This is a genomic window from Bacteroides sp. D22, assembly GCF_000163675.1.
Classification (GTDB): domain Bacteria; phylum Bacteroidota; class Bacteroidia; order Bacteroidales; family Bacteroidaceae; genus Bacteroides; species Bacteroides xylanisolvens.
Genome location: NZ_GG774804.1, coordinates 114,823 through 172,493 on the forward strand (window position 1 = coordinate 114,823; position 57,671 = coordinate 172,493).

Sequence of the window (57,671 nt, forward strand, 5' to 3'; positions counted from 1 at the left end):
TATCCGATGATACTGCTGCATCTCTGACCAAGTGTCTGGTCGATAATAGGTGAAAGCATGGAGTCAAATTGCTCCATGATTGAAAAAATTCCTCCAAAAGGTGTGAGTTTTTCAGATTTTATTTGTACCTTTGCCATGTCTTGTTACGATTTACGCTTGTTTTGAATTGCAACACTAAGATAAGTGAAAAATCTGACATGGCAAAATCCTGAGCAACTTTTTGTTGCTCAGGAACTTATAAATAAAGTTAAATTATAGTGTTGCGGAATTAAGGATTATGTGAAACTGAATGAAGATATGATTTCATATTCGGGGGAAATAGCCAAATTGGCTGATAAACCGGAACATTATCAGGAAGGTCCGTGGGTATATAAACGTAACGGTCATTATTATATGGCTTTTGCTTCTACTTGTTGTCCGGAAGGGATTGGCTATGCTATGAGCGACAAAGCTACCGGACCATGGAGTACAAAAGGATATATTATGCGTCCAACGGAAAGAACCAGAGGAAATCATCCCGGAATTATTGATTATAAAGGCAGTTCTTATGTGTTCGGCCTAAATTATGATTTGCTTCATCTGGAGACTTTCGACCATAAAGAACGTCGTTCGGTATCTGTTGCAAAAATGCATTATAATCCGGATGGAACCATTAAGGAAGTTCCTTATTGGCAGGAGACGAAACTGGAACAGATTGAAAACTTTAATCCTTACCGTAGAGTGGAAGCCGAAACGATGGCTTGGGGATATGGTCTGAAAGCTGAAAATCATAAGAATGGTGGTTTGTATATAACCGATATTGATGATAATGAATATCTGTGTGTGCGTGGTGTCGACTTTGGCAAGAAGGGAGCAAAGAAATTCAGTGTAAGCGCAGCTTGTGTTGAAAAAGGCGGAATGATAGAAATTCGTCTGGACAGCACGGAAGGTCCGGTAATAGGCTGTGTCAGTATATCACCAACAGGAGGACTGGATATATATAAACAGATGTCATGCCGGATAAAGAATGCAAAGGGTGTACATGATCTTTATTTCTGCTTTAAAGGAGAGAAAGGAAACAAACTTTTCAATCTGGATTATTGGGAATTTGAATAGCTTTTATTCAAAAAAATGAGATTGTAATGTGCTTATAATCAGTGTAATTATTTGGGTATGCTACAAGGGGAAAGATAGATGTAACATTGAAAATGAAGATGTTATTTAGGAAAAGAAGCCCGTAACATAATTATGTTTGTAGTTTTATAAGCTGGCATATCTTTGCAGAAAAAGATCAGTAATTCATATTTGATTATAAAGAAAATAAGAGGTATTATGAAGAATACACAGGTAATACAATTAATGTCAATCGTCCGGCTCTCCATATTTATGTTGGGGATAACAATGATGTCATGTAACTCAAAGAAAGAACAACAATTACCGGCTATTGGAAAATCTGTGGCTCTCTTTGATTATTTTTCTTATAAAGGAAATGATGATTTTTATATTTCCAATCCTCTGTCAGGTGAAGACTATTTCTATAATCCTATTTTGCCGGGATGGTATTCTGATCCTAGTGTTTGTACAAATGGAGAAGGTGATTATTTCCTAGTAACATCTACATTCACTTATTTCCCCGGTGTTCCTATTTTTCACAGCAAAGACTTGGTGAATTGGAAACAGATAGGGCATGTGTTGAACCGTGCTTCGCAATTAGTGAATATGGAAGGACAGAAAGTGAGTGGCGGTATTTTTGCTCCGGCTATTTCTTATAATCCGTATAACAAGACATATTATATGGTAACAACCAATGTCGGAGCCGGAAATTTCTTTGTTAAGACGCAAGACCCGTTTGGTGAATGGTCGGAACCCGTCATGTTGCCGGAGGTCGGAGGTATTGATCCTTCTTTCTTTTTTGATGAAGATGGTAAGGCATATATTGTTAATAATGATGAGGCTCCGGATAATAAACCTGAATATAGCGGCCACCGTACTATACGCATACAAGAGTTTGATGTGAAAACAGATAAGACGATCGGTCCTCGTAAGATTCTTGTAAACAAAGGAGCTCAACCGGCAGACAAACCAATTTGGATAGAAGGTCCTCATTTATATAAAATAAATGGAAAGTATTTCTTGATGTCCGCCGAAGGTGGAACGGGTAACTGGCATTCGGAAGTGATTTTCCGTGGTGATTCTCCGATGGGTAAATTTCTTCCATGGAAAAACAATCCGATTCTGACGCAAAGACATTTGAATTCTGACCGTCCTAATTCGGTAACCTGTGCTGGTCATGCAGACTTGATTCAAACAAAAGAGGGAGATTGGTGGGCTGTTTTTCTGGCTTGTCGCCCTATTAATAATCAGTTTGAGAATTTGGGACGTGAAACATTTATGATGCCGGTGAAATGGAGTGAAGATGGATTCCCGTACATGACACAAGGAGATGATTTAGTACCTATGATTGTAAAACGTGAAGGTGCGAAACGCGATACGATAGTTACTTATGGTAACTTCGAGTTAATAGAGAACTTTGATTCTCCTGTACTTGATATGACTTGGATGACTTTGAGAGCTTCTGCTTCCGATTTATATTCATTGACGGAAACACCCGGATACCTGACCTTGAAGTGTGCAGATATTAGCGCTACGGAAAAGAAAACTCCGGCATTTGTCTGCCGTCGGTTACAACATCATAAATTTGAATGTGCTACCCGTATGTTGTTCAATCCTTCTGACGATAAGGAAACAGCCGGAATGCTGTTGTTTAAAGATGAGGCGCATCAATATTTCTTCTGCTTGAATAAAGTGGGTGAGAATAAAAATATTTCTCTGAAACAAATCGGTGAAAAGGAACAGACATTGGCTTCAGATGAAATAGACGCAGATACAAATGAGGTATATTTGAAATTAGTATCTCAAGGAATTGGTTACGACTTCTATTATTCTATTGATGGTGAAAAAAAACTGGAAACTGCTTTGTAAAGATGTAGATCCCAGTTATCTCTCTACTACAACGGCTGGTGGATTTACCGGTACTACAATTGGATTATACGCTACTTGCAAATAATTATTTTTTTTATATAAATCTAATACTAGCAACTATGGGTGATATTTATAATGATAGCTAATGCAATTAAAAAAGAATGATGATTAGAAAACAATGTAGTTAATTAACATCTTAAACTAATGGTAATGAAAAATGTAACGAAGAAAATTCAAAAAATTCCTTACCTGTTTCTCCTTATGTTGTTTAGTTTTGTAACAGCATCAGCACAGAAAGGGATAACGGTGAGGGGAACGGTTCTTGACAGTAATGGTGAGACAATCATTGGAGCCTCAGTAACTTTAAAAGGTAATAGTTCAATAGGTACAATCACAGATATAGATGGCAATTTTGTATTGACTGTGCCCGGTGAGAAGTCTGTCCTTATTGTTTCGTATGTAGGAATGAAACCGCAGGAAGTAAAAGTGGTTTCTAAAGGTCTTATTAAAGTAACATTGGAAGATGACACCAAGCAACTGGAAGAAGTGGTTGTGGTGGGTTACGGACAACAAAAGAAAGCGTCTGTGGTAGGTGCTATTGCACAAACCACTGGTGAGACATTACAGCGTGCAGGTGGTGTGTCGAATGTGGGTGCGGCATTGACGGGTAATTTGCCGGGTGTGGTGACTTCTGCCTCTACTGGTATGCCGGGTGACGAAGACCCGAAAATTGTAATTCGTAGCGTTAGCTCGTGGAATAATAGCGAACCGCTTATCCTTGTGGACGGTATCGAACGTCCGATGAGCAGTGTGGACATGAGTTCTGTACAGTCTATATCTGTATTGAAGGATGCGTCGGCAACTGCTGTTTATGGTGTGAAGGGTGCCAATGGTGTCATTCTTGTAACCACTAAGCGCGGTAACGAAGGTCGGGCCAAGATTGACGTAAGTATGAACATGACGGCTAAAGTGGTTTCTGCTCTGCCGGGAAGAATGGAGTCGGCGGATGCGTTGTATGTGCGTAATCAGGCTGCCGAATATGAGTTAGGCTTGAATCCTGCTTCTTGGAATAAAATATTGCCGATGGAGACGATTGACAAATATCGCCATCCTGCTAATTTGGAAGAGGCCGAACGTTATCCGAACGTTGACTGGCAGAAAGAGCTTTTCAAAGATTATGCCATGTCATACAATCCGAGCATCAACCTGTCGGGTGGTACACGCCACGTCAAATATTTCGCTGCGGTAGACTTTCTGCATGAAGGTGACTTGTTCCGCGAATGGGACAATAACCGTGGTTATCAGGCAGGTTACGGATTCAACCGTATTAATGCACGTAGTAATTTGGACTTCAAGATTACCAAAACTACCGTATTGAAAGCCAATATTTTCGGTTCTTACGGTGTGAAGAAATCACCGTGGGGAGTTGCCGACGATTCATTTGGTGCCTCGCAGTTGTGGCAGGCTGCCTACAGTTCTCCGTCAGACGCTTTCTTGCCCCGTTATTCCGACGGTACGTGGGGATACTACAAGCCCAATTCGCAAGGTGCGCCGAACTCTGTGTTGAATCTCGCCAATGCAGGCTATGAAATGCTTACTACTACCCGCGTCAATACTGACTTTGTATTGGAACAGGATTTGAGTTTCCTCGTAAAAGGATTACGTGCAAGTGCCATGATTTCGTGGGACAACGTGTTTGTGGAAGCCGGTCGTGGTGTCAATGACTTGAATCACGGGACGCAGACCAAATGGATAGATCCGGAAACAGGCGAGGTGCATTATAGCAACGCGCAAACCGACTCTAAAACCGGACTCGATTTTCAGGAAGGTATCTTGTGGTCTACAGCAGGTGGTGCTGTGCGGGACTGGTCTACTCAACGCAATCTTTTTTATCAAGGACAATTGTCATGGAGTGGCAAGTTCGGTGACCACGATGTCAGCGCCATGGGAGTGTTCAACCGTACCGAACGAAGCACTGGTAGCGAATTCCCTCACTATCGTGAAGACTGGGCGTTCCGCGCCACTTATAGTTATGGCAACCGTTATTTCTTGGAATACAACGGTGCATACAACGGTTCCGAGAAGTTTAGTCCCGACTATCGTTTCGAGTTGTTTAACTCAGGTGCGTTGGGCTGGATGATAAGCGAAGAAAAATTCTTCAAGCCTCTCCGTAAGTGGGTAGATATGTTGAAAGTACGTTATTCTATCGGTGAGGTAGGTGACGATAATCTTGGTATTCGTTTTCTATATGCTACACAGTGGGCTTACGGAGGTAAGTCTTTCCACGGTTTGAACAATCGAACCGAGTCTCCTTATACTTGGTACAAGGAAGCTACGGTAGGTAATCCCGATGTACATTGGGAAACAGCTTTGAAGCAGAATATCGGTGTTGATTACGCTTTCTTCGATGGTTTGCTTGCCGGTAGTTTGGAATTTTTCTATGACAAGCGTTCGGACATTCTTGTAGCCGGCGACAAACGTGCCACTCCCGGTTATTTAGGAATTTCCGCCCCAGCTGCCAACTTAGGACGCGTGCGTACGAAAGGATACGAATTGGAACTTCGTGTAAATAAAACATTGAACAACGGTCTTCGTCTGTGGGGTAACTTCAATATGACTCATGCTGAAAACAAGATTCTCAAATACGATGACCCTGTGTTGCGTCCCGCATACCAGAAGTCGGAAGGATTTGCCATCGGACAAGACCACGCTCATCTTACGGCAGGATTTGCCAACACGTGGGACGAAGTATTCGCCATGCCTACACACAATACGATGAACGATCAGAAATTGCCCGGACAGTATATCACTATGGACTATAATGGTGATGGCGTGATAGATGCCAACGACAGCGCTCCTTACGGCTATACGGGTACTCCCGAAAATACGTACAACGCTACTATCGGATTCGATTACAAGGGATTCAGCTGCTTTGTACAGTTCTATGGAGTGACCAACGTCAACCGTTATGTGGGTTTTACTTCCTTGCACAATAACGTGAATACTGTATTCGACGAAGGAGTATTCTGGTCGAAAGATCGTTTTGATGCAGATGCTCCCATGCCTCGTATCAATTCTACTCCGAGTTATTATGAAGGTACTCGCTTCCATTACGACGGTTCGTTTATTCGTCTGAAGAATGCTGAAGTGGCTTACACTTTTACACAACCTTGGGTAAAGAAAATTGGATTGAACAGATTTAAAATATTCCTGAACGGAAACAACCTTTGGGTATGGTCGCGTATGCCGGATGACCGCGAATCGAACTTTGCAGGTACGGGATTGGCTTCGCAAGGTGCTTATCCTACTGTACGTCGTTTCAATCTAGGTATTAAATTTGACCTTTAAAACATCATCGAATTATGAAAAAATACATTATAAAATATGCTGTAATGGCTTGTTTGAGTCTCGGATTGACGGGTACGACTGCTTCGTGTACCGACTATCTGGACAAGGCACCCGAATCGGATGTCACTCCGGAAAATGCCTTTAAGGACTTCCACAATTTTCAGGGATTTGTAGAAGAGCTTTATGCTTGTATTCCCGACATGGCCAAACAATACTGGTCAAACTCTTGGAACTGGGGTGAAGACGAAGTGATTGGTGTAGACTGCAATTATCACATGGGCTATAAAGTGGACCAAGGCGACTTTTGGGGGTGGCAGGCTGAACACGACGGCTGGGGGGCCGGATTTATGGATTGCAAAACTCTGAATCTGGACTTTACTACTCCGAACGACGGATTCAGATGGAACCGCGACTTGTGGCCCGCTTCTTGGTACGGAATCCGTAAATGTAATACGGGATTAGCAAATCTGGACCTGCTTACCGATGCAACGCAGGAACAGAAGAACGCCATTGCCGGACAGCTTTATTTCTTCCGCGGGTGGTTTCATTTCATGCTGATACAATATTTCGGCGGATTGCCTTATATAGATAAGGTGTTGCCTCCCAACGAAACATTCAACGAGCCGCGACTCAGCTATCACGAATGTGCCGACAAGGCTGCCGATGATTTCCGGATGGCTGCCGATCTGCTGCCTATTGATTGGGACAAGACATCTATCAGCCCGAGCACGAAAGGATACAACCAACTGCGCATCAACAAAATCATGGCACTGGGCTATTTAGGTAAAAACTACCTGTGGGCAGGAAGTCCGTTGATGAACAAGGTGTCCACAGGAAGCGAATCCTACAATCAGGAATATTGCCGGAAGGCTGCCGAAGCGTTCGGGGAGTTGCTTACGCTGGTAGAGAACCGACAGACGCAATATAGCTTGGTGGACTTTGAGGACTATTCCGACCTCTTCTACACATACGGAAAGAATGCCCAAATGCCGGGTTCTACAGAAGCATTGTTCAGAGGATTGGTGGCAGATGGCTGGCAAAACTCAACTTTTGGTTTAGCTCTTCAGTTTGTGCCTGCCAGCTATAAGAAAGATAACAATCCGCAACTCTCGCCCACAGCCAACTATGTACACTATTACGGTATGGCAAATGGATTGCCGCTCGACGACCAGGAATCCAAGTGGGACAAGACTCATCCTTGGAAAGGACGCGACCCACGTTTCTATCATGATATTCGCTTCGACGGTTCGCCTATGGTATCTGATGCAAAAAAAGATTCGGAGGAGGTCGGTGACTTAGCCGTTGCATCCCTCTACACAGGCGGAAACGCCCGTGACGACCAGTTCGGAAGCCGTACCGGATTCCTGCTTGGCAAGTTTATTCCGGTGACAGCCAATAAATGGGATGATGGCTGGGGATGGAGTCCGCAGATGCATATCTATTGCAGCTATATGCGTCTGGCAGACATTTATCTGATGTATGCTGAAGCTGCGGCAAATGCTACCGGCTCGTCTACAGGAAAGTCAACCAACTGTACACTTACGGCACTGGCCGCAGTCAACACCATCCGCAAACGTGCGAGAGTAGAAGGTGTCAATGCCAAATATACCGGTTCAATCGATCTGTTCAACAGTGAGATTCGCCGCGAACGTGCGGTAGAACTTGCATACGAAGGACACCGTTTCACTGACTTGCGTCGCTGGTTGCTTATCGACAAGAAACCTTATACCGAAAAGACTGCTGTCGATTTCCAACGGGTAGGCGACCTTGCCGAGAACCCTCAGGAAACAGCTGTAAGCGGCTATACATATCGGGTAATCGTGACGCGTAATTTCACGGAGAAGCATTACTGGTTGCCTCTGAAATTGTCTGACGTGACCTTGTATCCGGAGTTCTATCAGAATCCGGGATGGTAAACAAGTGACTTATTAAACGAAATAGAATATCATGAAACAAATTCATAAAAATATAATTCTTAGCGCCGGACTATTGTTTGCTTCTGCCGGGCTGATGGCTCAGACGGATGTGGAGAAGACTGATACATTGGCTCAGAAAGTGAATGTGGCTTTCCGCACAGTGGACCGGGCGGATTTGATGGGTGGTGTCTCGTCCGTCAATGTAGAGGAACTGACTAATAAAAGTTATTCGCTGTACAGTCTCGACAATATGCAATCTTTAGTGGGAGGTTACAACGGACAATTATGGAACATGGGCGAAGCGTTGGTATTGGTAGACGGAGTTCCTCGTGAGGCAAACAACATTCGTCCTACCGAAATAGCCCAAATCACATTCCTCAAAGCAGCGCAAGCCGTGGTGCTTTACGGCAGCCGTGGTGCGAAGGGAGTCATTCTTATCACCACGAAGCGCGGATGCGATAAAGACTTGCGGGTGAGTGCGCGTGCCAATGCCGGTATCAATGTGGCTAAAAGTTATCCTAAATATCTGGCTTCTGCCGAATACATGACGTTGTATAACGAGGCGTTGCGTAACGACGGGTTGGATCCCGCTTTCTCGGATGAGCAGATTTACAACTATGCAAGCGGAAGTAACCCTTACCGTTATCCGAACATCAACTTCTTTTCCGACGACTATATTCGGAAGACAAGTCAGGACTATAACGGAGTGGCCGAGTTTTCGGGCGGCGGACGCTACGCCAACTTCTATACGAACATCGGTTACGAGAGTTCCAACGACTTGCTCAACTTCGGTGAAAGTAAGAACAACCGCAACTCGCGCCTGAATATCCGCGGTAATGTGGATTTGCGTATGAACGACTGGATCAGCGGTTGGGTAAATGCAAATGCTATCTTCTACGATTCCCGTCACGATAAGGCAGACTACTGGGCTAACTCGGCTACGTTACGTCCGACTGCTCCCGGTTCGGCGCCTCTTGTACCTTTCATTCCCATTGAGTTTGTCGATAAAAACGATGCTGCTTCGTGGACGTTGATCAATAATAGCAATTACCTTATTGACGGCAAATATCTATTGGGAGGTACGCAGTTGAACATGACTAATCCTTTTGCTGCCATGTATGCGTCCGGTTATCAGAAAGCTACTTCACGTCGTTTCCAGTTTGATGCGGGAATCAACCTCGATTTGTATAAAGTACTGAAAGGATTGTCATTCCGTACACAGTTCTCCGTAGACTACGGAACTTCTTACATCACTTCTATCGACGACGACTATGCAGTGTATGAAGCCTCTTGGAACAATGCTTTCGGAGGCGACCGTATTACTTCATTGACCAAGTACAATATGGACAAGCATACCGGTACGCAAAACGTATCGGGCAGTACGGCGTATCAGACCATTTATTTCTCTGCACAGTTCGGCTATCAGAACACTTTTGCCGACAATCATCATGTGAATGCATTGTTGTTGGCTCAAGGCAGCCAGCAGACCTATTCGGGTACCTACCATCGCACTAGCAATTCCAACTTGGGTTTGCAACTCGATTATAACTATGCCGGTAAGTATTACGCCGATTTCAGCATGGCAGCGGTTCATTCCGCTAAATTGCCCGAAGGCAACCGGATAGGGCTTTCGCCTTCGTTTACGTTGGGATGGCGTCTTTCCGAAGAGGGTTTCCTCAAAGATGCCGATTGGCTCGATAACCTGAAACTGATGGCAGGCTATAGTGTGCTCAATCAGGATTTGGATATCAGTGATTACTACATGTATGCTACCAAGTTTACACAGGCAGGTACGTGGTGGGGATGGAGCGAGGTAAACAACTCGATGCAGACCACCGACTTCCTGCAAGGTGGAAACCCCGACCTCGGCTACATCAAGCGTAAGGAATTTACGGTAGGATTGGACGCTTCTCTTTGGAAGGGATTGGTGAGACTTAATGCCAATTACTTCGTAACCAATACCGAAGGATTGCTGGCGCAGCCCCAAAATTATCCGTCTTATTTCCAGACTTATTATCCGAAGTCCGATATGCGTCCTTATATCAACATGAACAACCAACGTCGTACGGGTGTGGACTTGAGTGTAAACGTGGGCAAAAAGCACGGCGACTTTGAATGGAATGTGGGGCTTGTGGGTATGTACTACACCTCCAAGAACACCAAATGGGACGAGAATGTGAAATATGACTGGCTGAAAGCCGAAGGTGAGGCGATTGATGCTTTGCGCGGATATCAATGCATCGGATTCTTCAAAGACGCTGCCGATGTGGAAAGCTCGGCAAAGGTGAATGCTAATACCAAACCCGGTGATTTGAAGTATGTAGACCAAAACAACGACGGTGTCATCAATGAGCAAGACCAGGTGGTATTGGGCAAGTGGGGTGCTTCCTGGGTGATGGGTCTCAACCTGACTGCCAAGTACAAAGGCTTCACATTGTTTGTGGCAGGCACCGGATCGTTTGGTGGCAAAGGACTGAAGAATAATAGTTATATGCACGTGTATGGCGATCGCAAATATTCTGAAGTGGTTCGCGGACGCTGGACGGAAGAGACGGCAGATATCGCCACATACCCGCGTCTTACCACACAAGGTGGCGACCTGAACTTTGTGGCTTCCGACTTCTGGTTGTACGACACTTCACGTTTCGATTTGAACCGTGTTCAATTGTCTTACGACTTCCCGGCTGCTATGCTGAAAGGCAAACTTGTGAAAGGTTTACAAATCTATGCCAACGGAACAAGTCTGTTGACCTTGGCGAAGGAGCGTAAATATATGGAGATGAATGTAGGGACTTCTCCCCAATGCCGTTCGTACGCACTGGGTGTAAAGGTAGACTTTTGATGGGTCTCTCGTTGTAGAATATAAAAATATAGAATAAATAAGTCATGAAGAAAATTATAACAATATGTGCCTTTGCCGCTTGTCTGACCGGATGCGATGACTTGTTCGAACCGGCTATCGAGAACAACCTCGGACTGGAATATATGTACGAGAATTCGCAATATGCCGAAGGAATACTGGCAAATGCCTATACACGCATACCCTGCGCAGGCTATTCTTTCAACGACGTGGCTACCGATGACGCTGTGAGCAATGATGCGGAAAACAGCTGGCGTAAAATAGCCTCCGGCATGTGGACGGCAAACAACAATCCTGCCGACCGTTGGACTTCCTGCCGTTCCGCCATACAGTACATCAATCTTTTCCTTGCCAATGCCGACAAGGTGAAATGGGCGAAAGACGAAGTGGTGGCGCAGATGTTCTGCGACCGTGAGAAAGCGGAAGCCTATGGCTTGCGTGCCATGTATATGTATTACCTCCTCGAAGCCCATGCGGGCTATACCGAAGACGGTGTGTTGATGGGGGTGCCCATCCTGACCGAACCGGAAGCAGCCGGATCCAATTTCAATGTGCCCCGCAGCACATTTGTAGATTGCATGAAGGCGTTGAAAGAAGACGCCCGGTTGGCACTCGAAGGATTGCCTTGGGAATATGGTGACGCAGCGGAAATGCAACGCTTGTCTGCTAAATATGCAGGAGCAGACCAAGGCAAAGTCACCCGTGTGTTTGGCGCAAACTTTATCGGACGTATGTCCGGAAAGGTGGTGGAAGCGTTTGTGGCAAAAGCGGATTTGCTCGCTGCCAGTCCGGCATATAGTGACCAGTCAGGCGTTGATTGGAAAACGGCTGCTGCTAGTGCTGCAAAGGTGCTGAATCATATCGGAGGGGTAGACGGTATGGATCCTACCGGATGGACATGGTATTGCAATGTAGATGATATTGAAAAACTTAGCCCAACCGAATCACCTGCTGAAATTCTGTGGCGTGGTGAACGTGCCAAATCCCTCTCGCTCGAAGAAGATAACTTCCCGCCCACACTCTACGGTAACGGACGTATCAACCCAACTCAAAATCTGGTGGATGCATTCCCGATGCTGAACGGTTATCCGGTGTCTCATCTGTCCGGCGAATATGATGAAAATCTTCCGTACGCCAACCGTGACCCGCGCTTGGAAGCATACATTCTTTATAATGGTTGTAAGGCAGGCAATACGAATAAGGAAATCTTTACGGCAGCCGACGGAACTACCAATGATGCACTGAACAAGGTGGTAGGACGTTCTACCCGTACCGGATACTATCTGCGCAAACTGTTGCGTCAGGACATCAGCCTCGACCCGAATGCGAAAGCTGACCAGTATCATTACACACCGCGCATCCGCTATACCGAGATATTCTTGGCGTATGCCGAGGCGGCAAATCAGGCGTACGGTCCGCAAGATAAAGGAGGCAACGGCTATTCTGCTTATGATGTGGTGAAAAAGTTGCGCCACCGTGCCGGCATCGGTCGCGACAATGGTGATGCTTACTTGGAATCCATCAAGAACGATCAGGCAAAGATGGCGGAACTCATCCGCAACGAACGTCGCATCGAACTTTGTTTCGAAGGTTTCCGTTTCTGGGATTTGCGCCGCTGGAAGAGCAATCTGACCGAAACCGCTAAAGGGATGAATATCAGTGGAACCCGTTATACTCCGATGGAGGTAGACAAACGCTCGTTCAGTGAGTATATGTATTACGGTCCTATTCCTTATTCGGAAGTTCTTAAGTATGACGAACTGAAACAGAATCAGGGTTGGTAAACCGATAGTGTAAATTTAATAAAATGCTAAAGCATACAATGATTATGAATAAGACAATAATGAAATGCATGGTCCTTGGCTTGTTGTTTGCCGGCTGTGAAAACGGAGACAAAGAATTCGACGATTACGAATATCAGACCATCAGTTTTGCTACTCAGACTCCTATACGCACCATCACATTGGGCGAAGATGTATATCCTACCGAACAAGACAATGAATATCGGATGCAGATCATCGCTACATTGGGCGGTGTGTGGTCAAACCGCAAAGAGCGCACAGCACAGATTGTTATCGATGAAAGTTTGTGTACCAATGCTTATTTCGACAATGGCAAGCCGATACTTCCTATGCCTAAGGAATATTATACTTATTCTTCGGAACAGGTGGTATTTCCCAAAGGAGACATTTATGGACGTATGGACATACAGTTGACCGATGCTTTCTTCAATGATCCTCTCACGCCCGAACTCACCTATGTCATTCCGGTACGGTTAGCACAGGCTTCAGACTCTATCTTGGCGGGCAAACCTAAAGTTGAGTCTCCCAATCGCTTGAATGTGGCAGACTGGGACGTGCTTCCCAAAGACTATGCGCTTTATGGGGTGACCTACAAAAACAAGTATGAGGGCGTTTGGTTGAGTCGTGGCACAGACCAGCTCGACATCAATGGCAACACTTCTACGCTCAACCGTAACCCGCAGAATATAGAGAAAGCAGACCAACGTACATTGGGAACTATTGCCCTCAACAAAGTGCGTTATCCTCTTTCGCTTTCGGTGGATGTGGTGAATGAGAAAGGCGAATCTTCCAAGCAAACGTTGACAATGGACTTGGTGATAACGGTTGACGACAACGGCAATTGCTCCATCACTACCGACACACCGGGGGCTCAGGCAAGCGGTTCGGGCAAGTGGACCTATCATGGTGCCAAGAAAGCGTGGGGCGACAAAGACCGCGACCTGTTCGAACTGACCTATGAAGTGACTTATGCGCCTTATGTGTTGAATGCTGTGACCGGTGAAACGGGCACTGCCAAATGTAGCAGCACGGACGCGCTGGTGTCACGCGACAGACAGAGCAAATTTGAAACTTTTAACGTGAAGTTGAAGTGAACCGCAATCTAAACAATTTAAGAAAACTACATGAAGATGAATAGAAAAAATAATATGGTATGGGGCACGCTGGTAGCAGCTTTGCTGGCTTCTTGCGTGGATACCGAGATTGCCGATGTCACGGTGACAAAACCGGAGTCGATAGCGCAATACGAGTATCTGAATGATTATGCCCCGCTGAAATCGTACATAGACCGTGCAGCTAATCCCGATTTTAAATTGGGATTAGCGTTGGCAGCCAACGAATTTATCGAAGGAGGATTGGTATTTCGTTTAGCGGAAGCCAACTTCGACGAAGTGACCGCAGGCAATGCGATGAAATATGCTTCGTGTGTGAACGATAAAGGGGAGATGAATTTCGAAACTGTGGATAAATTTGTCACTGCCGCCCAAGCTGCCGGAATTACTATATATGGACATACATTGGCTTGGCATGCACAGCAGAATAATAAGTATTTGAATTCTTTGATTAAAGACAAAGAATTGCCGCCCTCTGTAGGAGAAGGAAATTGTTTGCATATCAATACTTCTGAAGCGAAGGCGAATCCATGGGATTGGCAAAATTACTATGATTTGGAATCTCCTCTTTTACAAGGGAAATCTTATGTATTCTCTATGAGAACCAAGGCTTCATCAGCTGTGACATTTCCGCTTTGGATAGAAACACCGAATGCTGGTAATACACATTATGGCATACCACAGATTTCAGCAGGAACTACATGGAGCACAATAAGCATTGAATTTACACCTAATAGTGATTGTTCTCGTTTGTTATTCAATTTCGGACAGTTTGGAGGAGATCTTTGGTTTGATGACATGGTGCTGGTTGAAAAAGGTTCTGAGCAAAATATGATAAAGAACGGAACTTTTGAAGAAGGAAATCTGCCTTCTAATTGGTCTAAACCAAGTTGGCATGCGCATTCTTATTCAATTATACCTACACCGGGAGATGCGGCAGTAGAGATTTTAACTGACATCATTACTAATGGTGATGCGCAAGGCAGTGAAACTACCAATTTTGTTTCTACTCATGTGGGAGGAGCTAATGCTGCTTGCGATATTGTTGATGGAGTAGGTAAAGACGGTAGTCGTGCTTTCGTTGTTACTTCTGCTGGTGGAGGAACAAACAGTTGGGATACTCAATTCTTTTTGTATGCTGACCGTCCGTTGGTGGAAAATGATGTTGTACGTATCTCTTTCGATTATCGTGCAGATACACCCAATAATTCTGAGTCTCAGGCTCATGCTGCCCCTGGAGCTTATATTCATTATGATGGTGGGTGTGCTGTTAGTTTCACTACGGAATGGCAACACTTTGAAAAAACTATTACTATTAACACTACCCTTTCTCCTGAGGGAAACATGCAGACTTTTGCATGGAACTTGGATGTAGGCGCGCCCAATGCACCTGCTAATAAATATTATTTTGATAATATCAAATTGCAAATAGTTACTAAAGGTAACACTATTCCTCTTACTCCCGAAGAGAAAAAAGAAGCGCTTACTCGGGCAATGAACAATTGGATTGAAGGAATGATGAAAGCTACTGGTGGTTACGTGACTACTTGGGATGTAGTGAACGAAGCTATTTCAGGTGGTGGCAACGACGGTGAAGGTTTCTATGTCTTGCAATCTGCATCTAATGCCGGTGCTGACGCTGCCAATAATTTCTACTGGCAAGATTACTTGGGTAGTGAAGATTATGTTCGTATTGTTGTAGCTGCCGCCCGTAAATATTATGCAGAAAACGGTGGTGTTAAACCTCTCAAACTTTTCATCAACGATTACAATCTGGAATCCACTTGGGATAACAATCAGAAAGCCAAGAGCTTGGTACACTGGATAGAGAAGTGGGAATCTGACGGTGTGACAAAGATTGACGGTATCGGTACACAGATGCACGTGGCTTATCGCGCCAATGCTGCTGACCAGCAGAAGCAAGAAGAACATGTAGTGAAAATGTTTGAAATCTTAGCCAAGAGTGGCAAACTCGTGAAAGTATCTGAGCTGGATATGGGATATGTGGATGAAAGCGGCACTACGGTGTTGACAAAGGATATGACAGAAGAACAACATAAAGCGATGGCTGAATATTATAAGTTTATCGTGAAGAAATACTTCGAGATTATTCCTGTGGCACAGCAATACGGCATCACGCAGTGGTGTGCTACCGATGCTCCCGGTGCCCCCGGTGATTCTAACTGGCGTGGCGGTGAACCTGTAGGTTTATGGGATTCCAACTACAACCGTAAGCATACTTATGCCGGTTTTGCTGACGGATTGGCTGGTAAATAATAGAGATTGATAAGAAAAGGCAGCGGGGCATATAACATGAATCCGCTGCCTTTATTGTTTCAATAAAAGTCGGATAATAATGAAAAACATATTATTTATTTTAAGTTTGATTATTTGGTGTAGCTGTAGTAATGAAATTCTGTTTGATATAGATAAAGTAGGAGATATAGTTACAAGGGCTGCAAATTCGGATAGTACATATTGTTTTGGGGCTTCAGATTCGGATGTAGTGGAGGACTTTGTTATTAGTCCGAAGGATGACTCACAACCTCTTAGTAGAACTTTATGTTCCTATGTAGAGGTTAATGGAACAAAAACATTATTGCAACCTGAAATAGTGAGCGATCCTTCATGGTTGGATTATCTTATATGTTTTCAGTATTATGATATATATGTTCTATCGGTAGTAGCCCAGGACAATACTTCCTCTCTCAGAAGTGGAAAAATTGTATTGAAACAGCCGGGATCTAATAAAACATTAACAGTTGGTATTACTCAAAATGGAATTGATAATCGCATAATGATTTCAATGAAAGAACTGTATTCCAATCATCCTATTTTTACTGCCACGACAACTTATCCCGTAAAAAAAGATATAAGTTGCAGAATCCCATACGAAGCATACAATGATGGTGGAAAGTATGAGAGTAGTGCATCAATCACTATTCCTAAAGGGGAAACGAAAGGAACTTACGAAATGGATTATAACGGCTCTCCGTTAGTTTTTTATCATGGTGATATAAAAGGCTATAAATTGTATGAAGGAACTATCAGTGGTGACGGTATTTACAACTATAGTTTTTATCGCTATTGGTAGTATTGTTATTTTTGCAACAACTATTATGTAACATCAACATCATTATGAAAAAGATAATTTATTTGCTGGCATGGATAGGTGTGGCTTTGGCATCTTGTTCGGACGAAAGCTCTCTGCCTATACAACCGGAGATTCCTGCCGAACCGGAAACGCCTAAGGACGAACCTGCTCCGGAGAAAGACTATCATCAGTTGCCAGTGTTGCACGTAGAGGGGCGCTACCTTAAAAACGAAAAGGGCGAGACGGTCAATCTTCATGGATTTACACAGACCTACAGTCCCTTTTTTAACGACAACGCATGGACTAACTACGATGTGCAGTCGTGTCTTAGCTATAACAAACGTATGGTAGACGGGATTGTGGCTGCCGGATGGAAGTTCAACTTCGTGCGGATGCATCTCGACCCTTATTGGAGCGATGATACTTCAAAGCCGTTTGTGCGATACGAAGGACACGAACGCTTTTCCGAGACCCGTTTCCGCAAGTATCTCGACGAACTGTTTGTGCCGATGGCGGAGTATTTTGTATCTAAGGGAATGTATGTGGTGATGCTCCCGCCCGGGGTATGCCCCAACGAAGCTCCTTATCAGGGAATAGAGGTGGGCGATAGCTATCAACAGTTTCTGCTTAACGTGTGGGACATCGTTTCGCAACACCCCAAAGTGAAGAACAATACGGACATCATGTTCGAACTAGCCAATGAGCCGGTCAACATCAAAGGGACCGACGGAGCCTATGGCAGCACCTCCGATGCCTGCTTTGCCAATGCAAAGATTTACTTCCAGTCCATTGTAGACAAGATAAGGAGCCATTGCCGTAATATCATTTGGGTGCCAGGCTTGGCCTACCAGTCGCAGTATGCCGGGTATGCCACCCACCGCATCGAGGGCGATAACATCGGCTTTGCCGTGCACTGCTATCCCGGATGGTATGGCAGCGATGCCGAAAAAGACAGTGGCGAAGGAATCGGCTCTTCTACCGGTGGCGGCTACGAGTCCTTCCAGCGCGGATGGGATAAGCAAGTAGGTCCGGTGGCGGCGATTGCCCCCATCATGGTGACGGAAATAGATTGGGCACCTTTGAAATACGATGCTACTTGGGGAAAAAGCATCACAGGCGAAGCCGGTGGCAAGGGGTTCGGCGCCAACTTCAAGTATATAGCCGACAATGCGGGAAATGTGTCGTGGCTCTTTTTCACTACAAGAAGCCACGAGCTGGCAGCGTTTAAGGACGTGCCGGGTACAGAGGGCAACTATACGTTCCTCAACGATCCCGAAGCCTGTCCGTGGGCAATGTATCATTGGTTCAAGGAGTATGCCGAAGGAGTGACCGTCAATGGCGAGCCCGAGAGACTGGAACTGATGGGCGAGCAGGCGACACGCTCGTTGCAGATGGGAGGAGTGCACTACCTGAAAGTGAAGGCGGTGTATAAAGATGGCACCTCGCGAATGGTGACTGCCGAGGCGACTATCAATAGTTCGGACGAACAAGTGCTGAAGGTGGAGCCGACTGGCAAACTGGTGGCAGTGGCACCAGGCAATGCTACGGTAACGGTGACTTATCGCACAGCAGCGGGAAACAGCATGCAACAGACATTGCAGGTGACGGTGGTTTCGCCTTTTGTGCTGACGGAAGACGTGTTTGACCCTTCGATATGGGAAGAAGGCACCTTTGACGAAACGACCCGCACCTTGGTGACAGGCAAATATGGCTTTGGCGGATGGAAATACCCCGGCGGACTTGACTTGTCGGGCTACCGGAGGCTGACCGTGGAATTGGGCAACGACAACGAGTGCGGTGTCTCTTTCCGCCTTTTTGACAAGAACGACTACTGGACGAAGCCCGCCACCTACGATTTCGGACAGACACGCAGAGTGGTGGTAGATTTGCAGCAGATGAAAGATACTGACGGCAATAGGGTAGACCCGTCGCACCTCTACATTGTCGGGTTCTGGTCGACTGGTGGCAAGCCGATTGTGATAAGCAGCATGAAGTTGGAATAAATATAATATAGAAAGATAGTAAATGAAGAAGGTTTTATTGTTGAGTTGTTTGTTGTGTGCAAGCCTTTGCGCGGTTGCACAGGATGCAAACTTTTACATTTATCTGTGTCTGGGGCAGTCTAACATGGAAGGCAATGCCCGCTATGAAGCACAAGATACGCTGGTGGATGCACGCTTCCAAGTGTTGGCGGCGGTAGACAATAAAGAGTTGGGACGCGTGAAAGGCGAATGGTATCCCGCCCGCGCTCCGCTGTGCCGTCCGAACACCGGGCTGACACCGGCTGATTATTTCGGACGGACCTTGGTAGAAAACTTGCCCCCGCATGTGCGCATCGGAGTGGTGCACGTGGCGATAGGCGGGTGCCGGATCGAGCTTTTCCAGAAAGACAAATGCGAGGAGTATATCAAAACAGCTCCCGACTGGATGGTGAATACGCTGAAAGAGTATGACAACGACCCGTATACCCGTTTGGTGGAGATGGCACGCATTGCACAGAAAAGCGGTGTGATAAAAGGGATACTTCTACATCAGGGCGAGTCGAACACCGGTGACAAGGAGTGGCCCCAAAAGGTGAAGAGCGTATACGACAACCTGCTTGCTGACCTTCATCTGCAGGCTGACGAGGTGCCCCTGATTGCCGGTGAAGTGGTGAATGCCGACCACGGTGGTGTTTGTGCAGGCATGAACGAGGTAATTGCTATGTTGCCGCAGGTGATAAAGAACTGCGCTATTGTCTCCTCCAAGGGGTTGAGCTGTGCTCCCGACCATCTTCACTTCGATGCTGCCGGTTACCGGGTGCTGGGACGCCGCTATGCGGCACAGGCACTCCACCTGATGGGCATTGAACTTCCTTCGCCCGATGATGTGTGTAAGCACACAGTGGCAGCCCCCACCAATATGCACGGCAGCGACTTCCCTCGTATCGACAAGGACAACCGTGCTTATTTCCGTTGCTACGCTCCCGATGTGAAACGCTTGCAGGCAGACGTCTGCGGCAAGAAGTATGAGATGGCCATGGACGAGCACGGCTGGTGGAGCGTGAAGACCGACCCGCTGCCGGTGGGATTCCACTATTATTTCCTGTTGGTAGACGGATTCAGGGTGGTAGATCCCTCTTCGTGCACCTTCTTCGGTTGTTGCCGCATGGCGAGCGGCATCGAGATACCCGAAGGGGCAGAGGGCGATTACTATCGCCCGCAGCAAGTGTCGCATGGGCAAGTGCGCTCCTGCACCTATTATTCGGAAGCGAAGAAAGAGTTTCGTCGTTGCATGGTGTACACACCGGCAGAGTATGAGTCTCACCCCCAAAAACGCTATCCGGTGCTCTACTTGCAGCACGGCATGGGAGAAGATGAAACCGGCTGGAGCACCCAGGGATATATGCACTACATCATGGACAACCTGATAGCCACCGGCAAGTGCGTGCCCATGCTTGTGGTGATGGATAGCGGAGATGTGGAGACTCCCTTCGTGCCGCGTCCGGGGAAAGATGTGAACGAAGAGCGTGCGCTTTACGGTGCTTCTTTCTATGATGTCATTTTGAAAGACCTCATTCCGATGATAGACCGTACATTCCGCACCAAGACCGACCGCGAACACCGTGCAATGGCAGGCTTGTCGTGGGGAGGACACCAGACGTTCCAAACAGCGTTGCCGCGTCTCGACATGTTCTCCTACATTGGCGGGTTCAGCGGGGCGATTTTCGGGCTGGACGTGAAAACGTGCTTCGACGGTGTGTTTGCCGATGCAGGTAAGTTCAACAAGAAAGTGCATTATCTCTTCCTCGGCTGCGGCACGGACGAACAGATGGGCACGAAGCAGTTGGTGGAGTCTCTCCGCAAACTGGGCATCAACGTGGCTTATTATGAATCGCAAGGCACCGGCCACGAATGGCTCACATGGAGACGCTGTCTGAAAGAGTTTGTTCCACACTTGTTTAAACATTGAAAATGATATGAATCTGAAAGCAAAACTTGTGGCGGCATTATTGCTGCTTGGAGGTGCTCTACCCCATGAGGCAGGAGCGCAAAATCCGTTTGTGCAAACCTGTTATACGTCAGACCCTGCTCCTATGGTGCATGATGGCACATTGTATGTGTATACGGGACACGATGAAGACAAAGCGGATTTTTTCTGGATGCAGGAATGGCGCGTGTATTCTACCAAAGATATGGTGAACTGGACCGATCACGGCTCTCCTCTTGCCATCGAATCATTCGACTGGGCGGACGACCGTGCCTGGGCAGCACAGTGCATCGAACGTAATGGTAAGTTTTATTGGTATGTCTGCCTGCATTCCAAACTTTCCAATACGATGGCAATCGGTGTGGCGGTAGGCGATTCGCCTGTCGGTCCTTTTAAAGATGCCATCGGCAAACCGCTTCATGACGGAAGCTGGGACTATATTGATCCTACGGTCTTCATTGATGATGACGGTCGTGCTTATCTGTATTGGGGAAATCCGAATATCTATTATGCAGAATTGAATGAAGATATGATTTCTTTGAAAGGTGGAGTGGGCAAACTGGAACAGACTGTTGAGAGTTTTGGTGCACCTAATCCGGAAAAGCGTGTCAAAGGTGTTAAGTATAAAGATACTTATACAGAAGGTCCATGGCTTCATAAACGGGAAGGAAAATACTATCTTCTTTATGCTGCTGGAGGTGTCCCCGAACATATTGCCTATTCCATGAGTGGCGGACCTCTTGGTCCGTGGAAGTATATGGGAGAAATCATGCCTTTACAAGATACGGGCTCGTTTACTAACCATTGTGGAGTGATAGACTATAAAGGCAATTCTTATTTCTTCTATCATACGGGTAAGCTGCCGGGCGGTGGAGGTTTCGGGCGAAGTGCGGCGGTGGAGCAGTTTAAGTATAACGCTGACGGCACTTTCCCGATTATTAATGCTACCCGGGAAGGGGTGTCACCGGTAGGTACGCTCAATCCTTACGAAAGGGTGGAAGCTGAAACAATCGCTTTTTCTGAAGGTGTGAAGTCCGAACCAAATGTGAAAACCGGTATATATATATCTGAAATTCATAATGGAGATTATATAAAGGTACGTGAAGTGGATTTCGGCAATAAATCTCCCAAACGGTTCACTGCTACCGTTGCCAGTGCCCTTCGTGGCGGGACGCTTGAAGTACGTACAGACAGCATAAGCGGACCATTAATTGCGGAACTGACTATTCCTTCAACGGGTGGTTGGGAATGCTGGAAAACATTGCAGACTGATATTGTAAAACCGGTCACAGGAATACAAGATATTTATTTTGTATTCAAAGGACGTAAAGGCTGCAAACTGTTTAATTTTGATTGGTACAAGTTTAACAGATAAACATGCTAGAGAGCAGTTGGGTTACTCTTCTTTTTTACTCAACTGCTCTTTCATATACATTGAAGGCGGCATTCCATACAATTCTTTGAATGTTGTCGAGAAATTATTAGGATCAGTGAATCCTGTTAACATGGCTATCTCGGATATGGTATGCTGTTTTTCGGACAATAGACGAGCGGCTTCTTTTAAACGTATATTACGTATAAAGTCACGGGTTGTCTGGTTGGTGAGCTCTTTGAGTTTCCTGTGAAGATGTACGCGGCTGATACCTACCTCGGTGGTGATTGTCTCTATTGTCAAGTTAGGGTTACCGATGTTTTCATTGATCACTTTCATAATACGTTCCATCAATTTCTCATCGGGTGATTTCACTTCCAGTTTCTGAACCTTGTTCTCCAGATTTTGCTGGCCTGTAAATACTTTGCGTAACTGCTGCCGTGTATTAATCAGATTTTCTACCGTCTTTTGCAGAATTTCGATATTGAATGGCTTCATGATATAGGCGTCGGCTCCTGTATTCAGACCTTCAAGGTTGTCTTCTTCCCTCGTTTTCGCGGTAAGCAAAATGACTGGGATATGGTTGAGGTTTACATTCTGCTTGATCTTCCGGCATAAGGTGAATCCGTCCATTTCGGGCATCATGATGTCACTAATGACTAAATCCGGAGTCTTTTTAAATATTTGCTCTAATGCTTCTTTACCATTACGGCTTTCCATGATATGAAATTTGTCCCCAAACTCCTTCGCTATATAATTTCGGATTTCTTCATCGTCTTCTACAATTAATACGTGATATTTAGTTTTTACCCTGACTTTCTTTTCTTCCTCATTTTCTATAATGGGAGAGATGACAGGAACAGTTGGTACGGCTACTGTTACCTTTTGCTCATTGTTGTCAACTTCTTCAGGTCGTAGATGCTTGTTACCCAACGGTAATCGGATAATAAAACGGCAACCCGGTTGTTCTTTATTATTTTCTACATAGATAATTCCATGATGTAATTCCACTAATGAACGAGTCAGATGTAAGCCTATTCCTGTTCCGCCTTTCGGATTCTGTTGGCTGTTACGGATCTGATAGAAACGTTCGAAGATATGTTCTTTTTCCTGTTCATCGATGCCTGTTCCGGTATCCGCGATAATTATTTCGGCATATTGTTTCAAGGGATCGGGCAGTGTATTATCTTCTCCCGTACGGATGGTAATATCTATGTTTCCTTTTTCAGGAGTAAACTTGAAGGCATTAGACAGAATATTCAGGATAATCTTATCAAAATTACCTGTGTCTATCCATACATTCAGTTCCCGGAGCGTACTGTGAAGTTGTAGCCGGATATTTTTTGTATTTGCCTGTTGACCGAAAGTTGTACATAAATCCTCAATAAAAGGAATAATATTGGTCTCCCGGAACATCAGGAACATTTGTCCTTTATCAATTTTCCGAATATCCATTAGTTGATTGACAAGATTCAGAATACGTTCCGCATTTCTGTAGATAATATGATATATTTTCAGGCGTTCATTGTTCTCCTCATTCTTAATCAGTTTCTGTAGAGGGCTGATGATTAGAGACATCGGAGTGCGTATCTCATGAGAGATGTTGATAAAGAACTGCAATTTTGCTTCATTGATTTGTTCGGTATGGATATGTTGCAGCATTTCCTGATGCATTCTGTACCGATGTCTGATCTGAAGAATAATGATAAATATAATGGTCAGTAATAATAAGGAGTAGATAACTTTGGCCCACCATGAAGCATACCATGCAGGAGATATAAAGATGGTAATTTCTTTTATATTTGAATACACAGTGTTGTCTTTTGCTCTGATTTTAAAGTTATAGGTACCGGGTTTCAGATTGCTGAATGAGATACGGTTTACACCTTTGGGCAAACTAATCCATTTTTCATCGTTGATAGAATAAAGGTAGTTGATGTGTTCGGGGGCATTTAATTCCAGAGTGGCAAACTCGATACTGAACACATTGTCTTTATGGGATAGATAAAACTCTTTAGCGTTGAATACAGGGCAGTTGATAATATTGTGAATACCGGATTTCATTCCTTTTCTAACCGGATTGTTATGCAGGAAAAAGTCGGTAATCCGGATATTCCATGTTTTTGCCGGATTGATAATGTCTTGCGGATTGAAATAGGTGATACCATTCATTCCGCCAAACCAGATAATACCTTGTTTATCTTTGAAGGAGGCATTCTTGTAGAACTCATTTCCCTGTAATCCGTCGCTGACATAATAATTGATAAATTTGTCGTTTTTCTTTTGGAATTGGGAAATTCCGGCATTGGTGCTTATCCAAAGAAAATCTTTTCCGTCTCCTTGTATGGCATATATTGTATTACTGGGCAATCCGTCTGCAGTCGTATAAGTGGTTAGTTCTTTCGTTTTTTTATTCCAACCGGATAATCCTTCGGAACTGCCCAACCAGACAACTCCGTCGGCATCTTCAAAGATTGAATAAATAACATTTTGTGAGAGTATCTTATGACTTTGAAAATCAGGACTGTCAAGGTCTATACAGTTGACGCCGTCATAAGTTCCGACATACAGCTTATTATCATCGGAATAGTGGAGGCAACCTATCCATTCGTTGATTAGAGATGTCTGAGATTGTACGGATGTAAATTCTTTCGTTTTCAGGTCATAGTAGAACAAACCGAATCCCATTGTCGCAATCCAAAGACGCTTGTTTTTATCTTCTGCGAAATCATATACACGTTGTATATAGTTGTTGTTCTTATCTACCAGTTTGTACTGGTAATCACATAATCCTGTCTGTTTGTTCAGCTTTCCCATACCGTTGATAAAGGAACCAATCCACATATTGTGTTCGGAGTCTTCATACAATTTAATAACAGTTGAGGGTACTGAATGAGGATGGGTGGTGTGTGAGAAATGTTTTGCCGGCTCCAATTTTTCTGTAAGGGCATAAATACCGTCGTTATCCGTTCCCACCCATAGAGTCCCGTTATTATCTTTGCAGAACGAAGTAATGCAACAGGATCCTATGCAATTTTTATCTGTTGATTTATGTCCGATATACTTAAAGCTGTTGGTGCGGGCTGGGATTAATATAACTCCTTTCTGATAAACAGCTAACCATAAGTTACCCGAATTGTCCTTTAGGATGGAGTGTATTTTCGAGTTCCCCGAATCGAAATAATTATTGTCAAACTTGTATTCGGAGATTTCGTGTGTTCGGATATTATAAATGGCTACTCCTTTTCCGTCAGTGCCGATATACAATTCATTGGGTATACCGGAATAAAGGAAGCAAACAGGAAGTTCTCCTTTCTCTTTCAAATCGACCGGAACAAAGGTTTTACGTTCTTTATCGTAAATGAATAGTCCTTTTCGTATACTTCCTACATAAATGTTGCCTCGTTGATCCTCACATATACTTTTGACGTATCCGTTGTCTTTAGACAAGTGTAACGTAAGCTGATTGTCGGGAGTGAGTTGATATACTCCTTCTTCCCCTTTTGCCATCCATACATTTTGTTTTTTATCTTCAAACAGGCTTCCGGGTGAAGTGACTGCAATATCGACTTTCCGGACAGTCAACAGATGGTCTTTGATGTCCAGCTTGCACAACACATTCCCGGATACCCATATCTCTCCGTTTTTTCGCTCGATGAAAGAATTGATGTTGCTTTCAAGCGTTTCTCCGGTATCTTCCAATTTGGCAAGTGGAGTAAAATTGTCCGTGGCCGGATCATACATTTGAATTCCTATATATGTGCCGATAAGCAAATGACCTTTGCTGTCTTCAAAAACAGTACGAACAAAATTGTGGGCTAACGAATGTTCGTTATTGGGCTCATGTTTGTATATGGTAAATTTAGCACCGTCATAACGGTTCAGACCATCTTCTGTTGCAATCCAAATGAAGCCGTTCCGGTCTTGATATATTTGATTAATCAGACTACTGGAGAGTTCTTTGTCAGTAGTGAATAACTTAGGAGATTGTCCGTTGCATAACAAAGAAAACAATAATAATAGAAAAGTGAATACATTTTTCATAGTTATAGATCGTTGTTTGTTGTACAAAGAAAACTAAAAACCTAAATATAACCTAATAAAAAATGAATATTTTCATTAGGCTTCGGGGGTACAATCGGATGTTGTAACATCGTTTGTAAATAATGTAACATGAGAAAAGATTTATCCCTTCTTCTGTATTATTGTTTTCCTTCGATTGTATTTACAATATAGGTTTTACCCGCCTTTGTTTCGATGTCGTATTCATAAACCTTCTGCAGTTTGGGAGATTGCGCACTTACCCCTTTGGCTACAAGAGGTCGTTTGATAGGAGTGGTGGCGAATAATCTATTTGAGCACTCTTTCCCGTTTACTTGTTTTAAGCCTTTCCCTTTCAGTGGGACATAAGACCGGATGCGGAGCGTACCGCCTATATTCGATCGGATGATCGCTTTATTTAACATATTGTTTTTCCAGTCTATATCAACAGTAAAGTTTCCACGTGCCACCAGCCCCTTCACACTTCCTTCTTCCCATGCATCAGGCAATGCTGGCAATAAATGCACGGCACCGTCATGACTTTGGAGCAACATTTCCGCTACTCCGGCTGTATAACCGAAATTACCGTCAATCTGGAAAGGCGGATGGGCATCCAGCATATTGGGATAGGTACGCCCGTTCGGATATTCTTTAGCCAAGTGATCGCTGGGCAATAGTTGAATCATATTTTTGATGATTTGGAAGGCATGGTTTCCATCCAGCATACGTGCCCAGAAATTGACTTTCCAGCCGATACTCCAACCGGTAGCCTTATCACCGCGTTGCAGTAATGTGTTTCTTGCTGCCTGGAATAACTCGGGATTCGAGTATGGAGAAATTTGATTACTCGGATATAGCCCGTACAAATGTGAAATATGACGGTGCTCGTCCTTGGGATTGTCAATATCTTCAAGCCATTCTTGTAGTTGGTTATGTTTTCCTATTTGCATAGGTGGCAATTTCTCTAGTGTTTGTTTGAGGGAGTCTTGGAAAGAAGGGGCTTCACCTGCGATGTATGAAGCCAATAAGGTATTATGCAGTGCATCAAAGGCAATCTGGTTATCCATGGTGCAACCTGCCGTGATAGGACCGTGTTCCGGTGACACAGAAGGAGACACTACCAACCATTTATACACTGGATGTTCTACCAGAAAATCCATGTAGAACTGCGCTGTTCCTTTCAGAATGGGATAGTACTCTTTCAGGAACTCTTTATTTCCTGTAAAGAGGTAATGTTGCCAGATATGTTGAGCTAACCAGGCACCGCCACTAGGCCACATGCCGGCTGCAGCAAAGTCTACAACTCCGCAAATTCGCCATAAATCAGTATTATGATGCGCCATCCATCCCCTACAATCATACATGGTTCGGGCTGTTTCTGCTCCTGTGACGGATAAATCTTTCAACATAGAGAATAGCGGACTATGTGTTTCACTTAAATTAGTGACTTCTGCCGGCCAATAGTTCATTTCTGTATTAATGTTGATGGTGTATTTACTATCCCAAGGTGCATGAGTACTGTTGTTCCATATACCTTGCAGATTAGCCGACTGTCCACCCGGTTGCGAAGAAGAAATCAGTAAATAACGTCCATAATGGAAAAGTAGAGCTGCCATTGCCATATCTTCCCCATTTCCGAAGTTTTCAATTCGTTTGGGAGTCTCCAGTTGGGAAGCTTTGCCTGCTGCCGGTAATGTAAGGCGTACACGATCAAATTGTTTTTTATAATAAGCGATATGGCTTTTGAGAGCTTTTTCGTAAGGTATTTGCATTGCTTTTTTCAGATATTCGCTGGTCCGGTGGGATTCATCGGCGCTGACATCCTGGTAGTTTACGTAGTTGGTTGCTGCCGATATATAAAGGGTTGCTTCTGTTCCTTCATTTATTTGGAGCGTATTTCCTGCCGGGCGGAGAGTGCCATTCGTTTTTACTTGGATTTGACATTCTGCCCGTAGTGCAGCTTTCAAACCTTCCTGCTCTTTCCCTTGACAGGTGACGGTCAGCTGATCATTCTGAACATTCACCTTATGTACTAGAGGGCAGTTATATGCAATAGTAAAGTTCAGTGCGTTTGCTTTACTTGCTTTGATATGCATAATAATGACATTATCAGTAAATGAAGCAAAAGTGGTGCGGGTATAAGTGACGTCATCCACTTGATAACGGGTAGTTGTCGTTGCATTCTCCAGATTCAGATCGCGGTAAAAGCCGGATGCGTTTTGGTGTTCCGGAAATTCCAGGTAAAGACTACCTAATGTCAGATAGCTCATTCCGTGTTGCTGGGTTAAGAAGTTGGCGTCAATGAGTCTTTGCGCTTCCTTGTTTCTCCCTTCAAAAATCAGTTTGCGTACAACCGGTAGAACATGTATGGCATTCGGGTTATTATTATTGTATGGAGAACCTGCCCAAAATGTTTCTTCATTGAGTTGTAATTCTTCGCGTTCGATTCCGCCATATATCATGGCTCCAAGACGGGAGTTGCCAATAGGGAGAGCTTCCGACCAATTTTGTGCAGGTTGACTATACCACAGTTTCAGGTCCTGTCCTGAAACAAGGTTGCTTATTAATAGGAATAATACAAAAAAAGTGTTTCTGTTCATATTGTATGGATTTGTAGCAAAGGTAGCTCATTTCCCAATACAAAAGGCAAAAAACTGTTTCTGAAATCTACCTTGGAAGTAACTTCTTTCCATATTTGTGTTACTAATATATATGGTGTATGTTCCACAGGGTAAAATAATAACTGCTGGTTTCTTTTTGATTTATTATCAGCCTTGCCCTCTTGTCAAGTAGCTTGTTTGCAAGCTGATTAAGTAGGGAGGTATAAGAAGGGAAGCTGGTATAGTTGCGTTGGGATACCGGTATTGTTCTATGAAAGTACCGGTATCATTAATTTCCCACGGCCGTGACAAGATCTTCCCACGGCCGTGGTAGGAACTCGTCACGGCTGTGGGAAGAAGCTACCACGGCCGTGAAGAATTAAGTATACCGGTATCCTGATCGAACAATAGTTATTGAATGATATAAGTATGCCGGTTGTATGACGGATGTTTAATGGATGCTTTTCTTGAAAAGTAAGTAAAGCTGGAAGGATAGGAGATATGGGAGAGCAAAATCATAAAATAATAGGCTGACAATAAAACTTATAAAATGCTATTGTCAGCCTATTGTCTGGGCTTATTGTCAGCGCCTAATGTGCTGGAAATCATTCGTCTAATGAATAGGAATGACGGCTGACAATAAGAACTGCAAAATTTATATGTAAATAGAATCAGTGTGTAGTAATTGACTTGTCTCTACATTGATCTTTTTATCTATTATCTCTCTTGCTTTTCGATTCATTCATAAACAGATAAGATTTCTTATAGCCTCCGTAGTCTACAACCAACTTTTCCAGCACGATGCCCGGATCAAGAGGTTTGAAAATTAGTGTCTGCATGCCGTCTGATGTATTCGGCACATTCAGTTTGACCTTTTTCTCGACGATACGTCTTGCAACTGTCGGATAGTATATGCTGTATACATTTTCAGGAAGCTCATTTAAGTTATGATTGAAATTGATAGTCTGTTCCTTCGCTCCTTCGAATCCGATACTGTACTCATGTCCTTTCCGGTCGTGGAAAGCAAGAGTCGATTTCACTATCACGTGAACAGTCACTTTGTCGACTCCTTTGGGCAACTTTATTTTGTAGGAGATAGAAGCTCCGTTGGTCGGTTGGGTATAAGGCATCAGAGCCATGCCGCTGAGGGTACGCCCCATATAGGGGATCACTGTCCATTCCGTACTTGGTGCTGCTTTAGTGCTGTAATAGTGTTCGGCTTCTATGGCTATATATCCGTCTTGTCCGGTGAATACGTATTCACCGACAGCCTTTTCCGGATTTTCGATTCGGTAGGTTTGTGGTAGTGTATCAGCGGGGAAATTATCATTCCATGAGGTATAACCGATATGTTTCTGAATCATCATGTTCTTCCATTTGCCGCCGGACATAACGTTGTTATAATCGTCACTCAACGCTTTATCCCGTGCAAAAGCCTGTTCCACTTTATCTGCCCATTCGTTAGCTTGCGGATTGTTTTCTTTGTACAATTTATGGTTCATGGCTTGTGCATAATACATCTCGTACAGGTTTGCCATGGCTTGAACAGGGAAGAGGATTAATTGCTTGTAGGCATCTTTATATTCTGGTTTCAATGATATGTATTGTCTCAAAGCTTCCGCTTCCAGTTTCAGATATTCATCAGATACTTGTTTCCATTCGCCGGTCTCCAGGTTATAAGTATTCCGGTCGAGCATTTCTCCCGTTACGCGACCGTTATATTTGCTGTACAGGTTTAAGATTCGCATAGCTTCATCCGCTTGATCTTCGCCAAACTGCTGTGCGCAGAAACGACGGGGATGATCCAGCAAGTTGGAGACGTTGAATTGCTTGGGATTCCATGCCATATCCATGAAGAGCGTGATCGGATATTCCATTGGTTTCAAATCGCCTACATTCAGTATCCACAGCTTTTCTACTCCGTAATCGTATGTGAGTTGAAGTTGCTCCCACATATTTTGTATAGGGGTTACGTTCAGCCATTTGGAGTTTCTCGGAGCACCTACGTAGTCTACATGGTAATACATGCCCCAACCGCCCGGATGCTTACGTTCCTTGGCATTTGGCAGGCGGCATACATTTCCCCAGTTGTCATCACACAATAGCATGATAACGTCATCGGGTACACGCATACCTTTATCATAGTAATCCAGTACTTCTTTGTATAGTGCCCAGACTTGCGGGGTTGCTTTGGCAGGTCGTTTAGTCACCTTTTCAATGATTCTGCGTTGGTTCTTTACTATGTCTTCCAGCAGTTTCACGTTGGTGTTTTCGCTCATGGCTGCGTCACCGTCTCCGCGCATACCGATGGTTACGATATCTTCTGTGCCCTGCATCCGTTCGATACCTTCACGGAAAAACTGATCGATCACTTTTTTGTTAGTTGTATAATCCCATGCACCATATTCTTTGCGCTTGCGTGACCACTCCTGATGGTTGCGTGCCATTGGTTCGTGGTGGGATGTACCGATGATGATTCCCATTTCATCAGCAGTCTTACTATTCTCCGGGTCGTCTGCATAGAAAGCCCAGCTCCACATGGCAGGCCAAAGGAAATTACCTTTTAGGCGTAGTATCAATTCGCAAACTTGTGTATAAAAACGGTGGTCACCATAGTTTGTGCCGTAGGTCTGTTTTACCCAACCGGTCAGACAGGGCGCTTCATCATTGAGGAAGATGCCGCGGTAGGTCACCGCAGGTTCTCCGTCTGTATACTGTCCCGGCTTTACATATACATTCTGTTGTTTTCGGATAGGGACGTCTGCCCACCAATACCAGGGAGATACCCCTATTTGTTCGGAAAGTTCATAGATACCATAGATCGTACCGCGTCTGTCGCTGCCGATGATAACCACTGCTTCATCTACTCCTTCACAGGGATTGGTGACAACTTGCAGGATATATTTCTCATTTTTCCCTTCCAGCTCCTTTTTATCTATTTTGTTTGCAGCTATCAGTTTTTTTACAAAAGGAGTACTATAGGTACCTACAATGACACAGTGTTTCGAACTTACGTTTGTTAAGAATTCAGGCTTCGTTCCGCATACTTGCAGTATATCTTGTTGAAGATTGCCGACAGCTATCATTACCCCTTTGTCTTCGGAAGAATCTACATATATCGGACAAGGAACTCCGTTGGCAATCAACGGAAAATGATTACCGGCCGGTGTGAATATTACAAATTGTTCAGCGGCAAATGCCACTATACTCACAACAGAGAGGTAGAAGAATAGAAATAATCTTTTCATGGTTTCAATATTTAATAATTTGTTGTTAATCATTGATCTTACGTTTCACTGTAACCGGATATTCTATTTTGCAGATAATTGGTAATTGAAAAGTATATAACAGCAGGCTCAAAATGATGTAAATATCCTTCTTCATAAATACTATATTTAATGAAATTATCTTCTTTGTGTCTTAAATCCCAAAAATGGTTTATTTTTGTCTGTACTGTGACACGATGCAAAGATAGTTGGTATTGATAAGAACGGGCTTTGGGTATGTTTCAATTATTTATACTGTTGATACCAATTTACTTTTTCTTGAAGTTTTTGCTTCGGAGATAAAATGAAGAAGTGTGAACAAACCGGTTTGTTCAATAAATGTTTTTGATTTTGTTTCAAAATCTTTTTGTATTGTATCTATGAGGCTGTCGGATGAATAATAATGGTTAATGTGTCATATTCCGTATTAATAAGATTGGTATGTGATGCGTATAATATAAGTTGGTTAAACAAGAGTAAGTAGAGATTTTAATGATCTTGAGAATATCGGTAAGCGTCAATTGCATTCTTAACCGAACCGTGTAACAGTAACAATTTTTGTGCATGGTCATGATTTAATCCTAGTTCCTCCATAATCATCCTGGTGCCTCTTTCTACCAGTTTATGATTACTAAGCTGCATGTTTACCATCTTATTTCCTTTCACCCGTCCTAGTTGAATCATGACGGAGGTGCTAATCATATTCAGAATCATTTTCTGTCCGGTGCCCGATTTCATCCGGGAACTGCCTGTCACATATTCCGGCCCTACAATCATTTCGATGGCGACATCTGCCTCTGCCGCCATTGGAGAATCGGGATTACTGGTGATACAACCTGTCAGGACACCGTGTTTACGGGCTTCCCGCAAAGCACCGATTACGTACGGGGTAGTGCCGGAAGCGGCAATGCCGATAACGGTGTCTTTTTCGTTGATCTGGTGTTCGACGAGTTCTTCCCAACCTCGATTTTCATCATCTTCGGCTCCTTCTACCGGATTGCGCAAGGCTGTATCGCCTCCTGCAATCAGTCCGATAATCCAGTTGGGAGACATACCGAAAGTAGGAGGAATTTCGGAAGCATCCAATACTCCCAGGCGACCGCTTGTGCCGGCCCCCATATAAAAGATGCGTCCGCCTTGTTTCATGCGGGGCACAATCTGATTGACAAGCTCTTCAATTTGTGGAATAGCCTTTTGTACGGCTAACGCTACTTTCTGATCTTCCTGGTTGATATCTTCTAAGATCTCTCGCACAGATTTCTTTTCCAGATGATCGTAAAGTGACGGTTGTTCGGTTATTTGCATTTTTATAATTACTGGTTATAAATTACAATAGGTAAAAGAATTATTGTTGATGGTATTGAATCAGCCCTTCCATCGGACTTTGAAGAATCTTACCGATCTGAATACCTGTTGTTTGCGCAGCCTCCTGCAAAATCTCCTTGTAACAGTGAGCTACGGAACCAATAAAATGTACCGGATATTGCTTATAATCATATTGCATCACGTTTCTGCGGAGAAAAGCGATAAAGCTGTTGAGTACTAGTGAACGGATAGCCGGTTCTTCCAAGTGTTGTGCAAGGAAGGGGGAGAGACTGGCCAGAAAACGGTTCGGGAAAGGCTGGCGATAAACACGGTCGATGATTTCGGGGGCCGTCAGGTCGAACTGTTTTAAGAAAGCTTCTTTGATGGCGGGTGGAAGCTGGTTTTTCAGTACATCGCCTACCAGTAGTTTTCCTAAGACTGCGCCGCTTCCTTCATCTCCCAGGATGAATCCAAGAGGGGAGATGTTGTTGACAATCTCTTCACCGTTGTAGAAACAGGAATTGGAACCTGTGCCGAGGATGCAGGCAATCCCTGCTTCATGTCCGCATAGTCCGCGGGCAGCGGCAAGCATATCCGAGTAGGCTTTGATGTTCCCGATGACGGGCAGGCTGTCGGCAATAGCCCGCCGGAGGACGGGAGCTTTTTCGGGAGTGCATCCTGCACCATAAAAAAAGACGGAGTTGATCGTTCCTTCCGGTAGTTGTGGTAGAAGGGAATGTGTCAGCTCTTGTTGAATTTCTTCTTCTGATTGGAAGAAGGGATTAATTCCCTTCGTTCCCATTCGTTTGATTGGGGTGCCGTTGAAAACGATGCACCAGTCGGTTTTTGTAGAACCACTATCTGCAATGAGTATCATATCTTTGAGCTTTTTATTGTTTCTTTCCGAAAGAATCCTCCAGTCGGTTGCGAATCATTAATGAGGCGACGATACCGGGCAGGGTACAAATACAAACCCAGATAAAGAAGTTTGTGTATCCGAGATGTTCCTGTATCCATCCGGCAGGCATTCCCGGAAGCATCATGCCCAGTGCCATAAATCCGGTTCCGATAGCATAGTGCGCCGTTTTGTGTTCACCTTCTGCTATATAAATCAGATATAGCATATAAGCGGTAAAGCCGAAACCATACCCCAACTGTTCGATCGCTACACAAATGGCTATAAATATAGGATTGTCCGGAGTGGCGGCAGCCATCCATACATATAATAGATCGGGAATGTTGATGGCTAATGCCATGGGTAATATCCATTTCTTGAATCCGTCACGGGAAACGAGGAAACCACTAATGATTCCACCGAGCAATAAAGCTATGACACCTATCGTACCGTAGATCATTCCGACAGTTGCTGTGGATAAACCCAGTCCACCTTTATCGGTCGTGTCGAGCAGGAAAGGAGAAGCTATTTTGGCTAACTGTGATTCTCCCAACCGATAGGTAAGGAGGAAAAAGAACATGAGACCGAGGTTCTTTTTCTGAAAGAATGTGACAAAGGTCAAAAGGAAATCTCCCAACAACTTACCCGGTGTGAGTCCGGGGCGTTTAATGTCCGAATCAGGATGGGGGAGGATAAGTCGATGATAGATAGTAAGAGCCAGAAATAATCCGGCAAGAAGGTAGAATGTAATACTCCATGCCAGGGGAATATTGTTCTGTGATGTTTCCAGCCATCCTGCCAGCATGACTAGAATTCCCTGCCCGAAAATATTGGCAAGCCGATAGAAAGTATTCCGGATACCAACAAAGAAAGATTGTTCCTTATTATTGAGCCCGAGCATATAGAAACCGTCTGCAGCGATGTCATGCGTAGCGGAACTGAACGCCAGCAGCCAGAAAAAAGCAAGAGTCAACTGTACATAATGGGCAGTCGGAATAAAGAAGGCTATCCCCGCAAATCCGGCAGCGATGAAACCTTGCATGGCAATAATCCAGGCACGCTTCGTTTTCACCAGGTCGACGAATGGACTCCATAGCGGTTTGATAGTCCAGGGAAGATAGAGCCAGGAAGTGTATAAGGCTATTTCCGTATTGGATAATCCCAAACGCTTGTACATGATAACAGCAATCGTCATTACCGCTACGTATGGCAGCCCTTCTGCGAAGTAGAGGGTGGGTATCCAGCTCCAGGGATTTCTTTTTATAGTGGGGGTTGTCATGGTATTATTCTTTTTTATTGATATTGTTTCTCGAGCGTACTGCCGGGGTAATAGTGAGACAGTATTTCTTCATATTTGTAACCTTGCTCTCCCATTACGGCAGCACCAATCTGGCAAAGTCCTACTCCATGCCCCCATCCGGCTCCGGTAAGGATGAATCGTGAAGGGATTTTATCCTCTTTATGTCCTTTTTCCTCATATTCCTTGTCTACTACGAAGGCGGAACTATACAGATGAGAAGTAGATAAGGTACGGCGTATTTCCAGTTCTTTCCCGATAATAAGCGTTCGCAAGGTTCCTACAATTTTCAATCGGACAAGACGTCCGGATGTTCCCCGTTCTATAGGAATTAAATCCAGAATTTGTCCGAAGTCAACTCCCGAACGTTGATGAATCAGTGTTGAAAGCTCCTGTTGCGAATAACTGACTTTCCAACGATAGAAGTCTGCTGTTTCCTGATCGTAGTTGTTTAGTACTTGGCTTAGAATTTTCTTATCCTGCGTATTACAAAAAGCAACAGGTGAGGTACGTATCCATTTATCAGCTTCCGCCTCTATGGTCAAATCGGGAAGTTGTTTTTCAGTCTTGCTATCCCGTTGTCTGATTAGATAAGGATGCTTTACGTTTTCCCAACAATTTTGGAACTCTTCAAAAGCTCCGCCACAACATTTAGAGAAACGGGCATCACAAATCGCTCCTTTATACATCAGCACTTCCCCCCGCGTGGCGGAGACTGCTTCGATGGCTTGTGGTGTTGAGGCTCGTGTAATTCCCTGATAACGCTGGCAATGATCATCGGCACATACATCGAAATTTCTATGTGCTTCATGGTCATACCATTTTATAAATTGAGAGTTGAGAATGGAGAGTTGAGAGTGGGCTGCGCTGTCCGGCTGCAGAGTAACTCTCAACTCTCCATTCTCAACTCTCAACTTATTAAGTAACCAGCTTCGGGAGATGACGGCGTGAGCCTTTAGTAGTTCTAAAGAAGCTGTTGCGCTCATTTCGGATGAAATTACACTGGTAAGATATTCTTCAATGGAAATCACATTGATGGCGGTTAGTTGTTCTCCTTCGATGATAATCTTTAATTCCCCTTTGAATTTCTGGACTTCTTTGCGTTCCCAATGGAAGTTGATTCCGATGGTCACATCTTTCAGTTCAAAGAAAGCATGTGCATTTTGTGGAGGAATGAAGGATAATTCGTCGTACTCTTTCCCTTGCCAATGAATCTTCCCATCCTGATAAATAACTTTCTGTGTTCCGGAAATTTTCGTTCCGACAGAAGAACTAAATTTCACCGGGAAAGAGAATTCAATCTCTTTCCCGGAAAGGATACCGACTGTTATTTGAGGTTGAGTCATAATACAGCTTTAATACGTTCTAGTATTTTTTGCAGTTTTTCTTTGGATATAGATATTTCCCGATAGATATCATATACCTTTTCAGGAGTCAGTTTCTCCATATCCTCTTCACGTACTATAGGGAATATGCCGTTCATTTCAGCTATAGCAGGACTGATGAGAATTTGTTCGTCTCCTTTTGCGTAATAGCAGTCGGGACGATGTTTGCTGCGTAAGAAGATAATACAATTGTAAGGGTGTTCGGCCACTGATTCAAATTCTTCTTCGTAGCGCTCTCTAAAATCCTCTTTGGTGCGTTCCAAACCATACCAGGCAAGAATATTCATCATTGGTTCTTTTCCGTTGTTATTGGCAGCTAAAATGTCGTAAATCAGATGAAAGGTTTTCGACATTGTTTCCTTATTTTTCGCCTGAATCCTGATGAAACTGTACGGGAAATCTTCATAACTAATTCGCACCTTGTCGTTATCTATTAAATCTATGTGATCGTAATATGATCCCTGCATACTTTCCTCTTTACTGCAAGCTTGAAAATGGGCATGATCGGGAGCGGAAGCTCCACATTCCGGTCCATTATACAAAAGGAAGTATTCTCTCATTATGTCGGTGAATTCTATCATATCTTTAAAACGCCCGGCTATGGATTGCGACTTGTGTTCCTTATCTACAATTGTAAAGTGGTGTTTAAATATGGGATAGGGATTAACCAGTATCTGATAATTCCTATAACTGATGAATTCTTGTTCCTGCGGTCGGTTTGTTTGGCAGAGGAAGCAAGGCCGTGAGTGAATGGAGGCAGTATCTGTCTGTGCGGTAGTCGAAAGAATACGTTTCGGATTAAGGAATAGGTTCGCATCTAAATATTGCTTACCAAACCATTTGGATATTTCTTTTGTTCGTGACCGATACTGTTCCAATGCCTGGTAATTCTCTTTGGCTAGTTCCCAAGAAAGAGTTTGCTTTTGGAATAACTGTTCGATTCTTTGCTGAATTTTCTCTAATGTCGTTTCTTGTTGCAGGATGCGCTGTTCCAATTCCCACGTACGAAGTCGGTCTTTATATAGATTATTCTGGTTGATTTTCTCAACAGGCAGTGCAGCATCCGAGTTGCCTTCCCAACGGCGGCAAAGGTAAATCACGTCGTATATTCTGCCTATCTGATAATCGTGTGAAATTTTCAATCCAAGGGCATAATCTTCTCCATAGCTTGTGTTCGGGACTTTGATTTCCCGAAGAATGGGCGTGTAGAATGCACGGGGAGCTCCTAGACCGTTGATACGTAATGCATTATTTCGTCCGTTGTCGGGCGTCCATTCCTTATGATCGATGATGCCGGGGGCAATTTCCTGCATATCAAAGTTAGTCATCATATAAGTGCCGATTACCATTGCACATTTCTGTTTATAGAAAGTATCAATGATGATTTGCAGGCTATGTTCGTCTTTATACACGTCATCGCTATCAAGTTGGACGGCAAACTTTCCGCATTTCTCGTGATGGATACCTATGTTCCAACATCCGCCTATACCGAGGTCATCTCTTTCGGGAATGACGTGAATCAGCCGCTTGTCCGAACTAAGTTCATGGAGAACTTCACTGGTCCCGTCTGTTGAATGATTGTCGATGACAATGACATTGAACGGAAAGGTCGTTTGCTGGTTCAGTGCCGAGCGTACGGCATCTTTGACTGTGCGAATACGGTTGCGTACGGGTATAATGACAGAAGCTTCATATTCAAAAGTGTGAGAAGAAAAGTCTACGGGACGGAAGATAGGATAAAGATATCCGCCAATTTCCTTCAAATGGTTGGTGCATGCCTGTTCCATTTCAATCTGTACCTGACGGTTTTTAGGGTCTACATAATCGAACTGCTTCTCACCGCTTTTCCGCTTGTCACTTTCTACTTCGGTATATAGATATTCGTTGATGTGTACCAGTTTGCTCTTTTGGGATATTTTGAGTCTCAAATCATACAAGCCTGCATATTGATATTCCTCTTCCGTATTTTCTATAACTTCCTTGAATGCGTTGGCATTGAACAGTAAAACCGAGCCGAAATTGAAGTCGTCACGCAGGCTACCGGGTTGGTAATCAATGACCGGAGCTGTTTTTTGCACACCGTCTATCTGTTGGTAATGGTCTGCATATACCATGCCAGCTTGGGTCATTTCCATTACTTGAACCATTCTTTCAAGAGCGAACATGCCTATTTTTAGTGCAGTGTGTTTGGTATAGAGCAAGGTATATGTTTTATCAGAATGTTCTGCAATAGCTCGCATTGCTTGTGTAGACTGCATTTTTTCTACAGAGATGAGTTCGCATCCGGGAATACAGACATTGGTAATTGGCGATGCCAATAAATAAATTTTGTCTACCAGCGTCGATGCACGTAACTCCTTAACTGTTTGCACAGTTTCTTCCAACCGGCTGAAAGGAAGAAAACAGTTGATTGTTGTTTTCATTATTTTACTTTTTGTTTTGTAGTATGAGTTGTGTAAGATGTTTCTTTGTCTTGTCTTTTGATGAACAAACAGAGTCCAAGGAATGTGAACAGGGCATTGATTATCAACAACTCGTAACTAATTTGGTAACCGTTGAGCCATGCTTCCGAATTTCTTTGAAGGATATAGCAAAGAATAGGAGAAGCGATAGCTACCAACGGAATATATTTATCATAAACTTGTTTCTTGGTGAAGATGCCGAAAGCGAACAGTCCTAAGATAGGGCCATACGTATAACTGGCCAATGTGTAAATCGCATCAATCACACTCGTGTTGTTCAGCAGATTGAATACGAAAATGACTGCTCCCATCACAACTGCCATACCGATATGTACATGTTTGCGTATTTGGCTAAGTGCCGCCTCTCCTTTTTTCTGTGCATGTAAAATATCTACAGTAAAGGAAGTGGTCAGTGCCGTCAAGGCAGAACCCGCTGCAGAATAGGCGGAGGCTATCAGTCCGATAATGAATAATATTCCGACTATGCCGGGAAAATAATTTCCGGTAGCAATCATCGGAAACAACTCGTCGCTTTTTTCCGGATTCCCAATGCCTTGCTGTGCTGTAAACGTATATAACAGTACTCCCAGCATCAGAAAAAGCAGAATGACAAAGAACTGTGAGATTCCACTGGTAATCATATTCTTCTGTGAATCCCGGAAATTCTTGCAGCTAAGATTGCGTTGCATCATATCCTGGTCGAGTCCGTTCATAGCAATGACAGTGAACACTCCTGCTAGGAATTGCTTGAAGAAATAGCGTTTGTCATTAACATCGTCGAAGAAGAATGTTTTGGAGAAGTCACTATCTGATATGGTAGTAATCAGGCCGCTAAAGTTGAGGTGCAAGTTGGAGGCTATATAATAGATACATAGTATCACAGAGACTACCAGGCAGAATGTTTTCAATACATCCGTCCATATCAATGATTTCACTCCGCCCCGGAAAGTATAGAGCCATACTATAAATACGGTAAGTATGACATTCAACAGGAAAGGAAGATGGAAAGGCTCGAAGATCAGCAGTTGCAGCGTCAGGCATACCAGAAATAGTCGAACGGCAGCTCCCAGCATCTTTGAGATAAAGAAGAACCATGCTCCTGTTTTATAGGATGAAGCTCCGAATCTGTTCTCCAAATATTCATAGATAGAAACCAGATTCATCCGATAGAACAGTGGAACAAGCACAAAGGCGATAATAAACTGTCCGACTATAAAGCCGAGTACCATTTGCAGATAAGAGAAACTGCTAGCTTGTACCATGCCCGGAACAGATACAAAAGTAACTCCCGAAATGGTGGAACCAATCATGGCAAAGGCAACAACATACCATGCCGATTTACGGTTTCCTACGAAGAACCCTTCATTGTCAGCTTTGCGTCCTGCTATATAAGAGATAGTGAACAGGATTATAAAGTATGCCACAATAGTGATAGATATAACGGCTGGACTCATATCTGCTATTTAAATTCGTTTGAGGATGAATGATTCGAATAAGTTTATCTTTGTCTACAAAAGTAGGGAATTTATCATAGATATGTATACTCTTACCTATTTTTTATTCCCGGTGTGCCTCCGGTCGCGTGTTTGGACGAACGCCAGTTTTTGTTGAGCGAGGACAACTCCGGAGATTTCTTTTCAAGCGAAATGCCGGTTGTCTTTTTGTTGTCAGAATCGTGCATCTCATCTCTAAAACGGCAAGTATCAAAAGTTTGTCCTTTCTCCGGCTTCTCGCTACAGGAGAGTGCCAGATAGCCTCCGTCGTTATTAAGAGTCGGGAATTTGGGTATTTCTATCAGGTTCTCTCCATTTACTTTATGTTTCCGAATGACCTTGCTGGTGTATTTGCTGAAGCAAAGATAACCTTTGGATGGAATGGTGATGGGAGTGGAGGAACTCTCGTTACAAAGAGTGGTAGTACTGTATACTGTGCCACTTTCATACATTTTGTATAGATAGAGAGTTGGCAGAGTAATAGTCTTTTCACCCGGATTATAAATTTCTACATATTCTGCACCGTCAGTAGCATTATCATACATTATTTCGTTGAAAAGAAGCATACCTCTCACATCTTCCGGTAATTCGGGAGTGTCGGGATTGTCCGGTAGAACCGTATCGGGGGTATCGGGTGTTTCGTCGGGTGATGTGTTCGTTTCTACGTCATTAGACAACTGTATGTGATGGAACGTGAATCCTTTACAACGGGTTTTGGTGTAAATGCAGTATATACCGCAGTAGCGGGAAGTCTGTATATCGGTATCTTTTATCTGTTTTTCTTTTACGTATTCATTCTCGGATTCAAGCCGTGTCCAAAAAGTCCAGTAACCGTTATTGTCACGTTCTACTTTTATATATAGTTTCGGTGATGAGTCGCCTTTCATCAGTTCTCTTCCCGAAGCCAGTAGTTTAGACTGCTCTCCGTTTTGACGATAAAGAGCTACATTGTCTTTTGCTCCTCCAATCTGAATATAATAGCCGTTTAAATTACCGGAAAGAATGTTTGAGGAAGAAGTCAGATAAAATCGTGCATAATTGTTGGCGGAGGGGTTGAAGGTGAGGTGAACTCCAAATTCCCAACGGGTATTTTTTATAGAGGTAGAAGGAATGGTGACATAAGCTGTTCCGGCGTCTTCCTGTGGATCATTCAGATGGATTCCTTCTTTAGAGTTGATGGTGAATTTGTCCATCTCTCCTTCCCAGGGAAGTTCGGGTGTGATAGTGTCTCCTCCTCCTAATTCTCCCTTTTTTTCGTCATCAGCAGGGAGCGAACAATTATAGAACAATATGATGAAGATACTTAGGAAAGCAAATGCTTGGTAAACTTTCATACGGTTTTTAGTTTGAGTTATTTCGTTTTACCGTATTTGTTTGAGTATAATGCAGAAGCAATTGCGGTTTAAATAGTTGAATGAGTCGGCAAAGGTAAACCTTTTTGCTGGAAAAAACATACTTATTGAAGAAATAATTGTAAATCCTTTTGTTTTCTCTAAATGCGTGGAAAGGAAACAGTGAGGGGTTATCAAAAGTCAATAAATTAAATGTGACTTTTGATAACCCCTCACCCATGTTACATTCAATTATTGAAACATTATTCGAAGCGTGGCATTACATATTTATCTGTGTAAGATGTGAACGTAATACCTGGCATGGAATGAACGTTCGATTCGTTCTCCAGCTTCTTTATCAGCGAATAATCGTTGGCATCCAATGCGTAATAGTTATCTGAAGCCGGAGTTGTCACGCGGACTGTCCAGTCGAACATATTACCGATGATGGTGAGCGCATCCGTTTCCGGATCAAATGCCGGGATTCCTGTTTTAACGATTTCATACGTCCGGTTCTGCAACACATAGAAAGCCTTGTTGACATCGGTCATAAAAGCAAGCGTCTTTTTGTTTCTGAACTCGGTCAGATACAGATGTTCTAATGTCAGGCCTTCAGGCAAGGTGATGGCACGGACATACGGGCGTCCTTTCACCTGTTTCAGATGAAACAGACGACGGTCGGCATCCAACAGAAGATAACCTTCGTCATACTCCTTTTTCACCGTCGGATTTCCTACGATTTCCGTTGCCGGAAAACGAAAATCCTTCTTAGTCATAGCTTCGGTAAACTGAAGGCTTTTGTCTTCCTTCACGCTGTTGGTAGCCATGTCGATAAATTCGATCCCTTTGGAGGTGATACGGAATACGTCATCCGGCATTTTCAGGTCCACACGTCCTGACATAGATTCCATCAGTGGGTAAAGCCCGATAGAAGGTGCGTTTATATCCGAAGGCACACTGCGGAAGTTGAAGTTTTCTGTCTGCACCATTTTAGGAGTCATTGCGATTCCTTGAATGGTATCCGGAAAACGCTCATCAGACATCAACTGACGGAAATAAAACATAGGCAGGATGCTGTCGAAAGCAGCTTCCGAATAAATGTTTCCTGCAAGGTCGCGGCGCACGGTTCCTTTCCCTTCTTCTTGTCCCATCTGGGCGAAATCGCCAATTACGAAACTATACAGGGTAAAGGGAGTCTTTTCTGGCTTTACGACAAAGAAATTGTAGCACCAGGGCAACTGCCAAAGAAGCAGAAAAGCGATGGTTACATATAATAGTATGGTACTGAAACGTCTCATTTCTCAATCTTTTAATTTTTAATCTTTAATTTTTTTATTGGTTAATCCTGTTTTCCGGCCTTGAACCGTACGATAGAGAGCCACGAGAAAGAGGCTGTCAACAAAGTATAGACCACTAAATAAGGGAGAAACTTGTTGTATGCTTCCGGCATAGGCGACAGGAAGAAGATTCGGAGTAACAATACTGCGATAATGAGATTCAGGATACGGCGTTTCCATGCCGGTTCGAGGCAAATCCATGCGACGAGCAGATAGCCGGAGATGCCGGCGAGATACCACGTTAAAGCGGTAAGCAGTATGTGGTTTTTGAGCTCGTGGGCAAGGATTCCGTTCAGATAGATCTCCATCAACAGGAAATTGGAAGCGAAGCAGACAAGAAGCAGTATGAGTCCGGAGAGTAACATATTGCCCGTCATTTTCAGTTCCGGATAAGGCAGATGGAGGGTCAGTTTCAAACATTTGCGTTGCATCTCGGGGACAAATTGCACGATTGCCATCAGGATTCCGGCAATCAGAGGAATATATTGCAACATATCAATGAAGATGACATCCCGTTGCAGCATGACTTCCCATACATGGGCAGCCCCTTTCATTTCTACCACCCGGTTGATACGGAGCATACAGTAGCCTGTAAAACCAAGTGTGGCGAGCACGGCAAGCAGAAAATACCACCGTGTCTTTATCCATTCTTTATAAAATATAGCGTACATTCTTGAGGATTTATGATTTATGAATGATGATTTATGGGTTACGAGTTGCCAACTCTTATTCTTAATTTAATCAGTATTTCCCGGTGAGGCCGATAAAGGCATCTTCCAAATTGACTTGCTCACAGTGCAAGTCTGTATAGGGCACTGACATTGATTTCAGTTTGGCTTCTGTTTCTGCCGGTTGCAGGAAGGAGAAAGTCTCCAACTGGTTCCGCATGATGGAAGGATGGTAGAAATCATCCGATGCAGGAAGCTCGTAACCTTCGGGAATGGTGAAGGTGTAGCGGCGTCCTTTTTCCAGTAATTCGGCGATTGGTTTCTGAATCAGTATCTTTCCGTAGTCCATAATAATGCAGTCGTCAACGAGACGCTCCATATCCTGAATGATATGCGAGGTCAGAAAGACGGTTTTACCTTCCGAACGGGCATAGTCGCGGAGATAGTCCACAAACAGGCGGCGGTAGCCGGGATCGAGTCCGAGCGAGAAGTCGTCCAGTACCAGAAGTTCCGGGTTTTGTGCGAGAATCAGTCCGAGAGCTACTTGAGAGCGCTGTCCGCAGGACATACGTGAGATGCGCTGTCCGGTAGCTACTTTCAATTTATTCATCAGTTCGTAGTACGCTTCTTTTTTCCACTGGCCGGGGTAGAAGGCTGCGTAGAATTTTTCTATTTCGGTGATGGTCATGAATTGGTATTGCACATGACCTTCGATGAGCAGTCCGATATGGCGGCGCAGAGCCGGTGCCATGGTCTGTATCTCCTGTCCGAAGATGCGACATTCTCCCGAACGGGGTTTCAGGTAACCGCTCAAGATATTGATAGTGGTGGTTTTGCCCGTACCGTTCTTTCCCAATAGTCCCAGGATACGTCCTTTGGGCACTGTGAAACTAAGGTTTTCGTAAATCAACCGTTTACCGTAGTAGTGCGTCAGGTTGTTACATTCGATAATTTGTTCCATTTGATTTTATCTGTTATTTCGATTCAAAAGAAGAAAAGGAAAAGAATGGGAATCAAGATTCCGACTATTAGTTCTATTCCTCCTCTGCCGATAATGCCCTTGTTCCCTTTCAGCATGATAATGCCGGAAAGAGTAATGATAATAAGGGCGATAGCGAAAATATCCGCGAAGTAAGTCCACCATTGTCCCGGATTGTAATGTAAACGGGACATCGCTCCGATAAGCGGGCGACGGGTGACGGATTCATATACCGCTTCTCCTGTCTTCACGTTTACCAGAAGGCTGGAACCGCCTTTCAGGAAGACTTTCATTACGTCCGTTTTCGGGAAGTAGTATTTGGTATAGTTGCCGGTTTCTCCCAAAGGTTCCAGTAGAGTAAGTACTTTCTCTTTACTCATTCCTGCTTTGTCCGGTAGCTTTTCCGCTATTTTATATTCTTTCCGTGTGATGGAGAAGTTCGGATTAATCGTGTCACGGTGATTCATTACAATTCCGGAAATGGCATATATCAATACCATTCCGGAAAAGAAAAATGACAGGTCACGGTGTATGAGCCGGCTCCATTTACGAACAGTACTACTCCACTTCATACGAGTTGGCTTCCATAAAATAGAAAGATAAATACTCTTTTCCTGTTTCTGCTTTGCGGTCGGCTATTTTTGCGCGGAAGTCTGCGATGCGGGCTTCGGGACTGTTGGCTGTTTCGCCGCGTGCTTTCTTTTCAGAATCGCATCCGGCTTCACCGGTTCCGTGTTTTTCGGCAGCTTGTGCTTTGAGTTGTGCTTCCCAGTTTTGGAGGTAGGCTTCGTCGATGCGTTGTTCTTTCAATGTTCCGGTAACACGGACAATAGAGTTCACACATTTAGGATCGAAGGCTCCCAATGTTCCGGCTTCTACACGGATCACTTGGGTATCGTCACTGCCCATCAGGAAGATTTTCTTTGCACCATGTTTGCAGGTATGTGTGCAAACGCCTTCAATGGTTACTTCTTGTCCTGCAAGGTTTTCGGCATTGGCAAGGAGAGAATCAATTTCCAAAGCGGAAGATGCAGACTGTTCTGTAGTCGCTTCTGATGCGCTTTTCTGTTGTTTGTTACCACATGAAGTTCCGATAAAAGTCATTGCCATAAGGGCAATTGCGATTGTTAGCTTTTTTGTTTTCATTGTTATTGCTTCGTTTTTATATAGTTTGTAATCTGTTTTTCGTTTGTTTATAGCTTTTAATAGTTCGCCTTACGGGCGGGGAGTTTCAACCATGCTTGAAACAAATACTACTCCTTTAGTTGGCAGCTTGATCCCTTACGCAACGGAGTTGCATACCGGCTTTAATGCTGACATAAGATAATGATAATCTGCCTTCCGAATACTTTGCATTGATTGTACTCATTAATCCAAAGAACTGTATATTGGTAAGTAGTCCGCTGGTGCTATTGTATACGGGCTTGAAGGCAGTCGAAGTCATAAGATAATTCATTGCCGGTTTTCCGTGCCATGCAGTTTGAATATTGGCATCTTCTGCTATTGCCGTTTTTTGATAGCTGCCGGCACCTGTAAGGCTTGTTGCCATACGAACGCCGGAGAATTGGTAATTGAATCCTGCATTATTCAGTGATGATATTTTGGCGCCGTCATAAACTGCATCATAGAAAAGAGCTTTATCACCATCAGCCGGTACCTTGCCGTCGACATCATTCGTTGTTTTTCCTACCAGATTAAAGTATTCCAGACGTGTTGGTATGTGCCAACCTTTCGGACAAATACCTTGCGCTCCTTCAAAAGAGTTCAGATTGCTTTCAGTAATTTCCTTACCGCCCAGTGCAACTTGGAAATCATATAGATAACCTAATTCTTTGATAGCACTTTCCTCTGTTGTGGCTACGGTTGCACCGTCAGCTTTGATTTCATACGGGTACCAAACATGACTATCAGCAGTAGGATCGGTAGAAGGAGTATATCCTTTCGGAAGATAAATAAGCGGTTCAGCCATCCACGTAGTACCGTTCGCCAAAGTTACCGTGTTATATTTTACATTATCGTATAAGAAATAGTTCTCATTGAGATGTTCTTCGAAAGGAATCTCATTGTCTGCTCCGATTTCACCTTCATCTGTCCAGTTTTCGATGTCACCGATAAGTTTAACCTCTATATCGTCAGGCAATACACGGATGTTTACGCTGTATTGTCCTCCTTGCGCTAAAGTAGTAGATGTGAGTTTCTGCGACAAGGTCTTGCCATCAGAAGTTGCTACTTCGAGCGTCAAAGCTACCGTTTGGGGAACGATGAGGGCGCGGTAAGTTTTGTTCGTTTCAACAACCTGTGCCGTAATGTTTGTAGCTGCGACATTCGCGTCAGCAGTAACTGTAAGGGCAGCCAGATCAAGAGTTGCAGTCGGGATAGAGCCTTTCAATGCAATGGATGTTATGTTGGCTTCTACTTCCTTTGTTACATTAATGACCAGTTTGGTAAGCAGATGCTTAAAGTTCATTGTTATAGTATTTACAGTAGGAAGTACATCTTTATTGCTTGCTGCCATAAGGTCTGATGCCCCATATCCGGTGGTCTGATCGGCTTCTACAGAAAAAGAAGTAGGAGTATTACCTTCTCTATAAGGATAGTATGCTACTATCTGCGATTTGTCATTTCCTTCCGGGTACCAAAGCAGGTCACCTGCAAATACTCCGTCATTGAATGTCATTAGTTTATTTTCCGCATATACGAAGTCACCGTTTTGGATGATTGTAACGCCAATTTTATCTCCGGTTTCAAAGTTAACTTCGGTAGCGCGTGTGATAACAGGCGAGATAGTAATACGACTGTCTGAAGGAGTCGTCGTTTCGTTCTCTTCCTGTTGGCAAGATACCAAAAGTGCTGCTGCGAAGATAAATGTTAAACTCTTTTTCATTGCTTAATAATTTAGTTTATATATATATTCATTGTTTTCAAAAAGCATATCCCGGTTCTCAAAAAGTATATCCTAACTTGATAGTCTCATTCCAACGGCTCGAACCATCTATATAGTGAAGGTTGAAACCGCGTGTATAACTTCCCTGTACTTCAGCATAGATCCCATGGTTGAAATGATAGCGTAAACCGAGACGAAGCGTTGCTTGTGGAGCAGTAGCATATTCATTCTGCAGATTATAATAATCTGTCAGGCGATAAGGAGGATCACCCGGCTCCGTATCTGTTGTAATGACTCTGCTTTTCTCAGTAGAGTTTCCTATGGCAAAGGAAGCGGCTGCCTTTAAGTCAAATTTCCCTATATGAAACACGCTGGATACATACGTCTGCGTACAAAGCATCTTTTCCGACGCTACATACGGATACATCTGGGTAGTCAGTCGTTTGAAAGTTGAAATATGTGTTCCCAAACGAACTTCTGTACGAGGACTTATAAATTCATATTCGGGATGGACCGAGAAAGCATCTCTTTCGAAAATGCGGTTGGAGCCGTTGATATAAGTCGTCGTTATTCCGTTAACAGTCTCCTTATTAATCACATTCTCGTTGTTGACCAAATGTGACCATTGCAGGTTCAATCGTAGAAAATGCTCTTTCTTTCCCTGTTTGAAATGATAACTCAAATGAGAGGCAATCCGGTGAGTGGGGAATTTGAACCAGATAGCATCTCTTTCACCGGCAGACCCCGAAGAATAGGTATATTCGATATCTCCATAAAATCTCTTCCATTGAAGTTGCAGTGCTCCCCCGTTAGACAGTTCTTTGATCGGAAAGCCGTTGATTCCCGATTCGCTTAGATGAATCCCGCTGCCGTCCCATGCTTCATAAGCTCCATACATCAGTCCTTTGTCCAAGAAGGCGTTGTAGGAGTTTTCGGTAGTCCCGATTACTTCCGCCTTGACCGATTCGCTGTTTTTGCTGAACATATAAGAAAAACCGATGGCTAGATCGCCCGAGTGATACATCACACTGGGGGCTACTTTCAAATCCAGCCGGTAATTGGTATGTCGCAAGTCTTTCCGTTTGGAATAGTTGGAGGCGGCAAAGTCAATCTTTCCTCCCAATCGCCAGTTAGGTGCAATATCTGATGCAATACCGCCCATAAAAGCGTATCGTTGCAGGTCTTTGCGTCCGGGAGTGAACTCTAGAATGTCTACCGGATAAAATCCCGGCTGGATAAACATGGAACCACTCATGTCCTTACCGGAAGTATGATCGAATGAGAAAGAACCAGTCAGCGAATACCCTTTCAGATGAGTGATAGACTTGGCTATTGCTCCGGCATTCCATGATTTCTCCGCTTCGTAAGAGTGGTGGAAATCACCATGGTTATTCTTACCATACAGTTCGGCATAGGAAGAAGAGATGCTATCCATCCTGATACCTGTAACATTTTTTCCGGTATTCCAGGAATTACGCCGTTCTATAATGTCGTAAGTCTGTGCCGAAACACCGTACACTATACATAGTAACCAAAGACCTGTTATATATATTTTTTTCATCTCACTCATGCAAAGATTGTTTTTCTCTTTCATAAAAATCGGTAGAAGAGTTGTTGGTGTCCATCAATACTTCATAACCTGCTTCCTGCGTAGCTTCTTCGTCCACATGTCGATATAAGCTGCGTCCGTTGTATGTCGCACTTTGAGTGACATATCCTGCGTCGATGGAAGGAGATATACGTTTCTTGTTGTTGGAGGAACCACCGTAGTACACTTCCGCTCCATCAATCACCCAGTCGAGCGGAACTGCTATCACCCGGTCGGTGGTACTTCCCGGTTTTTGTATCACACTTCCCTCTTTTAGAACAAAGTCCTGTATCGTGGTATCCTTAGCTTTAAAGATAACCGTAGCAGGAGAAAAGATAGAGAACGAGTAAGCATTCGCCTGTCCGGTTTTCAATACCACGTTCAGATAATGATCCGGTGTGATTTGATCCCCCGGAGCCGGATGATACTGTGTATTCGGAAAATAAACGTTATTGTAGCAGACAAAGTATCCCGGTTTGTTCAGATTGACAGATTGCGGGTATTGCGCTGCATGGTCAACTGCCCCATTGATGGCAATCACTGCATCTTCTCCCGGTTGAAGCGGGAAAGTCTTGCCGGTACCGCCAAACTGCCAGATGCACTGAACGATGGGAGCAAAATCCCGGAAGATGGTTGCTCCGGTTATTTCATCCTGCGTTACCCAGACATTGGTAGCTTGGGAATTGTAAGGATCAAGCGCTCCGAAACATAAACTATCGAGATATTGCACTTCCGAATCGTTATTATGCAGGATTATATATTTGTCGGACTGGTAGTTTCCCTCCAGCGGCAACTTTGTACATCCTCCGCAATAAATCTCCTTAATAATAATAGCCCCGGCTCTGGAATGGATGAGCGGGAGGTTGAACGCCATGTTTCCGCTGGTCAGTTTCACATTATCGGCCAGTCCGTTGAAAATATCCTGTCCGTCCTTGTCGCTGACCTGCACGCGATATATACCTTTAGTCAGAGAGAATTGCGCCACTCCGTTCTTGTCGGTTTTAGCCTTGTAAGAATTTCCACGATCGACATCTTCAATCTTTACGGTCACTCCTTCCCGGAGATATTCCGAGTATCCATCCGGGTATACGGCAGTCACTTGCAGGCTGTGCAACTGATCGTCGTACGGATTCTCTTTATCAAGATCCGTGCATCCTGCAAAGATCCCGGTCACTGTTAGTAATAATATGTAGATAGACTGCTTCATATCTTTAAAATTTAATACGGCAAGTAAGTCCATAATAGAAATCCGGGGTAAAGAGCGCGCTCACACCGGTTGCATGAGATTTTACATACGGCCGTGAATTGGTGAAATTGATAGCGTTGAGAGAAAGAGACACATGGTCGCCAATCTCTTTGGTTATGTTGATATTGGCGGAGAAATAAGGATCATATCCATCCGCTGCAAATGTGTAGGCATTGCCCGATTTGCGTATCAGATAAGAGAATTCCGGATTCTCGGCTTCGGCTGACGTGAAAGGATGCATCTCATTGTTCAGGTCGAGATATGCCACCGGCCAGATAGCCGTATAAGAGTCACCGTTATAAATGCTTCCACCCGTTTGGGCATTGCTGCTTTCACTTACGTTGAACGCGTATTCTTTTCCCTTATATTCGGAGATATTCTGCGAACGCTTCACAAGCGAAGCCTCCAGTCTGCATGAAATAATCAGTCTGGCTTTCGGAATACGGGTGATGGCTGTGATATTGGCATCCAATGAGTGGGTACGTTTACCGTTGGCAGTCGTCGATAAGTTGTCGCCATTGGCATAGATACCTACATATTGGTAGGAGCGGTTGGCAAGACTGGTGTGCGACCATCCGTTCTGATAATAATAGGACAAAGAATTGTCGATATATTTAGTATAAGCATAGGAGGCATCTAACCGGAATTGCGTACGGATAGGAGTTATTTCCGGGAAATCAACAATCATTTCCGCTCCACGGCGAATGACGTCCATTCCATTATCGGGAGAGGTTGACTTGACAAAAGTCTGGTCGGTCACCTTTACATCCATAGGAGTCCAGTAGCTCGATGCATTGTCACGTATGTACACCATTCCCGTCTGATTATCCACATTGATTTGCGGATTAGTCGGCATAGTGAATCCCTCCGGTAATTGGAGAACATCGTAAGAGAACGGGTTATAGGAACTCGTGTATTTATACGGTAACTTGGTACGGTTGAAATAACCGACTAGCGAAATCCTGGTCCGGGCTATATGGACGTCAATGCCCAATTCCGAATTCTGATTCCGTTGCCAGCGTAGATTCTCATTGTGCAGTAATGTGTAGGGCTGGCTGTAATAGATATAAGATGATTCATTGTTATTATAGGAAAAACCGAATGTCTGTATGTCCCGGTATTCCTGTTTGAGGTACAAGGTATAGAAAGAGGGAAGCTTTTCAGTGATTCCCCAACCGCCACGGATAGCGATATGTTCGTTCAACTGCCATCTGGCATTGAAACGTGGTGAAAGAGTATTCAGGTTTTTATAGTTCGTTCCCTTGATAAACAAATGTTCCCAACGCACTCCCGCCATCAGTCTAAGCAGGGTGTTTCCCACTGGTAACGACAGACTTTCTTCGGCATAAAGCGAAACGTTATGCATATATGGATAAGCGGTGTAAGGGCGGGGGCGATAACCGTTCGGAGCCAGTGAAGGGTCTTTGTAATATTCTCCTTCACCCACATTCCCTGTTGCTTTCCACTGAACACCCGCTTTCAGGTTGCTGTTTACAGTCTTGAACCGTCTGTTCCATTCATACTTTAACGATGCGGCATAATCCAGTTCTTTGGAGTCGATGATCTGATCTGCGAAGTAGGTATATGGCAGTTTGCTTGCCATAAAATATCCTTCTTGCGTGGCATGAACAGCCGGCTGTTCCGATGCATACGAATAGAAAGTATGTGCATGGGAGTTATTGTCATTGTAGTATACCGATGCGTCGAACTTGAGGTTGGTGACCCACGATTTATTGAGCAGCCAGGCCAGTGAAGTGTTTGCCCGGAATACGTTATCCCTCACTTTGTTGTATTCTCCCGAATAGGCATCCGGGTCATCTTTGGTATTCATTCCTCCGATATTACCTGTAACACCGATATCGAATCTGAACACTTTGCTGAAAGTGTTGCTATATCCGGCAGAGAATCCCCTTCTTGTATAAGACGAATAGGGAGATACCAACTTTTGGGTAGCCTTTGTCCATTCTCCGTTTATGTTGATAACGCCTTTGTCGTTTCCTAAATCCAATCCTTTGGAGAAGGAAACCTGTTCGGTGCGGGGATTGATGGACAATAATATGTTCCAGGGTGTTTTCCCTTTCCGGGTGTGAATCTTGACCATTCCGCTATTCAAATCCCCGTATTCAGCCGAAGGTACTCCGGTGATGACTTCAACCGATTCAATATCCGCCACGGTGATATTACGGGTATCTGCTCCGTTCATATTTCCAAATGAGCCATTATTGCCAATACGTACCCCATCCACTTCAACGGCTGTCCCAAAGGCTGCATTACCGACTGTCGACCCTCCGTCGCGTAATGAGAAGATATTATTAGTGGTAAGATCCGGCACTTTTGTCTTTCCTCCCGGAAGAAGAGCGGAGATATCGCTCACGTTGGATACCTGCAAATGTTCCAGCGCATTATTACCGATAGTGAGCGTAGTGTTTAACTCATTCTTGGGCGCTTGTGCAGTAACGACTACATCATCCAGTGCAAGCGTGTTTTCTTTGAGTTCTATATGTAGGTTTTTGATATTACTGTGCACATTTACCGGAATTGTTGCCGGTACATAACCCAGAAAAGAAACTTCCAGATTATATTTTCCCTCCTGCACTCCTTGTATCGTGAATTCGCCTTTCTGATTGGATACAGCCCATAAATAGGTGCCTTTAATGAGAATGGAAGCACCGGGCAAGGGGGAATTCGTTTTGGGCTCGGTCACACGTCCCGAGATTGTATAGATGTTTGAATTAGCTGCGGCCTCAAATAAATTGAAAAATAGCAGCCCCCAGAATGCTATGTTAAAAAGACAATATTTCATAGATAAGTTTTGTGCAAAATTCGATAAAAACCAAGTTTATATCAATCACTATAAATAGTTATTTTCACAAATCTTAATACCTGCAACTGGGGATCTTTTACCTAATAATGGGTACCTTTTCTTTAATAGGTAATTTAGAAAATAAAAAAACGGCTTGCATTGCGATCACTATCACATTGCAAGCCGGTTGATTTATTGGGCTTATCTGTCATTGACCGGATATTATATCCAGTCTATTGTATTAGATATTTTTTACTTTAATCAGATATTCGGCAATCTGAACAGCATTCAGGGCAGCGCCTTTCTTGATCTGGTCACCTACAATCCAGAAAGTCAATCCGTTTTCGTTTGTCAGGTCTTTGCGGATACGGCCTACGTATACCGGATCTTTACCTGCCAGGAACAGCGGCATCGGGTATTCTTTTTCTGCCGGATTGTCCTGAAGAACCAGCCCTTCACCGTTAGCGAATGCTTCACGAGCTTCTTCTACGGAAATCGGACGTTCTGTTTCTATCCAGATACTTTCAGAGTGAGCGCGTAATGCAGGAACACGTACACAAGTTGCACTAACCTTTACGTCAGAATGCATGATCTTACGTGTTTCATTGTACATTTTCATTTCCTCTTTCGTATAACCGTTTTCTGTGAATACGTCAATCTGCGGAATCAGGTTGAAAGCCAACTGATAGGCAAACTTCTCTACAGTCACAGGCTCGTTTGCCAATACCTGGCGATATTGTTCGTACAATTCGTCCATAGCAGCAGCACCCGCACCACTTGCTGCTTGATAGGTAGACACGTGCACGGTTTTTATATGAGAAAGCTTTTCGATGGCTTTCAGTGCAACTACCATCTGGATAGTCGTACAATTCGGGTTGGCAATAACGCCACGCGGACGTTCCAATGCATCTTCGGCATTTACTTCAGGCACAACCAAAGGTACATCGGCATCCATACGGAATGCGCTGGAGTTGTCGATCATCACAGCACCATACTTGGTGATTATTTTTTCGAATTCCTTGGATGTTCCTGCACCGGCAGAAGTGAAAGCAATGTCTACCCCTTTAAAGTCATCGTTGTGTTGTAAGAGTTTCACCTCGATCTGTTTACCGCGGAAAGTGTAAGTTGTTCCGGCACTACGTTTAGAACCGAACAAAACTAACTCGTCCATCGGGAAGTTTCTCTCATCGAGCACGCGCAGGAATTCTTGTCCTACGGCTCCGCTTACGCCAACAATAGCTACTTTCATCTTTTTCTTTTGTTAAATTGTGAATATTGAATTTCTTTCCTGTCGAATAGAAAAGATTTGGCTGCAAAATTATAACAATTTAGCATATAAACATCGCTTTTGAGAGAAATATTTCAGTTTTTCGGTGGATTTCTTTAACCTTACGCGTATAATCAAGTGTGGTTGTTGGACGGAGTGTTATGTAGCGTTGTCGATGTCGGCAAGCACACGGCGGAGATCAGTCAGTAAGGGGGCGAGTTCTTCGCGGGTAATGTCAAATACCAGTTCTGTATCTACCGAAAGATACTCATGCGAGATAATATTACGCATTCCGATGATTTGCTTCCATGGGGTCGACGGGTAACGAGCAAAAAGGTTACCAGCAGTAAGTTCATCCACTTGGCGAATTGTTTCACCGATTGTTTGCAGACACATGCAGGTGGAGTTGAAAAGCACCATGCCGCTCATATTGGTGAGGAAGTCATGATAAGTTTTAACGTCAGCCGTAGTTTCAAGAACAAATACAGTCTGACGTTCCACAAAGCGGAGCATATCCGCTATTTGTTCATTAGATATAGATCGCATCGCGTTCAATATTTTGCCGGAACAACTGACGCATATTCTCGTGCAGGGTTAATAAATCTACCTTAATATGAAAAAGATGTTCAAGTTCCTCCTTGATAGCCATATAGGTGCGGAAGGTGGTTTTGTGCAACTTCACACAGATGTCAATATCGCTATCTTCTCGCTGTTCGCCCCGTGCGGCGGAGCCGAAAAGAGCAAGTTGCTCAATACCGTACTTCTCACCAGCAACACTCTTAAATTGGCGTAGCAATTCCAGAATTTCATCAGTTGTCTTCATAGGGCAATTCTCCTTTCATAGATTACTTTCTGCAAAGTTACAAAATTTCATAGAGAATAACAACGCTTTGAGGGCAATAGTTTTCATTTCTAGTATGTCAAAGAGCGATGTGGGATATTTTCCCGCTTGTTATTCTATTATTATCTTTTTCTTGTTTTTTTACGCAACGGAGAATACGATTGGTAATATATACACTCGTTGTATTCCTGTGAAGGACCTGTATAAAGATAATACGGAAAGTTGCAAGTGGTTAATTCAGTAATTTACTACTTAACTACTTACTACTTGACTACTGAATAATACGTCTGGACATTCATTGTGATTCTGCAAACTTTTTTGTTCCTTTGCATTGAATTCCTAAAGCCACAGCCTATGAACCTGTTTGATTTTAATTTAACCTTACCGATTACCGACCCGACTTGGGTATTCTTTTTGGTATTGATTATCATTCTCTTTGCTCCGATGATCCTCGGACGTCTTCATATACCTCATATTATAGGCATGATTCTGGCGGGTGTATTGATTGGCGAACACGGCTTTCATGTGCTCGACCGTGACAGCAGTTTCGAACTCTTCGGCAAAGTGGGATTATATTATATCATGTTTCTTGCCGGACTCGAAATGGATATGGAGGACTTTAAGAAAAACCGGACGAAAAGTGTTGTGTTCGGCTGGCTCACCTTTCTGATTCCGATGGCGTTGGGAATATGGAGTAGTATGAGTATGCTGGGTTATGGCTTTCTCACGGCGGTGTTATTGGCAAGTATGTACGCTTCCCATACTTTAATAGCCTATCCTATTATTAGCCGTTATGGATTGTCGCGTTTGCGCAGCGTCAATATAACCATTGGGGGGACGGCTGTCACCGTCACCCTTGCTTTGATTATTCTTGCCGTCATAGGTGGTATGTTTAAAGGCACTGTTGATGGTTGGTTCTGGGTATTTCTTGTGGCAAAAGTGGCTTTTCTCGGATTCCTGATTGTATTCTTCTTTCCCCGTATCGGGCGTTGGTTCTTCCGGAAGTATGATGACAGCGTGATGCAGTTTGTGTTTGTGCTGGCAATGGTCTTCCTCGGAGGAGGATTGATGGAATTCGTGGGAATGGAAGGAATTTTAGGTGCTTTTCTGGCAGGCTTGGTGTTGAATCGTTTGATTCCTCATGTATCTCCTTTGATGAACCGCCTGGAGTTTGTGGGAAATGCCTTGTTTATTCCTTATTTCCTGATTGGCGTCGGGATGATTATTGATGTAAGGAGCCTGTTTACCGGAGGTGAAGCATTGAAGGTGGCTATTGTAATGACAGTAGTGGCGACTTTTAGTAAATGGTTGGCTGCTTGGATCACGCAGAAGATATACCGGATGCAGTCGAATGAGCGGAGCATGATATTTGGCTTGAGTAATGCGCAGGCTGCGGCTACACTGGCAGCAGTACTGATCGGCCACGAAATTATTATGGAGAATGGAGAACGCTTGTTGAATGATGATGTATTGAACGGTACGGTAGTGATGATACTGTTCACTTGTGTCATCAGTTCTTTGGTGACCGAACGTTCGGCCCGCCGTTTCG

General features: G+C 44.0%; 33 protein-coding genes and 3 pseudogenes (1 of these 36 running past the window's edge). 13 read left to right on the forward strand and 23 right to left on the reverse strand.

Translation table 11 applies throughout. The features are described from left to right. A pseudogene (locus HMPREF0106_RS27055) lies at window positions 1-137 on the reverse strand (IS1380 family transposase); the annotation flags it as partial. Window positions 138-276: 139 nt separating this feature from the next. Here HMPREF0106_RS27055 and HMPREF0106_RS14015 point away from each other — a divergent pair. From HMPREF0106_RS14015 to HMPREF0106_RS13960, 12 genes and pseudogenes are all read left to right on the forward strand, one after another. Next, window positions 277-1,095 (forward strand): annotated as a pseudogene (locus HMPREF0106_RS14015) (carbohydrate-binding protein); the annotation flags it as partial. A gap of 216 nt (window positions 1,096-1,311) precedes the next feature. Then, a pseudogene (locus HMPREF0106_RS14010) lies at window positions 1,312-3,046 on the forward strand (glycoside hydrolase family 43 protein). Between the two features lie 119 nt (window positions 3,047-3,165). Next, window positions 3,166-6,309 (forward strand): SusC/RagA family TonB-linked outer membrane protein, encoded by a 3,144-nt coding sequence (locus HMPREF0106_RS14005; protein ID WP_009039785.1) that lies wholly within the window; start codon window positions 3,166-3,168, stop codon window positions 6,307-6,309. Window positions 6,310-6,323: 14 nt separating this feature from the next. After that, window positions 6,324-8,225, forward strand: a complete 1,902-nt coding sequence (locus HMPREF0106_RS14000) for a RagB/SusD family nutrient uptake outer membrane protein (RefSeq protein WP_004309631.1) — start codon at window positions 6,324-6,326, stop codon at window positions 8,223-8,225. Window positions 8,226-8,256: 31 nt separating this feature from the next. Then, window positions 8,257-11,067, forward strand: coding sequence for a SusC/RagA family TonB-linked outer membrane protein (locus tag HMPREF0106_RS13995; protein WP_009039786.1), 2,811 nt, complete (start codon window positions 8,257-8,259; stop codon window positions 11,065-11,067). A gap of 44 nt (window positions 11,068-11,111) precedes the next feature. Continuing rightward, window positions 11,112-12,869, forward strand: coding sequence for a RagB/SusD family nutrient uptake outer membrane protein (locus HMPREF0106_RS13990; RefSeq protein WP_004309633.1), 1,758 nt, complete (start codon window positions 11,112-11,114; stop codon window positions 12,867-12,869). A 44-nt stretch (window positions 12,870-12,913) separates the two neighbouring features. Further along, entirely contained in the window at window positions 12,914-13,981 is a 1,068-nt protein-coding gene (locus tag HMPREF0106_RS13985; protein ID WP_224262915.1) for a DUF5627 domain-containing protein, read from the forward strand. Between the two features lie 30 nt (window positions 13,982-14,011). Then, window positions 14,012-16,276, forward strand: coding sequence for an endo-1,4-beta-xylanase (locus tag HMPREF0106_RS13980; RefSeq protein WP_015532249.1), 2,265 nt, complete (start codon window positions 14,012-14,014; stop codon window positions 16,274-16,276). 79 nt (window positions 16,277-16,355) lie between these two features. Next, window positions 16,356-17,093 carry a hypothetical protein gene (locus HMPREF0106_RS13975; protein WP_004309636.1) on the forward strand — a complete coding sequence of 246 codons (738 nt, stop codon included), beginning with the start codon at window positions 16,356-16,358 and terminating at the stop codon, window positions 17,091-17,093. A 44-nt stretch (window positions 17,094-17,137) separates the two neighbouring features. Continuing rightward, complete coding sequence (locus tag HMPREF0106_RS13970; RefSeq protein ID WP_009039787.1) at window positions 17,138-19,096, forward strand: cellulase family glycosylhydrolase; 1,959 nt, start codon at window positions 17,138-17,140, stop codon at window positions 19,094-19,096. Between the two features lie 22 nt (window positions 19,097-19,118). Next, the gene (locus tag HMPREF0106_RS13965) at window positions 19,119-21,044 is read left to right on the forward strand and encodes a sialate O-acetylesterase (protein WP_009039788.1); all 1,926 of its coding nucleotides are present in this window, start codon (window positions 19,119-19,121) and stop codon (window positions 21,042-21,044) included. Window positions 21,045-21,051: 7 nt separating this feature from the next. Next, complete coding sequence (locus tag HMPREF0106_RS13960) at window positions 21,052-22,437, forward strand: glycoside hydrolase family 43 protein (RefSeq protein WP_004309639.1); 1,386 nt, start codon at window positions 21,052-21,054, stop codon at window positions 22,435-22,437. Window positions 22,438-22,458: 21 nt separating this feature from the next. On the opposite strand, the gene HMPREF0106_RS13955 is transcribed toward HMPREF0106_RS13960, so the two are convergent. The 22 genes from HMPREF0106_RS13955 to HMPREF0106_RS13850 all read right to left on the reverse strand — a co-directional run bounded on the left by HMPREF0106_RS13955 (window position 22,459) and on the right by HMPREF0106_RS13850 (window position 56,104). Continuing rightward, window positions 22,459-26,478: a two-component regulator propeller domain-containing protein gene (locus tag HMPREF0106_RS13955; RefSeq protein ID WP_032851280.1), complete on the reverse strand. Its 4,020-nt coding sequence runs from the start codon at window positions 26,476-26,478 to the stop codon at window positions 22,459-22,461. Window positions 26,479-26,636: 158 nt separating this feature from the next. After that, window positions 26,637-29,075 carry a glycosyl hydrolase family 95 catalytic domain-containing protein gene (locus HMPREF0106_RS13950; RefSeq protein ID WP_009039790.1) on the reverse strand — a complete coding sequence of 813 codons (2,439 nt, stop codon included), beginning with the start codon at window positions 29,073-29,075 and terminating at the stop codon, window positions 26,637-26,639. Window positions 29,076-29,785: 710 nt separating this feature from the next. Continuing rightward, entirely contained in the window at window positions 29,786-32,323 is a 2,538-nt protein-coding gene (locus HMPREF0106_RS13945) for a glycosyl hydrolase 115 family protein (protein ID WP_032851293.1), read from the reverse strand. Between the two features lie 507 nt (window positions 32,324-32,830). After that, window positions 32,831-33,646: an N-acetylmuramic acid 6-phosphate etherase gene (murQ, locus tag HMPREF0106_RS13940; protein ID WP_008642957.1), complete on the reverse strand. Its 816-nt coding sequence runs from the start codon at window positions 33,644-33,646 to the stop codon at window positions 32,831-32,833. 40 nt (window positions 33,647-33,686) lie between these two features. Then, window positions 33,687-34,523: an ATPase gene (locus HMPREF0106_RS13935; protein WP_009039792.1), complete on the reverse strand. Its 837-nt coding sequence runs from the start codon at window positions 34,521-34,523 to the stop codon at window positions 33,687-33,689. Between the two features lie 13 nt (window positions 34,524-34,536). Next, window positions 34,537-35,820 (reverse strand): MFS transporter, encoded by a 1,284-nt coding sequence (locus HMPREF0106_RS13930; RefSeq protein ID WP_009039793.1) that lies wholly within the window; start codon window positions 35,818-35,820, stop codon window positions 34,537-34,539. Between the two features lie 14 nt (window positions 35,821-35,834). Beyond that, window positions 35,835-37,184 (reverse strand): SpoIID/LytB domain-containing protein, encoded by a 1,350-nt coding sequence (locus HMPREF0106_RS13925; protein WP_009039794.1) that lies wholly within the window; start codon window positions 37,182-37,184, stop codon window positions 35,835-35,837. Beyond that, window positions 37,181-39,646, reverse strand: coding sequence for a DUF4922 domain-containing protein (locus tag HMPREF0106_RS13920; protein WP_009039795.1), 2,466 nt, complete (start codon window positions 39,644-39,646; stop codon window positions 37,181-37,183). Before HMPREF0106_RS13920 ends, HMPREF0106_RS13925 begins: the two co-directional genes overlap by 4 nt. Then, the gene (locus HMPREF0106_RS13915; RefSeq protein WP_009039796.1) at window positions 39,646-41,139 is read right to left on the reverse strand and encodes a sodium:solute symporter; all 1,494 of its coding nucleotides are present in this window, start codon (window positions 41,137-41,139) and stop codon (window positions 39,646-39,648) included. The genes HMPREF0106_RS13920 and HMPREF0106_RS13915 overlap by 1 nt, the downstream gene beginning before the upstream one ends. 92 nt (window positions 41,140-41,231) lie before the next feature. Further along, entirely contained in the window at window positions 41,232-42,512 is a 1,281-nt protein-coding gene (locus HMPREF0106_RS13910) for a lamin tail domain-containing protein (RefSeq protein WP_008642966.1), read from the reverse strand. 260 nt (window positions 42,513-42,772) lie between these two features. Then, on the reverse strand, window positions 42,773-43,807 hold the full coding sequence (locus HMPREF0106_RS13905; RefSeq protein WP_008642969.1) for a DUF4857 domain-containing protein: 1,035 nt from the start codon (window positions 43,805-43,807) through the stop codon (window positions 42,773-42,775). 41 nt (window positions 43,808-43,848) lie between these two features. Then, window positions 43,849-44,517: a hypothetical protein gene (locus HMPREF0106_RS13900; protein WP_008642970.1), complete on the reverse strand. Its 669-nt coding sequence runs from the start codon at window positions 44,515-44,517 to the stop codon at window positions 43,849-43,851. Between the two features lie 70 nt (window positions 44,518-44,587). Beyond that, complete coding sequence (locus HMPREF0106_RS13895) at window positions 44,588-45,475, reverse strand: ABC transporter ATP-binding protein (RefSeq protein WP_004314891.1); 888 nt, start codon at window positions 45,473-45,475, stop codon at window positions 44,588-44,590. Between the two features lie 23 nt (window positions 45,476-45,498). Continuing rightward, on the reverse strand, window positions 45,499-46,065 hold the full coding sequence (locus tag HMPREF0106_RS13890; RefSeq protein ID WP_008642971.1) for a PepSY-associated TM helix domain-containing protein: 567 nt from the start codon (window positions 46,063-46,065) through the stop codon (window positions 45,499-45,501). After that, a complete protein-coding gene (locus tag HMPREF0106_RS13885) occupies window positions 46,052-46,639 on the reverse strand; it encodes a hypothetical protein (RefSeq protein ID WP_008642972.1) in 588 nt (195 codons plus the stop codon). Before HMPREF0106_RS13885 ends, HMPREF0106_RS13890 begins: the two co-directional genes overlap by 14 nt. 115 nt (window positions 46,640-46,754) lie before the next feature. Beyond that, the gene (locus tag HMPREF0106_RS13880) at window positions 46,755-48,377 is read right to left on the reverse strand and encodes a fimbrillin family protein (protein ID WP_008642973.1); all 1,623 of its coding nucleotides are present in this window, start codon (window positions 48,375-48,377) and stop codon (window positions 46,755-46,757) included. A gap of 58 nt (window positions 48,378-48,435) precedes the next feature. Next, window positions 48,436-49,947: a DUF6850 family outer membrane beta-barrel protein gene (locus HMPREF0106_RS13875; protein ID WP_008642974.1), complete on the reverse strand. Its 1,512-nt coding sequence runs from the start codon at window positions 49,945-49,947 to the stop codon at window positions 48,436-48,438. Next, window positions 49,940-51,172, reverse strand: coding sequence for a DUF4876 domain-containing protein (locus HMPREF0106_RS13870; protein WP_008642975.1), 1,233 nt, complete (start codon window positions 51,170-51,172; stop codon window positions 49,940-49,942). The genes HMPREF0106_RS13875 and HMPREF0106_RS13870 overlap by 8 nt, the downstream gene beginning before the upstream one ends. 4 nt (window positions 51,173-51,176) lie before the next feature. Further along, entirely contained in the window at window positions 51,177-54,014 is a 2,838-nt protein-coding gene (locus HMPREF0106_RS13865) for a TonB-dependent receptor (protein ID WP_008642976.1), read from the reverse strand. A gap of 241 nt (window positions 54,015-54,255) precedes the next feature. After that, on the reverse strand, window positions 54,256-55,263 hold the full coding sequence (locus HMPREF0106_RS13860; protein WP_008642977.1) for an aspartate-semialdehyde dehydrogenase: 1,008 nt from the start codon (window positions 55,261-55,263) through the stop codon (window positions 54,256-54,258). Between the two features lie 177 nt (window positions 55,264-55,440). After that, entirely contained in the window at window positions 55,441-55,827 is a 387-nt protein-coding gene (locus tag HMPREF0106_RS13855; RefSeq protein ID WP_009039798.1) for a DUF86 domain-containing protein, read from the reverse strand. Beyond that, window positions 55,811-56,104, reverse strand: coding sequence for a nucleotidyltransferase family protein (locus HMPREF0106_RS13850; protein WP_009039799.1), 294 nt, complete (start codon window positions 56,102-56,104; stop codon window positions 55,811-55,813). The genes HMPREF0106_RS13855 and HMPREF0106_RS13850 overlap by 17 nt, the downstream gene beginning before the upstream one ends. Window positions 56,105-56,476: 372 nt before the next feature. Between HMPREF0106_RS13850 and HMPREF0106_RS13845 the strand changes: the two genes are divergently transcribed. After that, window positions 56,477-57,671: the 5' portion of a cation:proton antiporter gene (locus HMPREF0106_RS13845; RefSeq protein ID WP_004314883.1), read on the forward strand. 941 nt of this gene lie beyond the right edge of the window; 1,195 of the gene's 2,136 nt are visible here — the first part of the coding sequence; it begins with the start codon at window positions 56,477-56,479; the stop codon falls past the right edge of the window.

Coding starts and splice junctions, on each gene's coding strand:
- HMPREF0106_RS13910 (WP_008642966.1), bottom strand. CDS start 42,512: ATGAAAGTTTACCAAGCATTTGCTTTCCTAAGTATCTTCATCATATTG.
- HMPREF0106_RS13930 (WP_009039793.1), bottom strand. CDS start 35,820: ATGACAACCCCCACTATAAAAAGAAATCCCTGGAGCTGGATACCCACC.
- HMPREF0106_RS13895 (WP_004314891.1), bottom strand. CDS start 45,475: ATGGAACAAATTATCGAATGTAACAACCTGACGCACTACTACGGTAAA.
- HMPREF0106_RS13875 (WP_008642974.1), bottom strand. CDS start 49,947: ATGAGTGAGATGAAAAAAATATATATAACAGGTCTTTGGTTACTATGT.
- HMPREF0106_RS13960 (WP_004309639.1), top strand. CDS start 21,052: ATGAATCTGAAAGCAAAACTTGTGGCGGCATTATTGCTGCTTGGAGGT.
- HMPREF0106_RS13905 (WP_008642969.1), bottom strand. CDS start 43,807: ATGAGACGTTTCAGTACCATACTATTATATGTAACCATCGCTTTTCTG.
- HMPREF0106_RS13870 (WP_008642975.1), bottom strand. CDS start 51,172: ATGAAGCAGTCTATCTACATATTATTACTAACAGTGACCGGGATCTTT.
- HMPREF0106_RS13915 (WP_009039796.1), bottom strand. CDS start 41,139: ATGAGTCCAGCCGTTATATCTATCACTATTGTGGCATACTTTATAATC.
- HMPREF0106_RS13865 (WP_008642976.1), bottom strand. CDS start 54,014: ATGAAATATTGTCTTTTTAACATAGCATTCTGGGGGCTGCTATTTTTC.
- HMPREF0106_RS13855 (WP_009039798.1), bottom strand. CDS start 55,827: ATGCGATCTATATCTAATGAACAAATAGCGGATATGCTCCGCTTTGTG.
- HMPREF0106_RS13985 (WP_224262915.1), top strand. CDS start 12,914: ATGAATAAGACAATAATGAAATGCATGGTCCTTGGCTTGTTGTTTGCC.
- HMPREF0106_RS13920 (WP_009039795.1), bottom strand. CDS start 39,646: ATGAAAACAACAATCAACTGTTTTCTTCCTTTCAGCCGGTTGGAAGAA.
- HMPREF0106_RS13990 (WP_004309633.1), top strand. CDS start 11,112: ATGAAGAAAATTATAACAATATGTGCCTTTGCCGCTTGTCTGACCGGA.
- HMPREF0106_RS13885 (WP_008642972.1), bottom strand. CDS start 46,639: ATGAAAACAAAAAAGCTAACAATCGCAATTGCCCTTATGGCAATGACT.
- HMPREF0106_RS13860 (WP_008642977.1), bottom strand. CDS start 55,263: ATGAAAGTAGCTATTGTTGGCGTAAGCGGAGCCGTAGGACAAGAATTC.
- HMPREF0106_RS13935 (WP_009039792.1), bottom strand. CDS start 34,523: ATGATACTCATTGCAGATAGTGGTTCTACAAAAACCGACTGGTGCATC.
- HMPREF0106_RS13995 (WP_009039786.1), top strand. CDS start 8,257: ATGAAACAAATTCATAAAAATATAATTCTTAGCGCCGGACTATTGTTT.
- murQ (WP_008642957.1), bottom strand. CDS start 33,646: ATGCAAATAACCGAACAACCGTCACTTTACGATCATCTGGAAAAGAAA.
- HMPREF0106_RS13945 (WP_032851293.1), bottom strand. CDS start 32,323: ATGAAAAGATTATTTCTATTCTTCTACCTCTCTGTTGTGAGTATAGTG.
- HMPREF0106_RS13850 (WP_009039799.1), bottom strand. CDS start 56,104: ATGAAGACAACTGATGAAATTCTGGAATTGCTACGCCAATTTAAGAGT.
- HMPREF0106_RS14000 (WP_004309631.1), top strand. CDS start 6,324: ATGAAAAAATACATTATAAAATATGCTGTAATGGCTTGTTTGAGTCTC.
- HMPREF0106_RS13965 (WP_009039788.1), top strand. CDS start 19,119: ATGAAGAAGGTTTTATTGTTGAGTTGTTTGTTGTGTGCAAGCCTTTGC.
- HMPREF0106_RS13900 (WP_008642970.1), bottom strand. CDS start 44,517: ATGTACGCTATATTTTATAAAGAATGGATAAAGACACGGTGGTATTTT.
- HMPREF0106_RS13955 (WP_032851280.1), bottom strand. CDS start 26,478: ATGAAAAATGTATTCACTTTTCTATTATTATTGTTTTCTTTGTTATGC.
- HMPREF0106_RS13950 (WP_009039790.1), bottom strand. CDS start 29,075: ATGAACAGAAACACTTTTTTTGTATTATTCCTATTAATAAGCAACCTT.
- HMPREF0106_RS13880 (WP_008642973.1), bottom strand. CDS start 48,377: ATGAAAAAGAGTTTAACATTTATCTTCGCAGCAGCACTTTTGGTATCT.
- HMPREF0106_RS13975 (WP_004309636.1), top strand. CDS start 16,356: ATGAAAAACATATTATTTATTTTAAGTTTGATTATTTGGTGTAGCTGT.
- HMPREF0106_RS13890 (WP_008642971.1), bottom strand. CDS start 46,065: ATGAAGTGGAGTAGTACTGTTCGTAAATGGAGCCGGCTCATACACCGT.
- HMPREF0106_RS13925 (WP_009039794.1), bottom strand. CDS start 37,184: ATGACTCAACCTCAAATAACAGTCGGTATCCTTTCCGGGAAAGAGATT.
- HMPREF0106_RS13970 (WP_009039787.1), top strand. CDS start 17,138: ATGAAAAAGATAATTTATTTGCTGGCATGGATAGGTGTGGCTTTGGCA.
- HMPREF0106_RS14005 (WP_009039785.1), top strand. CDS start 3,166: ATGGTAATGAAAAATGTAACGAAGAAAATTCAAAAAATTCCTTACCTG.
- HMPREF0106_RS13980 (WP_015532249.1), top strand. CDS start 14,012: ATGAAGATGAATAGAAAAAATAATATGGTATGGGGCACGCTGGTAGCA.